At 60.4% G+C, this 57,671-nt stretch carries 50 protein-coding genes and 2 pseudogenes (2 of these 52 only partly in view); 26 read left to right on the plus strand and 26 right to left on the minus strand.

Annotated features, from left to right (window positions below; all coding sequences use genetic code 11):
• The 5 genes in view from C7I87_RS05740 to C7I87_RS05760 are tightly spaced (at most 32 nt apart) and all read right to left on the minus strand, a layout consistent with a single transcriptional unit that may run on beyond the window.
• A protein-coding gene (locus C7I87_RS05740; RefSeq protein WP_149903301.1) for an ABC transporter ATP-binding protein crosses the window boundary here: on the minus strand, positions 1-570 show its 5' end (the start). The gene continues 1,245 nt to the left of window position 1, outside the view; 570 of the gene's 1,815 nt are visible here — the first part of the coding sequence; the start codon lies at positions 568-570; its stop codon lies beyond the left edge, outside the window.
• Complete coding sequence (locus C7I87_RS05745) at positions 567-1,556, minus strand: glycosyltransferase family 2 protein (RefSeq protein WP_149903302.1); 990 nt, start codon at positions 1,554-1,556, stop codon at positions 567-569. The genes C7I87_RS05740 and C7I87_RS05745 overlap by 4 nt, the downstream gene beginning before the upstream one ends.
• Entirely contained in the window at positions 1,553-4,570 is a 3,018-nt protein-coding gene (locus C7I87_RS05750; protein ID WP_149903303.1) for a trifunctional glycosyltransferase/class I SAM-dependent methyltransferase/polysaccharide deacetylase, read from the minus strand. Before C7I87_RS05750 ends, C7I87_RS05745 begins: the two co-directional genes overlap by 4 nt.
• A 6-nt stretch (positions 4,571-4,576) precedes the next feature.
• On the minus strand, positions 4,577-5,719 hold the full coding sequence (locus C7I87_RS05755; RefSeq protein WP_246696195.1) for a glycosyltransferase family 2 protein: 1,143 nt from the start codon (positions 5,717-5,719) through the stop codon (positions 4,577-4,579).
• A gap of 32 nt (positions 5,720-5,751) precedes the next feature.
• Positions 5,752-6,747: a glycosyltransferase family 2 protein gene (locus tag C7I87_RS05760; RefSeq protein ID WP_149903304.1), complete on the minus strand. Its 996-nt coding sequence runs from the start codon at positions 6,745-6,747 to the stop codon at positions 5,752-5,754.
• A gap of 208 nt (positions 6,748-6,955) precedes the next feature.
• On the opposite strand from C7I87_RS05760, the pseudogene C7I87_RS05765 reads away from it, so the two are divergent.
• Positions 6,956-7,082: pseudogene (locus C7I87_RS05765) on the plus strand (integrase); the annotation flags it as partial.
• Positions 7,083-7,449: 367 nt separating this feature from the next.
• Here C7I87_RS05765 and C7I87_RS05770 read toward each other — a convergent pair.
• Positions 7,450-7,845, minus strand: coding sequence for a VOC family protein (locus tag C7I87_RS05770; RefSeq protein ID WP_149903305.1), 396 nt, complete (start codon positions 7,843-7,845; stop codon positions 7,450-7,452).
• 237 nt (positions 7,846-8,082) lie between these two features.
• Here C7I87_RS05770 and C7I87_RS05775 point away from each other — a divergent pair, with 237 nt between their 5' ends.
• The 3 genes from C7I87_RS05775 to C7I87_RS05785 all read left to right on the plus strand — a co-directional run bounded on the left by C7I87_RS05775 (position 8,083) and on the right by C7I87_RS05785 (position 11,213).
• On the plus strand, positions 8,083-8,388 hold the full coding sequence (locus tag C7I87_RS05775) for a ribbon-helix-helix domain-containing protein (protein ID WP_149903306.1): 306 nt from the start codon (positions 8,083-8,085) through the stop codon (positions 8,386-8,388).
• 172 nt (positions 8,389-8,560) lie between these two features.
• Positions 8,561-9,034: a hypothetical protein gene (locus C7I87_RS05780; RefSeq protein ID WP_149903307.1), complete on the plus strand. Its 474-nt coding sequence runs from the start codon at positions 8,561-8,563 to the stop codon at positions 9,032-9,034.
• 91 nt (positions 9,035-9,125) lie between these two features.
• Positions 9,126-11,213 (plus strand): sigma-54-dependent Fis family transcriptional regulator, encoded by a 2,088-nt coding sequence (locus tag C7I87_RS05785; protein WP_149903308.1) that lies wholly within the window; start codon positions 9,126-9,128, stop codon positions 11,211-11,213.
• Positions 11,214-11,450: 237 nt separating this feature from the next.
• Here C7I87_RS05785 and C7I87_RS35835 read toward each other — a convergent pair whose 3' ends face one another.
• The 9 genes from C7I87_RS35835 to C7I87_RS05830 form a co-directional block, all read right to left on the minus strand.
• Positions 11,451-11,624 (minus strand): aquaporin, encoded by a 174-nt coding sequence (locus C7I87_RS35835; RefSeq protein WP_246696196.1) that lies wholly within the window; start codon positions 11,622-11,624, stop codon positions 11,451-11,453.
• 112 nt (positions 11,625-11,736) lie between these two features.
• The gene (locus C7I87_RS05795; protein WP_149903309.1) at positions 11,737-12,780 is read right to left on the minus strand and encodes an NAD(P)-dependent alcohol dehydrogenase; all 1,044 of its coding nucleotides are present in this window, start codon (positions 12,778-12,780) and stop codon (positions 11,737-11,739) included.
• Positions 12,781-12,818: 38 nt separating this feature from the next.
• On the minus strand, positions 12,819-14,450 hold the full coding sequence (locus tag C7I87_RS05800) for a molecular chaperone GroEL (protein WP_149903310.1): 1,632 nt from the start codon (positions 14,448-14,450) through the stop codon (positions 12,819-12,821).
• 77 nt (positions 14,451-14,527) lie between these two features.
• Positions 14,528-15,325: an iron-sulfur cluster assembly protein gene (locus tag C7I87_RS05805; RefSeq protein ID WP_149903311.1), complete on the minus strand. Its 798-nt coding sequence runs from the start codon at positions 15,323-15,325 to the stop codon at positions 14,528-14,530.
• Positions 15,326-15,330: 5 nt separating this feature from the next.
• Positions 15,331-16,353, minus strand: coding sequence for an amidohydrolase family protein (locus C7I87_RS05810; protein ID WP_149903312.1), 1,023 nt, complete (start codon positions 16,351-16,353; stop codon positions 15,331-15,333).
• 72 nt (positions 16,354-16,425) lie between these two features.
• The gene (locus C7I87_RS05815) at positions 16,426-16,797 is read right to left on the minus strand and encodes an MmoB/DmpM family protein (protein ID WP_140745962.1); all 372 of its coding nucleotides are present in this window, start codon (positions 16,795-16,797) and stop codon (positions 16,426-16,428) included.
• A gap of 17 nt (positions 16,798-16,814) precedes the next feature.
• Positions 16,815-17,873, minus strand: coding sequence for an aromatic/alkene monooxygenase hydroxylase subunit beta (locus tag C7I87_RS05820; RefSeq protein ID WP_149903313.1), 1,059 nt, complete (start codon positions 17,871-17,873; stop codon positions 16,815-16,817).
• A gap of 49 nt (positions 17,874-17,922) precedes the next feature.
• Complete coding sequence (locus C7I87_RS05825) at positions 17,923-18,984, minus strand: NADH:ubiquinone reductase (Na(+)-transporting) subunit F (RefSeq protein ID WP_149903314.1); 1,062 nt, start codon at positions 18,982-18,984, stop codon at positions 17,923-17,925.
• A 52-nt stretch (positions 18,985-19,036) separates the two neighbouring features.
• Entirely contained in the window at positions 19,037-20,710 is a 1,674-nt protein-coding gene (locus C7I87_RS05830; RefSeq protein ID WP_210250613.1) for an aromatic/alkene/methane monooxygenase hydroxylase/oxygenase subunit alpha, read from the minus strand.
• 562 nt (positions 20,711-21,272) lie between these two features.
• Here C7I87_RS05830 and C7I87_RS05835 point away from each other — a divergent pair.
• Genes C7I87_RS05835 through C7I87_RS35110 form a run of 4 tightly spaced genes read left to right on the plus strand, consistent with a single transcriptional unit; the run spans position 21,273 to position 23,425 of the window.
• The gene (locus C7I87_RS05835; RefSeq protein ID WP_149903316.1) at positions 21,273-21,749 is read left to right on the plus strand and encodes a hypothetical protein; all 477 of its coding nucleotides are present in this window, start codon (positions 21,273-21,275) and stop codon (positions 21,747-21,749) included.
• Positions 21,746-22,078, plus strand: coding sequence for a hypothetical protein (locus C7I87_RS05840; RefSeq protein WP_149903317.1), 333 nt, complete (start codon positions 21,746-21,748; stop codon positions 22,076-22,078). Before C7I87_RS05835 ends, C7I87_RS05840 begins: the two co-directional genes overlap by 4 nt.
• Positions 22,079-22,092: 14 nt before the next feature.
• Positions 22,093-23,220 carry a WD40 repeat domain-containing protein gene (locus C7I87_RS05845; RefSeq protein WP_149903318.1) on the plus strand — a complete coding sequence of 376 codons (1,128 nt, stop codon included), beginning with the start codon at positions 22,093-22,095 and terminating at the stop codon, positions 23,218-23,220.
• 31 nt (positions 23,221-23,251) lie between these two features.
• A complete protein-coding gene (locus C7I87_RS35110; protein WP_185970275.1) occupies positions 23,252-23,425 on the plus strand; it encodes a hypothetical protein in 174 nt (57 codons plus the stop codon).
• A gap of 242 nt (positions 23,426-23,667) precedes the next feature.
• Here C7I87_RS35110 and C7I87_RS35115 read toward each other — a convergent pair whose 3' ends face one another.
• Positions 23,668-23,832, minus strand: a complete 165-nt coding sequence (locus tag C7I87_RS35115; RefSeq protein WP_188393742.1) for a hypothetical protein — start codon at positions 23,830-23,832, stop codon at positions 23,668-23,670.
• Positions 23,833-23,960: 128 nt separating this feature from the next.
• Here C7I87_RS35115 and C7I87_RS05850 point away from each other — a divergent pair, with 128 nt between their 5' ends.
• Entirely contained in the window at positions 23,961-25,022 is a 1,062-nt protein-coding gene (locus C7I87_RS05850; protein WP_149903319.1) for an aromatic ring-hydroxylating oxygenase subunit alpha, read from the plus strand.
• A gap of 644 nt (positions 25,023-25,666) precedes the next feature.
• Here the strand turns inward: C7I87_RS05850 and C7I87_RS05855 are convergent.
• Positions 25,667-26,278, minus strand: a complete 612-nt coding sequence (locus tag C7I87_RS05855) for a TetR/AcrR family transcriptional regulator (RefSeq protein WP_149903320.1) — start codon at positions 26,276-26,278, stop codon at positions 25,667-25,669.
• 121 nt (positions 26,279-26,399) lie between these two features.
• Here C7I87_RS05855 and C7I87_RS05860 point away from each other — a divergent pair, with 121 nt between their 5' ends.
• A complete protein-coding gene (locus tag C7I87_RS05860; RefSeq protein WP_149903321.1) occupies positions 26,400-27,392 on the plus strand; it encodes an SDR family NAD(P)-dependent oxidoreductase in 993 nt (330 codons plus the stop codon).
• Between the two features lie 99 nt (positions 27,393-27,491).
• The gene (locus C7I87_RS05865; protein ID WP_149903322.1) at positions 27,492-28,238 is read left to right on the plus strand and encodes an SDR family oxidoreductase; all 747 of its coding nucleotides are present in this window, start codon (positions 27,492-27,494) and stop codon (positions 28,236-28,238) included.
• 371 nt (positions 28,239-28,609) lie between these two features.
• Here C7I87_RS05865 and C7I87_RS05870 read toward each other — a convergent pair whose 3' ends face one another.
• Positions 28,610-29,089 carry an SRPBCC family protein gene (locus C7I87_RS05870; protein WP_149903323.1) on the minus strand — a complete coding sequence of 160 codons (480 nt, stop codon included), beginning with the start codon at positions 29,087-29,089 and terminating at the stop codon, positions 28,610-28,612.
• Positions 29,073-29,423: an ArsR/SmtB family transcription factor gene (locus C7I87_RS05875; protein WP_149903324.1), complete on the minus strand. Its 351-nt coding sequence runs from the start codon at positions 29,421-29,423 to the stop codon at positions 29,073-29,075. Before C7I87_RS05875 ends, C7I87_RS05870 begins: the two co-directional genes overlap by 17 nt.
• Positions 29,424-29,531: 108 nt before the next feature.
• Between C7I87_RS05875 and C7I87_RS05880 the strand changes: the two genes are divergently transcribed.
• The gene (locus tag C7I87_RS05880; protein WP_149903325.1) at positions 29,532-30,173 is read left to right on the plus strand and encodes a dihydrofolate reductase family protein; all 642 of its coding nucleotides are present in this window, start codon (positions 29,532-29,534) and stop codon (positions 30,171-30,173) included.
• A gap of 864 nt (positions 30,174-31,037) precedes the next feature.
• Here C7I87_RS05880 and C7I87_RS05885 read toward each other — a convergent pair.
• The 4 genes from C7I87_RS05885 to C7I87_RS05900 form a co-directional block, all read right to left on the minus strand.
• Entirely contained in the window at positions 31,038-32,420 is a 1,383-nt protein-coding gene (locus C7I87_RS05885) for a sensor histidine kinase (protein WP_149903326.1), read from the minus strand.
• On the minus strand, positions 32,407-33,084 hold the full coding sequence (locus C7I87_RS05890) for a response regulator transcription factor (RefSeq protein ID WP_149903327.1): 678 nt from the start codon (positions 33,082-33,084) through the stop codon (positions 32,407-32,409). Before C7I87_RS05890 ends, C7I87_RS05885 begins: the two co-directional genes overlap by 14 nt.
• A gap of 82 nt (positions 33,085-33,166) precedes the next feature.
• Positions 33,167-36,283, minus strand: a complete 3,117-nt coding sequence (locus C7I87_RS05895) for an efflux RND transporter permease subunit (protein WP_149903328.1) — start codon at positions 36,281-36,283, stop codon at positions 33,167-33,169.
• A 100-nt stretch (positions 36,284-36,383) separates the two neighbouring features.
• Positions 36,384-37,643 carry an efflux RND transporter periplasmic adaptor subunit gene (locus C7I87_RS05900; RefSeq protein WP_149903329.1) on the minus strand — a complete coding sequence of 420 codons (1,260 nt, stop codon included), beginning with the start codon at positions 37,641-37,643 and terminating at the stop codon, positions 36,384-36,386.
• Between the two features lie 840 nt (positions 37,644-38,483).
• Here C7I87_RS05900 and C7I87_RS05910 point away from each other — a divergent pair.
• The 4 genes from C7I87_RS05910 (at position 38,484) to C7I87_RS05930 (ending at position 44,981) form a co-directional block, all read left to right on the plus strand.
• A complete protein-coding gene (locus C7I87_RS05910) occupies positions 38,484-38,669 on the plus strand; it encodes a hypothetical protein (RefSeq protein ID WP_188393744.1) in 186 nt (61 codons plus the stop codon).
• A gap of 1,904 nt (positions 38,670-40,573) precedes the next feature.
• Positions 40,574-41,863 carry an HlyD family secretion protein gene (locus C7I87_RS05920; protein ID WP_149903332.1) on the plus strand — a complete coding sequence of 430 codons (1,290 nt, stop codon included), beginning with the start codon at positions 40,574-40,576 and terminating at the stop codon, positions 41,861-41,863.
• Positions 41,860-43,449 (plus strand): DHA2 family efflux MFS transporter permease subunit, encoded by a 1,590-nt coding sequence (locus tag C7I87_RS05925; protein WP_149903333.1) that lies wholly within the window; start codon positions 41,860-41,862, stop codon positions 43,447-43,449. The genes C7I87_RS05920 and C7I87_RS05925 overlap by 4 nt, the downstream gene beginning before the upstream one ends.
• A gap of 2 nt (positions 43,450-43,451) precedes the next feature.
• Entirely contained in the window at positions 43,452-44,981 is a 1,530-nt protein-coding gene (locus C7I87_RS05930) for an efflux transporter outer membrane subunit (protein WP_149903334.1), read from the plus strand.
• Positions 44,982-45,138: 157 nt separating this feature from the next.
• On the opposite strand, the gene C7I87_RS05935 is transcribed toward C7I87_RS05930, so the two are convergent.
• Positions 45,139-45,423, minus strand: coding sequence for a hypothetical protein (locus C7I87_RS05935; protein ID WP_149903335.1), 285 nt, complete (start codon positions 45,421-45,423; stop codon positions 45,139-45,141).
• A gap of 419 nt (positions 45,424-45,842) precedes the next feature.
• On the opposite strand from C7I87_RS05935, the gene C7I87_RS35120 reads away from it, so the two are divergent.
• Complete coding sequence (locus tag C7I87_RS35120; RefSeq protein ID WP_188393745.1) at positions 45,843-46,022, plus strand: hypothetical protein; 180 nt, start codon at positions 45,843-45,845, stop codon at positions 46,020-46,022.
• Between the two features lie 440 nt (positions 46,023-46,462).
• Here C7I87_RS35120 and C7I87_RS05945 read toward each other — a convergent pair.
• Together C7I87_RS05945 and hemA are read right to left on the minus strand one after the other, a co-directional pair.
• Positions 46,463-46,612, minus strand: a pseudogene (locus C7I87_RS05945) (IS3 family transposase); the annotation flags it as partial.
• Between the two features lie 676 nt (positions 46,613-47,288).
• On the minus strand, positions 47,289-48,503 hold the full coding sequence (hemA, locus tag C7I87_RS05950; RefSeq protein ID WP_149903337.1) for a 5-aminolevulinate synthase: 1,215 nt from the start codon (positions 48,501-48,503) through the stop codon (positions 47,289-47,291).
• 971 nt (positions 48,504-49,474) lie between these two features.
• Here hemA and C7I87_RS05955 point away from each other — a divergent pair.
• The 9 genes from C7I87_RS05955 to poxB form a co-directional block, all read left to right on the plus strand.
• Positions 49,475-50,509, plus strand: a complete 1,035-nt coding sequence (locus C7I87_RS05955) for an HpcH/HpaI aldolase/citrate lyase family protein (protein ID WP_149903338.1) — start codon at positions 49,475-49,477, stop codon at positions 50,507-50,509.
• Positions 50,503-51,450, plus strand: coding sequence for an AEC family transporter (locus C7I87_RS05960; RefSeq protein WP_149903339.1), 948 nt, complete (start codon positions 50,503-50,505; stop codon positions 51,448-51,450). The genes C7I87_RS05955 and C7I87_RS05960 overlap by 7 nt, the downstream gene beginning before the upstream one ends.
• Positions 51,451-51,463: 13 nt before the next feature.
• Positions 51,464-52,510 (plus strand): [citrate (pro-3S)-lyase] ligase, encoded by a 1,047-nt coding sequence (gene citC, locus C7I87_RS05965; protein WP_149903340.1) that lies wholly within the window; start codon positions 51,464-51,466, stop codon positions 52,508-52,510.
• Positions 52,511-52,527: 17 nt separating this feature from the next.
• Positions 52,528-52,818: a citrate lyase acyl carrier protein gene (citD, locus tag C7I87_RS05970; RefSeq protein WP_149903341.1), complete on the plus strand. Its 291-nt coding sequence runs from the start codon at positions 52,528-52,530 to the stop codon at positions 52,816-52,818.
• Positions 52,815-53,681, plus strand: coding sequence for an aldolase/citrate lyase family protein (locus C7I87_RS05975; RefSeq protein ID WP_149903342.1), 867 nt, complete (start codon positions 52,815-52,817; stop codon positions 53,679-53,681). Before citD ends, C7I87_RS05975 begins: the two co-directional genes overlap by 4 nt.
• 29 nt (positions 53,682-53,710) lie before the next feature.
• Complete coding sequence (gene citF, locus C7I87_RS05980) at positions 53,711-55,231, plus strand: citrate lyase subunit alpha (RefSeq protein ID WP_149903343.1); 1,521 nt, start codon at positions 53,711-53,713, stop codon at positions 55,229-55,231.
• Positions 55,232-55,233: 2 nt separating this feature from the next.
• Complete coding sequence (gene citX, locus C7I87_RS05985) at positions 55,234-55,785, plus strand: citrate lyase holo-[acyl-carrier protein] synthase (RefSeq protein ID WP_149903344.1); 552 nt, start codon at positions 55,234-55,236, stop codon at positions 55,783-55,785.
• Positions 55,757-56,686: a triphosphoribosyl-dephospho-CoA synthase CitG gene (gene citG, locus C7I87_RS05990; RefSeq protein ID WP_246696200.1), complete on the plus strand. Its 930-nt coding sequence runs from the start codon at positions 55,757-55,759 to the stop codon at positions 56,684-56,686. Before citX ends, citG begins: the two co-directional genes overlap by 29 nt.
• A 295-nt stretch (positions 56,687-56,981) precedes the next feature.
• Positions 56,982-57,671, plus strand: the start of a protein-coding gene (poxB, locus tag C7I87_RS05995; protein ID WP_149903345.1) for a ubiquinone-dependent pyruvate dehydrogenase. The gene runs 1,044 nt beyond the window's last position; the window shows 690 of its 1,734 coding nt (coding positions 1-690); the start codon lies at positions 56,982-56,984; the stop codon falls past the right edge of the window.

Here is a 57,671-nt window from a genome sequence, read left to right on the forward strand (position 1 = left end):
GATCTTCCAGGAGATCGTGAGCAGGAAGACGGCGAACACGAAGATCGAGCAGCTATTTATGATGAGCCGGGTGACAGCGCCATAAGCTTGCGCGACCAGCCACGATTCGGTCCCGAGCACCTCCATGAGTTGCGACTGCTCGTGCTGCTGGATGGTTCCGAAAGCGACTCTGAGATATTGTTGGTGAACGAGGTTTCGTACGCGTTCGCTGATCCGTTCGCCAATGCTGGAGCTTATCAACGAATATACCAGCGCTAGTGCTCCACGTGCGAGGATGAGCAGCAGGATCGCGAAGGCGAGCCGGGTAGGACTACCGAACCAGGCGACTGCCAGGCCCAGCGCCCGACCTTGAAGGCCACCTCCTGCCTCCGTGATCCGGTTGGACACCAAATAGAGGAACAGCAGGATCAGAGTGATGCCGAGCGTCTCGGCCAAGGACGACAGAAAGCCAAGCGCGAGCAGCACGGGGGTCGCCCAGCGCGGCTTTCCAACGATGCGAAGCAGGTGTGAAAGATCGCGCAACGAAGCACGGACTGCACCGCGGCGTATGGCGTCTTTGGCGTCGCTCATTTCAGTTCCCCGGTCGGGAAGCGCGCGGTCACCTGCGGGCGGATCGGTCGCCGACCGCGCACCAGCCTCATCGCGACGCGCTTGGCCAACTGAGCGCTGATCCGCGGCAAATCGAAGGCTATTATCCGCATGGCAATCGCCGGATGATGGCGGAGCAAGAGTGACAGGATCGGAAGCACATAGCGCGGTTGCCTCTGGCGCAACGTTCGCTCCAAGAGCCAGGCCGAATAGAAATGCAGGCCCTCACGCAGCGTAGGTGCTGCATCGGGGTGGCGGCCGAGCATTTCGTCCACCACAAGCATCCAGGATCGCAGCATGCGAGTCATGTTGCTCGACATATTTCCCGGCAGATAGCGATACCCGACCAGCGGCTCTTCGACGACTTCGAAGTGGTACCATTCGGCGACGCGACAATAGAAGAGGATGTCTTCACAACCCTGCGCACCCGCCTCGCGCAGCCCGCTCTCGAAACCGCCGGCGTCTATCAGTGCCTGCCGGCGTACCAGGGCGGCGCTGCCGTTACCAACGAAATTGCCGTGGAAGAGGCGTTCAAGCACATCGCCCCGCCAGTTTGGCCGATGCTGATCATCGGTTACCGTACCCTGGGCATCGACCACCAGATACCAGCAGTAGACGAGCCCAACTTTCTCGTCTGTCCGATCGAACACAGCCATCTGACGCTCGATCTTGGTCGGCGCCCAGAGATCGTCGGCGTCGACAAATGCGATCAGATCAGATCGCGCCGCTTGCCATCCCCTGTTGCGAGCAGCGGCCACGCCGGCGTTTGCCTGCTCGATAAGCCGCACGCGCGGGTCGATCTCCATGTGACCTCGGGCGATGGCAACAGTCTGGTCGCGCGAGCCATCGTCGACAACGATAATCTCAAGCGCTTTGTAGGACTGCGAGCGAACGCTGCGGAGCGTCTCGTCGATCGTATCTTGCGCGTTGTAAGCGGGGATAATGACGCTGACCGGTTCGCCGTTCATTCAAGGACGGCCTCTACAATGGCAACAAAGTCATCGAGCGAACGATCGCCGCGAATCTCGATGCGGGGAAGGTCGATCGGATCGCAATCGAGGTCCGCCGGCCCATGTCTGCCGCCAAAGCCGATTCGATAGCCGCACTGCTTGGCCAGCCGGCCAAGCCGTCGGTCGGTGACCGAGAAAGGTGCCGCTAACGCCATCGTCGGCCGGCCGGTCCACCGCTCGATGAACATCCGTGAGCGTAACAACTCGGCGGCCAGCTCGGAGCTCGAAAGACCGTCGATCGCGCGATGCGTCGCCAGATGGCTTCCGAAGAACACACCTTCGGTGGCGAGGCGACGCACCGTTCCGGCGTCCATGAGCGGCGTCGGTGGACCAAGGTCGGCATCCCACCGCGCGCTTTCCCCCACCAGGTCCGTCACCAGGAACACCTCCGCGGTCAAGTCGTTCGCTCGCAGGATCGGCCAGGTTTGGTCGGCAAAGTTCTGAAAACCGTCATCGAAGGTAATGAGCACCGGGCGCCCAACGAAAGGGTGACGGTTGGCGACGAACCATTCCAGCTGATCGGAAATGATCGTGTGAAAGCCATTGGCGCGCAGCCATGCCATCTGCTCGGCAAACGCGGCGGGCGTCAACCGATAACGGGCGAGCGCGGCCGGACCTTCATCGGAGATGCTGTGATACATGAGAACAGGGATGCGTTGCCGCCGCTCGCTGCGCGCGACCTCGCGGCGCAACGCCCGCGCCCCGCCCCAGACGATATTTCGCGCGACCTCCATTTCGATCGGCGCGCGGATTGGGACATGATCGATCGTCGGTTCCGTCATCACTTCTTCAGGTGACACGCGGCGGAAGCGGTCGATGCGGTAGAGGTCGGTCTGGATCGATCGCTCGAGGATGAGGCCTTCCGTCGCTGCCAGCGTCTCCGAGATAACTTGTGCACCGAATTTGTTGTCCCAATCGAAGCCCGTCCGTTCCAAATTGTCACGAAGCACGAATGCGTGTGCGCTGACAAAACTGCCGCCAGGCGCCAACGCCCCGACGAGTTTTGTGGCGAGGTGTCGCAATTCGGCGAGATCGTCCAGGAAATAGAGCACCTCCGAGCAAATGATCAGGTCCATCCCACCCGGCAGGATATCCGCGGAGAAATCCAGCACGCCGAACTCGACATTCGGCTGGTCCGAGCAGCGCGCGCGCGCGCGTTCGATGGCTACGGCGGAAATGTCGGTTGCGGTCAGATGGCCCACCAGCGGCGCCAGTTGCCGCGTGAAGTGGCCCTCCGCACAGGCCAGTTCAAGCGCCCGTCCTATGGGACCGGCCGGCAGAATTTCGAGCTGCCGCTCGTATTTTTCCTGCTCATAGGCCGAACCGTAGTTCCAGGGATCCTCGGTCGCGAAATAGCGATCCCAGAACGACGCGCGATCATTGTCGCGCCTATCTTCGGCCCGGACAAGGCGCGGCGGCGCAAGAGGTTCCATTGGCTCGGCACTCGAACGCACCAGCCCTTGAGCTTCCGCTGCCAACCGCGCCAGTCTGCCGTAGTGGCTGCCCGGACCAGACCGGCGTCCCGCCGCCGACAGCAATGCCTCTGCTGCAAACATATCCGCCTTGTCGGCTCCAGCGTTCTGTTGCAGATCTGGTACAGGCGATCGGCGCGCCAGCCGCGCGGCTCCCTTCCAGAAGCGAAACGCCATGCGCTGATAGCCGGAAAGGCCGCGTATAACCTCCTGAGGAGGCACGAAATTCAGAATCAGTTCAATCCAATGACGCCTTGTCACTCTGCCGAGCACACCGAACTGCACCAGAGCCTCGATCTTGCCGTCGATCATCAGGTAGGCGTAGATTTGATCGATCCCTTCCGGCAATTCGGTCGAGGTTGGATTCCGAGCATCGATGCGAATGCCGAGCGTCAGCGCCAGCGGACGCGGCGCGGCAAGATCGTCGAAGTCGAGGAGCATTTGCTCTAGGTGATATTGTACGCGGCGACCCGCCACGGGATCGCCCCAGATTTGGCCGAGTTCGATGATCAGCCCGCTCAAGGGGCCGCCGAACCTGTTCCACTTGGAAGCCAATTGCTCCGGCGCCGATAAACTTCCCACCACCAGGCCGTCGAAAACCACCTTGGCGATCTCACGCGCCCAATCATATCTGGCCGGGAGCGCACGCAGGGTCTGCGGGTTGATCGAGCCACCGCCGCTGCCGCAATCAGCTGCCGCGATCCACAGCGCGAACCACGCCAGTGCTTCGGAAGCGGTGCGGCCGTCCGCCGAGGTCGCCCCATTGGCATGCGCCGACGCTGGATGCTTGACCCTGGGGTCGGCAGAAAAGCCGCGGGCGATAACGATTTGCGCGTCTGCCAGCATCTGCCTCGAATTGCGGGTGAGCGAGTTGGGGCTTGCCCGATAAAAAGCGAGCGGCTCGTCGATCATCACCCAACGTTTGCCTTGACGTGCGACGCGCTGCCACAAATCCCAGTCCTCGCAGGTGTGCAGCGACACATCGAAGCCGCCCAACTCGACAATTGTCGCCCGATCGATCAGCAGCGCGTGAGTGCGGATGGCACATCGGCGCGCGAATGTCTCGAAGGGTTCATTCGCAACCTCGGCCGCGATGCTCGACGGGGTCAGTACGCCATCGGGCATCACGCGCCGAGAACCGCAATAGCCAGCCACGGCATCAGGCGCGGCCTCCAGTGCTGCCAGCATCTTTGCGAGGAAATCGGCATCCACCCAATCGTCCGCATCCAGGAACATCAGCCAGCGGCCGCGCGCCATCGAAATCCCTTTATTGCGCGCCCCCGCGGCGCTATGGGCGCAAGAGTTCGCGGTCCGAAATCGGGCATCGCGCTCAACATAACCGGCGATGATTTCGGCGGTATTATCCGTCGAGCCATCGTCGACGATGATCGCCTCCCAATCAGCGATGCCCTGACCGAGGAGGCAATCGAGCGCTTGTGCCAGCGTGACTTCGGCGTTCCGCGCAGGTATCACGACTGAGACCAAGGGATTATGCGCCACGCCGTCTTACCCGCGCCTGGTTCGGAGGTAGAACAGGATTCCCGAAGCATAGCCGGCGATTTCCTGCCAAAGGAAATGATCCTCAGGGACCCTGCGTCCAAGCAACCTTCTGCGAACCCTGCCAAGGTACCAAAGTGGCTTCCATTTGAGAACCTGCCTCAAATTCGCCTTGACGCCAGTTCGTTCGTACTGGACGAGCAACGCGGCTGCGTGACCGCGCATGTAGAAGTAGATTTGCTTGGCCAAGCCTTCCATCGTCCGCCTGTGGAAATGGAACGCGACGGAGGTGGGCTGGTAACGGCAGTCATATCCATTGGCGAGCAGCCGATACCAATATTCGGAATCACCCGAACATCCTGCCTGACCGACGTCGAGGCGCTCGTCAAACAACCCGGCGCGGTCAAACACGTCGCGCCGGAACGCCATGCTGGCGCCGGCCCCGACTTTCCAGGCAGGGAACACCTCGTGCCTGCTGGCGGCAAAATCGGCCGCGCGGAAAATCTGAGATGTATAGCCCTGCCCGAAACTCCAGAATGTCTCGAAATAGCGCTGCGCTTCGGTGGCAATCTCGGCGGGCAACACGAGACCCGTCACCGCGCCGATCGAGGGGCTGTCAAATGCTGTGACCAGCCGCTCAAGCCATTGCGGATGAAGCAGAACGTCATCATCAGTGTATGCAACGATCTCCGAGGAAGCACGCAAAGCTCCCCGATTGCGGGCTATATCCAAGCCAGGTCGATCCTCACGCACATAGATGGCGCCGGCAGCGAGCGCTACCTCGCGCGTTTCGCTGCCTCTCGACGCGTTGTCGACCACAATGACCTCTTCAGGAAGGAAGGTTTGCCGAGGAAGCGAGGCGAGGCAGCGCCGTAATTCGTTCGGCCTGTCGCGTGTGCAGATGACCACGCTGGCGCTAGGCAGATCCAGAACCGGTGCAGTGAGGCTTGCGTCTTGAGCGGTCGCAATTGGGGTAATGCGGCACTCCCCGTCGCTCGCCCTGAGCAAATGCCCGACCGGCAGTCCACCGCGCCACAAGACGATCATGCCGTCGTCGCAGCCTTGGGGAGCATCTTGGATGTCCAAATCCACATGGCGGACACCCGCGCAGCCGTCCACGCCAAACATCTTGCGTAGTTCTGCTTCCAGCATATTTGCGTGCCCGTCTGGGATGGATGACATCTTCACCAGCTAATTTCGCCATAAAGAGGCCGAAACTCGGCGTCTCTGTTTAGCATCCGTTTCATGCCAACCTTGATCCAGCGAGGAACCAGCCTGGCCCGGCAGTATAAGTTTACCATGTCGGGCAAACGCGAAATCGTCGTGCGCGGATCCAGGGTGACTGACGTCTTCAACAGGCTGCCGGCCGCGTGAAACCGCCCCTCGATCAAAGCTCTTGTGGCAAGCCACTGGATCATGTCGACCAGATGGGCATCGAGATCGCTCTCGAATTGCGGATATTTTCCACGAAACTCGGCAAGGACAATTTCACAGGAACGAAGCATCTGCATGACATCGCTCGACATGTTGATGCTCGTCATCCGGTAACCCACGAGGTACTGAGGCACGACGCGGAACTCGTAACTTTCCGCTATTCGCAGACACATCAGAAGATCCTCGCAGCCTTGTGCGCTCCTGGCCCGCAGCGACGGATCGAATTGTCCCGCTCGCTCGAACGCGGAGCGACGGACAAGCATCGAACTTCCGTTACCGACAAAATTTTGTCTGCACATGCGCTGGAGAACGTGACCTTGGGCATCGGGTTGATTGTGCAGCGAGAATACCCGGTCGTCCTCGTCGATATGCGCAAACCAACAATATGCCAGGCCAATTGAAGAGCCACCGTTCCTCAACGCGCGCAACTGAAGTGCGATTTTGGATGGAGCCCAAAGATCATCGGCGTCGACAAACGCCAGAAACTCTGCGTCGGTAGAAGCGGCACCCCTATTGCGAGCGTGCGCAACGCCGCCATTTGACTGCCCTACGAGGCGTATGCGCCGATCTTTCTCGGCGCAGGAGGCCACGATCGCTGCGGACCCGTCCGTCGATCCATCGTCGACCACGATAATATCCAATGTCTGGTAGCTCTGCCGGCAGATACTGGTCAGGGTAGAGCGAATGGTTCGCTCGGCATTGAACATCGGTACCACGACGCCTACTGTGGCTTTGTCCGAGATCATCGGGACTTCGTTTTCTCCGCAAGGGTTGATAAAAGTTATGCGGGCATAGTCGTCGGTACCGCTCTCTTCAAAGATCGGGGCGAATTCGCGGCAAAACCGCTATTCCATTAGCTTCTCCTTAATAAGCCAGTCAACCAGCAGGCTCTGACCGCCGGGGCCGACCTGTCGCGAAGGCCGTTCTAAAAGTCGCTTGGCGTTGTCTCGCCAGGCAGGGGCCTCAACCAGGCAACTTATGGATGTGCCGGGTCACGATGACATTGAACACGCGGAACTCTATTCACGCGAGGCATCTTGGGTTCGTCCGGCGGTATAGGGGTATGGATCGGGTCGTAAGGCCAGTGAGCCGCAAGCCGCTGCTTGGCGAACCTTTTGACGAAATTATCCGTAAGATACTGATAAATAACAATAATGGTGGTGGATACAGTCTGAAGCGAACCTGTCTCCGGCAAATTCCCTGCTAGACGGCGAAAAACAGGGAGATTTCGTGAAAAGTAGCGAAATTGGCCAAATTCAAAATGTGATTAGTACGCTATTTCAATCGCTTAGCTATCAAATTCCTGATATATCAGGAAATTTATCACAACAAACAGGCATGCCGTTGGGATATCGACGGCGGCGCGACGACAGAAGAACTGACGCAAGTTCGGGAGGGATGCACATCAAACGTTTGCTCGTCCACCCGCTACAGAGGCGCGTAACGCCCTATTTGTAGCGTCCGTGGCGCTGCAGCACCTCGATCTGGTAGCCGTCGGGGTCGGCCACGAAAAAGAACCGCGCAAGCAGCGCGCCTTCGCGGTTGAACTCGACAATTTTTCGCGGATTGAAACCTGCGGCCGCTAGGCGCTTGTATTCTGCGTAGAGATCGTCAACGCAAAGGGCCAAGTGGCCATAGCCGTCGCCAAGCGCGTAAGGCTCTCCCCTGCCCTTGTTGATCGTCAGTTCAAGCTCGAAATCGGCTTCCGCATTGCGCAGATAGACCAGTGTGAATGTGTCGAAATCCAATCGGTCCGCAACATCGAGTCCGAATGCGCCTTTGTAGAAACTGACCGACAGGTTCTCGTCCACCACCCGGATCATCGAATGAATTGCTTTCGCCAAAGGAACCTCCAGTCTGCCGGGTGGTCTCGGATGCCGCCGACGATGGCCCATTGGTGGCAAAAGGGGTGGCAGCCGGTTACCACGTTAGGAAATTGGCGTGAGGCTGGTTCACGCACCAAGGTCCGATTGTAGTCACTGCAAATTGAGCGGAAAATGCGCTTCGGGTTGGTATCATATCGGCGTATGGGCTCAGAAACCCCGCTTCGCCCAGACCAACATCAAACGGGAGGTCTTCGCATGTGTAAGGTCTTTGCCGGGCAGGATCCGGAAGGGTATCGCCTAATCAATCGCTCAGTTCGAATAGGTGGCCATTCGACGAGCATCCAGCTCGAGGCCACTTTTTGGACCCTGTTGGACGAGATCGCCCATGGACAGGGGATGACGGCGCCGAAATTCCTCTCGACGCTTTACGATGAAGCGCTGGAGATCAACGGCCATATCCCGAACTTTGCCTCTATGCTGCGCACCACGTGCGCACTCTACCTGCGCAACAGGCAACCACTTGACAGCGACCGCTCGGAATTGACGAACAAGGCAGCCTGACACGGGCATGACTCAAAACGCCCGATCCCGTGTAGCAGCCGCCTGCTACCGACCACCCGAATTTTGGCGCTATGGGATAGGAATGGCGAACTTCGCCGAGGCGGTGTAGAGTTCACCTCAAAAGAGGAACAAGCCGTACTAACGGCGACGCCAAGCGAATCTGGGAGGATTCATGGTTGAAATTATCTCCAAGCGGGATGGCCCGCGGCGCGAGGACGTACAAGTCAAGAGACTGATTGAGCAAAACCGCTCGACCATCGTTCGCCTTGCCGACCAGATCAGCGGCGGCGGCTATTCGGCTTCCAGGAAGCCGCGCCAGCAACCGAAGGCGGAAGGCCTGATCATCCATGTTGCCGGCAGTGCCGCGCCTGTGGCCGAAGCCAAGCCGTCCATCCAGGTCACCATCAACGGCCGCGTGATCTCGAAGGATCAGAACACGGGCCGCCAACTTCATCACATCGGCGATATCCGCAACCGAGGCGGAGACCAGATCTTCGTGCTGGCCACGAAGCAGAATGGCTTCTTCTCGCCGGTCGACGAAACGGTCGCCGAAGCACTTGCTGAGTTGGACGGATCCCGCCTCGCCGCCACCTATACCGAAGAACAGCTTGCCGTCGATATCGGCGCGAAACTCGGCATCGACTGATGAGGCAGACGCCCGGGCGTGCTTGTGCGCGTCCAATCCGCGTCAGCTTACGAACCCGACAGCATACCCCAAAAGGTTCTGTGATGACTGAATGAAACGCGAGATAGGCCCCAATCAGATGAAGATCGATACTCTTCCGGCGCGTGCGTCGCTGGCCGCCGGGCAAATTGTTCTGGGCAACATCGACTATGACGAGCGCGCCACTATGCGCGCCTGGGAAGATTTTCTGGCTGACGAACCCAAATGTGCCCGTGACCCAGTCCACCCAAGCCACGTCCGCTCCCTCATTCACGATTCCTGGTATCGCAGCGTCACCGGCGGCATCAACGCCCAGGGGATTGAAGCGCCGCTGAGCAGTGATCGCGATGAGATCGAATATCTGACCCGGGCCAATGCGGAACTGCTTTCGGCGGCTCGGCGGTCGTTCGCCTCCCTTGGCCAGTTGTTGCAAGGGACAGGCGCGATGCTGGTGCTTGCCGACAGTGACGGCGTGCTGATCGACGCCATCGGCGACAAGAAGACCCTGCACGACGGCATGGATATCCATCTGGGCATCGGCGGCAAATGGAACGAGGACGCCGTCGGCACCAACGGCATCGGCACGGCGCTGTGGACCGGTGAGCCGACTTTCGTCCACGCGGCAGAGCATTTCTGCGCCGGCATCAAATCCTGGACCTGCGCTGGCGCGCCGATCCGCGACCCGCTCGACGGCAAGATCATCGGGGTCGTCGACCTCTCAGGCTATTCGCCGATCTTCCGGCCGCACAACACCGCGCTCGTCGCCGCTACCGCCCGGCAGATCGAAAAGGCATTGGCCGAACAGCAGCAGGAGCAGCGCACGCGCCTGCTCGAAGCCTTCATTTCCTCGGCTCCCAGCTACCGCCGGAAGGACGGGCTGGTGATCGTCGATCACCGTGGCCGGGCGATCTTCTGCAACAATGTGCCCAACGGCGACACGACGGATATGATGGACGGCCCGATGGAACCGGGCCGCGGTCGTTGGCTCATGAACCTGCCGGCGTCCGGCTCCGACGCCGATCTCGCCAAGGCGCTGCCGGCGCATCTGCGATCCTGCCACGTTACGCCGCTGAAGCTCGACGGCGACCTTCGCGGCGCAGCTCTGGTGTTCCCCTCCGTGCCGATCGTCTCCAGCGCGATGACAATAAGCCGAGAGGTGAACAAGCACCTGCAGACAGCCGCGGAGATGATCGTCGGTGAAAGCGAGAAGCTGCTCGCCGCCGTCGATGTGGCCTCCCGCGTGGCGCGGTCGAACGGCGTCACGTCACTGCTCATAGAGGGTGAAACCGGCGTTGGAAAAGAGCTGTTCGCGCGGCTTGTCCATGCCGGCAGCCGGCGCACCGAAAACGATCCGTTCGTCGCAATCAATTGTGGGGCGATAACCAAGGAATTGTTTGGCAGCGAATTGTTCGGCCATGTGGCCGGAGCCTTCACCGGAGCCTCGCGTGAGGGCAAGCCGGGCGTCTTCGAAATGGCCAATGGCGGAGTGCTCAGTCTAGACGAAATCGGCGAGTTGCCGCTGGAGATTCAGCCATTCCTATTGCGCGTCCTGGAAGAGCGTGTGGTCCACCGCATCGGCGACTCAAGGGGCCGGCCGGTGGACGTGCGACTGGTTGCCTCGACCAACCGCGACCTCAAGCAGGAAGTGGCGGCCGGACGCTTCCGTAGTGACCTCTACTACCGCATCGGCGCCGTCTCGATTCAAGTCCCGGCCTTGCGTGAGCGCGGCGACGACGTGCTGTTGCTGATCGAGCATTTCAATCGCCGGATCGCTGCGCTGGCAGGCAATGATCCCCTGGAATTTTCAAACGACGCATTGGACGCGCTGCTCGCCTATCGATGGCCGGGCAATGTGCGCGAACTGAAGAACCTAGTGGAGCGCCTGCACATCCTGGCGCGCGGCAGCTCTATCGAGCTCCAGGACCTTCCCGAGGAGATCAATGCGGGCAATCGCAACGACATCGCCATGCACAGCGATCATCCCGCAGCCATGCTCGAAGCACCAGTGTACACTTTCGAGGATGCGGAACGCCAGGCGATCAAGAACGCGCTGGCGGCAGAGAGCGGCAATCTCAGCAAGGTCGCCGTCAGGCTCGGTATCTCGCGACCGACGCTCTATCGCAAGCTCGGCCAATACGGCATTCGGCGGGGCTTTCTCTAGATCAGGCCTGCCACCGGCAAAAAACCCGCGGCATTCGCGCCACGGGCTGGGGAATGTTCGGCGACTGAGTTGCCCGCAAGCAGCGGTCGCCAAGCATAGGCCGACCAGCCATTCTGGGTGAAGCCGTTGGCCGCCACGTCGTAGCCGCCGCCTTTGCCTTGATTAGGTAGAGCACCGCCGATGCAACGATCACCCCCGCGCATTGCGCAACCACATAGCCGATGAAATCATTGGATTTCAGTCTGCCGGCGACGAAGAGCCGAGGCTTACCGCCGGACTGAGATGGGCGCCTGAAATTGGTCCGATCGAATAGGCCATCGCCACCACCGAAAGGCCGAATGCCATGGCCACGCCGAGTTGACCGACCTCGGAGCGCATGAACAGAACCGTCGCGCAGCCGAAGAAGACCAACCCGAAGGTTCCGATGAATTCACAGACGTATTTTGTTCATATTTTTCTCTCCCTCTGGATGATGGTGTGAACCGGACACCGCACATGCTCGCGCGAAGTCCGGTTCAATGTTTCAAGGCACGATGACGCCGCGGCCGGTGAATCGCCGGTTCTTGAAATCGTCGAGCGCGGTGTTGATGCTGGCGAGGTTGTATTCGGTGTAGTGCATCTTCACCTTGCCGTCGGCGTTGAGTTCCATCAGTTCGACAAGCTCGGTGAAATTGCCGACCAAGCTGCCGCCGATGTTGATCTCCTCGATGACGAGATGCGCGGTCGGCACGTTGATATTGCCGCCATAGCCGACGACGAACAGTTGCCCGCCCTTGCGCACCATCTTCCAGCAGATGTTCTCGACGCCGAGCTCGCCGACGAAGTCGATGACCACATGGGCCCCGCCGCCGGTGATCTGGCTGACCTCCTCGACGACATTTGGTCCGCCATCGAGGACGAAGTCGGCGCCCAGATCCTTGGCCAGCACGCGCGCCGCCGGCTCTCGGTCGACGGCAATGATGCGGCAGCCTGAAATCGCATGCAGAGATTGCAGCGCAATGTGCCCGAGCCCACCGATGCCGAGCAGGACGCAATAGCTGCCCGGCCGCAAAAGCTTCGCCGCTCGTTTGGCTGCCCGATAGGCGGTGATGCCGGCGTCGGCCAACGGCGCCACTTCGATCGGCGTGACATTGGCGTTCAGCTTGATCAGCGAGCGCTCGCTGGTGATGAAGTACTCGGCGAAACCGCCGTTCATGCCAAGGCCGGGGAACTGGCCATTGTCGCAGTACATGTCCTCGCCGTGTCGGCAGTTGAGGCAGATGCCGCACGAGCGGAAGGGATGGCAGATCACGGCGTCACCACGCTTGACCGACCTGACGCCGCTGCCGACCTCCTCGACCCAACCGGCATTCTCGTGGCCCATGATGTAAGGCAAGAGGGTGCCTTCGGGATCCATGGTTGGTTTCCACACACCCTCGATGATGTGCAGGTCGGTGCGGCAGAGGCCGGCGGCACCGACCCGCACGATAACCTCATCGGGGGAAGTGATCGTCGGCGCCTTGACCTCCTCGATCTTGAGCTGGACGTTCATCTTCGGGTCGTATTCGTAGAGTCTGGCAGCTTTCATCGTCGTATCCTTTCGACGTCGAGAATGTTCGGATTGCTTCAGGCGCGGCCGAGCTTTTCAGAGCCGCCGCCGCGAGCTGGGCCGGCTGTCGGGTCCTCGTCCTCGGCGAGATGGCCGATCAGCGTTTCGGTGGTCAGGATCAGCGTCGCCACCGAAGCTGCGTTGGCGAGTGCTGTGTAGGTGACGCGCACCGGATCGATGATCCCCGCCTCGAACATGTTCTGGTAGCTGCCGGCAGACGCGTTGTAGCCGTAGCCGCCGTTGATGCGCGTGACTTCCGCCACGACCGCTTCGGGATCGGCACCGGCATTGACGGCTATGCGCCAGAGCGGCCGCGACAGCACCGACCGCACCAGGCGCACGCCTTCGGCGACGTCGCCGCCGACATCGGCCGCCACCTTGTCGAGCAGCGGTGCGATCTGGGCAAGCGCCGAGCCGCCGCCGGCGACCACGCCCTCCTCGGACGCGGCGCGCACCGCATTGAGCGAATCCTCGATGAGCTGAATGGTTCGCTTCTGCTCGACCGGCGTGACACCGCCGGCATAAAGGATCGCGGTGCCGCCAGAGAGCTTGGCCAGACGTTCGCGCAGCTTGTCCTGGTCGATGTTCGGCGGCGAGGCTTCATACTGCCGCTGCACCTGGGCGCGGCGCGATGCGATTGCGGCATGGTCGCCGCCGCCCCGAATAATCGAGGTGTAGGACGAACTGGTCTTCACCCGATCAGCCGTTCCGAGATCGTCGGCGGTGATGTCCTCCAACCGACCGCCGAGGTCGCGAGCGATCACCTTGCCCCCGGTGATGATGGCCAGGTCCTCCATCATCGCCTTGCGCCAATGGCCGTATTCCGGCGGATGGACAACGAGGTATTTTCCAGGCCCCTGCTTGCCGAGCAGTGTCACCACCACTTCCGGCGACATTTCCTCGGACACGATCAGCAGCGGTCGACCGTCCTCGTCGGCAATGCGGCGCGCCGCATCGAGCGCCTCGGGTTCCTTGATCTTGAGATCGGTCATCAGGATGTAGGGGCGCTCGAGAACAGCCTCCATCTTCTCCGGGTCGGTCACCATGTGGTGAGAGAGATAGCCGCGTTCGAAGGACATGCCCTCGACAACGTCTAGCGTGGTCTCGGTGGTGACGCTGAAGTCGGTGGTGATGACGCCTTCGGCTCCGACGCGCTGATGGGCTTCCGCCACCAGTGCGCCAAGCTTGGTGTTGGTCGCCGCGATGTTAGCGACCGAAGCCAGGATGCCGTTGCCCTTTGCCGGCTTGGCCGAAGCCTTGAGGGCGGCCACCACCGCGGCCACCGCAAGATCGATGCCCTTGCACAGATCGACCGATTTGGCGCCTCGCTCATTCGCCTCGATGCCACCCTGGATGAGCGCGTTGGCGAGCACGATGGCAGTCGTGGTCCCGTCGCCGGCGACCTCGTTGGTCTGCATCGACACTTCGCGGACGACCTGCGCACCCATGTTTTCGAAACGATCGTGCAGCTCGATCTCGGAGGCAATGCTGACGCCGTCGCGGGTCACCATCGGCGTGCCGATCGGCCGGTCGATCATGGCGTTCATGCCTTTGGGGCCGAGCGTCGGCTCGACGGCGGCTGCAAGCCGAAAGACGCCACGGGCGAGAGCCCGGCGGGCCTCGGAATTGTGAAGCATTATCTTGGGCATGATTCCTCCTTCCGCCTTACGGGCGGGTTGTTGGTTAGGGGCCTCGTGCGAGGGAGGCCGTTGCTGTCAGTTCTGAGTCAGGCGGCCGGTGCGGTCCCGGCCGGCACGCGATCCATGATGAAATCGACCAGCGTCGGTTCGCCGTCGATCACATCCAGTTCCTTGTATCGGGTCTGCTTGAGCCCCCGGCATAGCGCGCCGTTGAACTCCATGTTGATGCGCACACCGCGCAGCTCGGCGAGGTGGGCATTGAGTGCGCTCGGCGGGATTTTCTGCCCTTCCCAGGTCACGAACACAGGGGCGTCGGCCCGGCGGTCGGGAAAACGCTCGAGCAGAGCCGCCCGGTACCGCGGCTGCTGTTTGGCCGCCTCGCCCGGTTCGAACCGCGCGACGTCGTATGCCGGCAGGTCCATCCCGATGATTTCGCGATCGGTCAGACCGTGCTGCCGCAAGCCGCGCAAGACTGCCTCCTGGCGCCGCTTGAATGCCTTCATCCTGAAGGTCTCACGCAAAGCGCCAAGATCCTGATCCTCGGCAAGCACGGCAAAGATGTCGCCGAAGGTCTTGCCTTCGGCCATGCCGCGATTGACCTCTTCCGCGAACATGTGATCATGCAGCTTGACGCGATAGGCGGGCGCCCAGGAAAGCTGGTCGAGCGCCTTGCGGACGCCGTCTAGCATCAGGAACGCAAAGTTGGGTGAGCACCAATAGGTCGGCAGGCGGAAATCTATCTCCACGCTGCCATCGCTCGTCACCTCGGCCCGCTCGACGAAGCCCATCTCGGTAATCGGTTCGTCGAGCTCGGGGTCGTTGACCTCGCCAAGGCGCCGCCAGAGTTCCTTCTCGCGGCTGCTGGAAACGCTGGCGGTTGCCATGGCCCCTACTCCGCCGCGATGCTGAAGTGCGAACTGGCGAGCGCCTTCTTCTTGGCTTCGATGTCGATGTTGTAGAGGCGCGCGGCGTTGAGGCCGAGGATCTTCTCCTTGATCTCGTCGGTCAGCTGCACACCGCGTTCCGCGGCGATGTCGTCCGGGATCTGATAGGCCCAGAATTTCTCGACCAGCCAGCGCGGCGTCCAGATCGCGTAGTCCGAACCGAACAGGATCTTCTCCGGGCCGAGCCAGAACAGCAGTTCGGCGATCACCTCGCCGAAATAGCGGGGGCGCGCGTGGATGAAGGGCAGCGCCACGGCCAGGCCGCCGTAGACATTGGTTTCCTGCGTCGCGATCCAGCAGAAATCGTCGAGGCGCGGCAGGCCGCAATGCTCGATGATCCAGTTGAGGCCCTGGAAATCCGTCGCTGCGTGATCGACGTCATGGACGTCGAACGCATCCTTCGAGAGCGGCAGGATGGTTGGACCCTTGTGTACGTGGATGTTCCTGATGCCGAGCTTGTCGCAGAGTTCGAAGCATTTGTAGGCATCGGGATCGGTGAGCTTCCAGCCCTTGGAAGCGCCGTTCCACTCGGCCGTGTACATCTTCACGCCCTTGACGTTGTAGGTCTCCTTGAGGAAGTGGATGTACTCAAGTGCCTTCTCGCCATCGCGCGGATCGAAGGCGCCGTTGACGATGAAACGCTCCGGATAGCGCTTGGCCACCTCGGCGTTGCGCTCGATCGTGTTGAAGCCGTTCTTGTAGAAGTCCTTGAGATAGGTCGACTGGACGATCGCCACATCGTCGGGACCGTCGATGAACAGGTCGCGATAGAGGTCGTCGGCACTGTATTTCTCGAACTTCGACTTCTCCCACAGCTGCTCCTTGGGGCTCAGCCCGGTATGATAGGCATAGAAGCACTCGATGAACTGCTTGCCGTGGATGTTCTTCTGGTTCTCGGGGCTGCCGTCCCAGAAATGGGTGTGGCCGTCGACCACGAAAATATCCTTGCCTTCCGGTGTCCTAAACATTCTTCCCTCCGCGAGATGGCGTTGATCGGTTCGGCGCGCCGCAACCAGGGCGGCGCGCCCAATTTTTGGCGGCTATTCGATGTATTCGAACATCTCATCCATGTTGCCGAATAGGATCACGGTGTTGTCGTCGACGCGAACCATGCGGCCATAGTGGGTGGAGGTGTTGACCTCGAAGGTCTCGGCCGAAATCTCGCGGCCGAGATACTCGCCGATCGCGTCCATCTTGAAGATCAGCTTGCCGTCACCGTCGATACGGATCAGCGCCGGTTGGTAGGTGATCGTCACCCCAGGCTTCTTGCCCATGAATTCGGCGATGGCCCTGGCTTCGACGGAGTCGTTCATGGTGACGCCGCACTGGTGCGAAATCGTCTGTTCGAAGGTGATGTCCTTCATCTCCTTGAAGATGTTGGAATGCGTTGCGTCGCGTGCTGCTAGTGACATGACAATTTCCCCTTTTTTCAGCGCTTGAGGCCGAGTTCGCCGAGGATCTGGCCAATCCGTTCCTCGGATTTGGCGCGAACGTCGGCGAACGCGACTGGCTTGGAATGCGGCATAGACCAGATCGGCTGCAGGCCGATGGCTGCCTTGTCGGCGAGCGCGCCGTGCTTCTTGACCCAGCCCTGGAAGAGCTTCTTGTTTGCCGCGCCGTGTTTCTCGTCGTTGGCGAGCAAGTGCATGAGGTCGATCGTGTTGGCGAGGTTGCGCTCGTAGTCGGCCTCGGCTGCCGAGATCACCGCAGGCGTGATGAAGTCGTGGTTGGCGGCGGCGATCTGCATGAGGAAGCCGGAGCGGAACACTTCCCCGACCAGCGGTTCGAAGACGATGTTGATGGCGAAGTACTGTTCGAGATAGTCGGTCGCGCCCATGATGGTCTCGACCGCTTCGCGGGTGCCTTGCCAGTTCTTGTCCTCGAGCCAGGTCTTCTTGCCGAGTTCGTCGTCCCAGCCGGGCAAGTCCATGCCGATCTCGGCAAGGTAGAGCGTGATGTCCTGAGCAAGCCGCAGCTTGTACGATGAATTGGTCAGCGTCGCGTTGTTGATCATTTGGGTATAGCCGTAACGCTGCGCCTGCATCAGCGAGGTGCCGAGCCCGAATTCGGCATGCTTCCAGGCGCCGAGCTGGGCCTGAAGGATCTTGACCCAAGCCTTGTCGAAGGTCTTCGGTGCACCGGACTTGCGCGCATTGTTAATGACGCTCTGCACCATCGTCTCGATCCTCGACTGGCGCTGGTAGTGCGTGCGCTCCCATTCCTGATCGGGAGCGCGGAAGGCATGCCAGTTGGAGCTCTGCGCGGCAGTGTTCTGCTTGACATAGGCGCCCTTGCCGTCGGCGAAGGAGATGATCCAGTCCTGGATAAGGTAACGCTCGGGATCGGGCTGCACGTCGACCGTCATATCCTCATAGTGGGTGGCACGCTGGCCTTTCGGCTCGAAATACCGGTACTTGCGGCTGTCGGAGTCGGCGAAGAGCGCCGCGCCGGCGGCTCCGGATCCGACTGAACTCGAGGTTGCAGGCATAGTCTCTCTCCCTTGTTGCAGTTGTGGTTGGCTGTGCGTCGACAGCCCTTCAATGGGCCGGCGCTGCACCTGCCGATGTGGTGAACTTGTCGAAGAAGATCCGCTCCGTCTCGAACCCGTTCATGAACAGGACCGGCTGCAGCGCATCGATCATCGGCGGTGGGCCACAGGCATGGATATCGCCCTGCCCGTCGACCGCCAGTTGCTTGAGTTTTGCGTCGACACTCTGGTGCACGAAGCCACGCTCGCCTTGCCATTCGGCGTCGTCGTTCGCGTGCGACAGCACGGGAATGAAGGTGACGTCGGAATGATTGCCGACCAGCTCGGCGATCCTGTCGAGATAGAACAGATCGTTGCGGGTGCGGGCGCCGTAGAAGAAATAGACCGGACGTTTCTCGCCGCTCTTCAGGTGGTCGTTGAGGATCGACCAGATCGGCGACATGCCCGAGCCGGCGCCGACCAGGATCAGGGGTCCTTGCCGTTTTTCCCGACGGAAACAGGTGCCATAGGGTCCGACGACGGTGACCTCGGCTCCGACCTTGATGCCTCCGGAATCGAGTTCCCCGGAGAATTTTCCCTCAGGGTATTTTTTGATGATGAAGCAGAGTTTTTCGGTTTGGTCCGGCGTATTTGCCATGGAGAACGAGCGCGTAATCGTCTCCCCTTTTTGCGTGGTAACCGTGATGTCGACATATTGCCCCGCCCAGAACTTTATCGGGGAGCCGAGTTCGATCTCGATGCCGCGAATGTCGTGGGTCAAATGCTCGATCCGAGCAATCCGGCCCTTGAACGTCTTTACGGCGATGGCTTTCGCCAAAATCTCCTCGTCGTAGTTGAGAAGCTCGACTTCCAGATCGGAGTAGGCGATGCAGCGGCACAAAAGGACGTGGCCGCTCTCCTTCTCCATGTCGTTCAGTGCGAAGGTTGAGTATTTCAGCATGTCGACTTCGCCATCGAGCAACACGCTTTTGCAGGCCGAGCATTGCCCTTCCTTGCAGCCATGCGGCAGGGCGATGCCTTGGCGGAAGGCGGCGTTGAGCACCGTTTCGCCATGCTCGACGTCAAATTCGACGCCGACCGGACTGAGCCTGACCGTGTGGGTTTCCGACATACGGACCTCCAGTGAAAAGAGAGGGCGGGGCGAACCCGCCCCCTCGGCCTGATCAGTTGCAGGGATTGATCGTGAAGCCCGCGCGATACTCGGCGAGGTGCTTTTCACGGTCCTGCGGCGACATCGCACGCAGCGCCATCAGCGGCGAGCGGATGACGTTGCCGCGCACATCGTCCAGCGTCCACATCGACTTGTCGTCGAAGCGCAGATGTGGCTGCGGGATCAGGGTCTTGCCGTCGGATCGCACGAAATTCAGGTCGACGATCGCGTCGGCCAGATCCCAACCGTCATAGAGCGACTCCCACTCGCGCTTGCCGCTGAAGCGGCCCATCGCAGGTGTCGGGCGACCCTGATATTCGTCGGCAAAGGCTTCGACCGCGGTCCAGCGGTCGATCTCGTGGGCGAAAGTGTGCAACTGGCCGTCGATCTCGTCGACCACGATATCCTCGCGGATCAGACAGGGGACCAGGCAAGACCAGCAACGATGCGGATAGACATATCCGGTTTCCGCGTTGAAGGTGATGATCTGCTGACCCGGATGGCTGAGCTTCCCATGCCATTTCCAGAAATCACCAAATTCTGCATACCAGCCCGGATACTTGTGCTCGAACCACTCGAAGTCCTTGTCGGTCTGGGCCTCGATGCGCCAGAAATTCAACGGCCAGCCGTCAGTGAAGAACTGCGCGACCTTGTGGACGTAGTTCTTCTTGGTGATGCGTTCCCAGGCCGCCTGGACGTCGTCGTGATGGACCTTGATGCCGTATTTCTCGAGCGGCAGCATGTAGGTGCGGTAGTAGTCCTCATAGATCCAGCGGTGCCACATTTCCGCGTAAGACTCCTTGTTCTTGTCGCGGTTGGTGGTGCCGTATTCGATGAAGGTGCCGATGGCGGCATCGACGATCGCGTGGTTCTGCCAGAAGGCGTAGCGCAGGTCGCGCTCGAGCAGCAGGTGGTTTTCCGGTTCCTTGAGCGCCGCCATCAGCAGGGAGTGGCCGTTGCCGATATGCCGGCTCTCGTCCGATTGCACCGATAGGAAGACGGTCGGAAGCGCATAGTCACCGTTGCGGGCGGCTTCCGAAGGCATGGCGACGAACAGGGTGTTGGTGAAAGCGGTTTCGGCCACCACGGTCAGGTACATGCAGGCGGCGGTCATGGTGTCGCCGGTGATGAAGCCTTCGGCGAACTGCCGGCCGATGGTGGTGGCGTAGCACTTTCCGAAGGCTTCTTCGGTGATGTCGAAGCCGGCCGGATCGATGTAGTTCTCCATGTACCATTTCTTCAGGTTCATCTGGATCGTCGAGTGACGGAACTCGTCGATCATCTGCATGGTGAAGCCGGTTCTGAGTTCCTCGCCGGGCGCGATGCGGGCGACCATCGCCATCGAGCGCGCGGCGGAGATTTCCGGGAAGGGAATGATGGCCAGGAAGAGTTTCATCCACTCGACCCAGCGAGGTTCCACATTGCGGAACATGTCGCCGCGCAACGCTGCATCCAGCGCGCCATAGACACGGTTGTCCTTCTCTTCCTGCATTGGGAAATAGGACCGCAGGACCTGCTTCATCGGGTCGCGCGGCGTCTTGTTGATCTTGTAGTCGGTCGGAAACGTCATCGCTTCCTGGACGTAGGAAGGATTCCAGCCGAGGTCGGCGATCTTCTTGGTTGCTTCGCCCACGGAGATTCCGCGTTGCGAGGTGATCTTGTTGAGCGTCAGAGACGTCATCGTCATAAGCCTCCACCAGGTTTGAGCCGCGGGTCCCTTGACCCCGGCATGAAGCGGCGCACGGCACCGCCAGTGAGAGTGCGAACGGCACGACAAAGGGTTGCGCATTCAGGCGCGACTCATGGTCCGGCCATTCAAGTGGATCGCGGCAAAGGTTTTCGAGGTGTCTGGCAGGGGGCCGCGGACGCCAACCGCATTTTGCGATGGCGTATCGAAGCGGATGTCCCTGTCCCTGCTTCCTCCGGTCCTTCGTTCTTTTGGCACCGCGTCAAGCGCGATGGGCTTCTTATGCAAATAGGTAAAGCAATCGCCGTGCCAGTTTGAAAACAGGGGCCGTGAGCCACGCACTGAGCGAAATCTCAGCTTGTTCCGCTCATAAACGCATGGGCAACTGTAACGATATTTTACACATGTATATTACGACTGTAACATTTAATCATGTTTGCACTGCAATATATCCAGTTAGCTACTGCAATATAATCAAATTCTTTCGAGATCTATTCATTTTATGATCATTCTCTACTATCTGGAGGCAGGCGTTGGACGGGCGCGGTGCCAGAGAAAGATGATGCCAAACGACAAAGACAGCCGGGGCCCAGCCCCGCCAATCTCCAACCAGGCCGACGGGGTGACCGGAGATCTGGTCAGGTTGATGCCGCGCGACCTGGTTTTCGTCATGCGTTTCATGGGCGAAAGCCAGTACCGGCTGCAAAGCCATTTCCAGGACTTCATCCGGGCCGAGCTTGCTGCCGGTGGCGTCACCCCGCAAACCCATCCGATGATCCATCTGTTCATCGAGAGCCATGCGATCCTGCTACGCGACTTCGTGTTTTCCGGCGTTTCGCTGACGCGCCAGTTCCGCGTCGATGAGATCGAGCGCCTCACCGGCGACACCACATCGATGATCCGCGTCGACATTTGGGATCAACTCAAGAGCCACATCGAAACGGCCGAGAAGCAGTTCCAATCGCAGGCTGACACTCTGCCTAAGCTGCTTTCGGCTTTCGAAAACCCGACCGGGCCGGCAGCCGGGAAGGACAAATGATGGCGGGTTCGGTGAACAGGCAAGCCACTACGCGAGAGGCGCTGCTCAAGCGCCGGCTGGCTCTTGTCGGAAACGTCTCGGCGCTCACCGCCGAGGCATTGCGGCTCAATCAGAAACTCGCTGGTCTCGAGATGGATCTGCTGCGCGTGGAGCTGGAGATCGGCAGGAGCGGCGCCAGCGCGCAACTGGTGCAGGATTTGCATGAAGCGGAAGAGAGCGCCGAGGCGATCATGAACGCGCGCGCGGCGTGCGAGAATCGCATCGCCACTGCCGAAGGCCAGATCGCGGATGTCGATCGCGAGCTTGCAGCGACAGAGAACGAAGACTGATGGGAGAGACACAAATGAACCAGCAGACAATGCAAAACCTGACCCTGTTCGACCTGCTGGCACGCAGCTGGCGTCGACCGTCGGGGGTCGCTGATCTGTGCTTCAGCGCCGATGGTTCGACCGTTGCTTTCACATCCGTGGACGGAACCGTCGCCATAGCCGCGGTTGCTGACCGGGAACCGCCGGAGTCGCGCATCAGGGTAAGCGGCGATCTCGGCCAGACGACCATCCGCCCGCGCGAGACACCGCCGGTGCCGTTGATCGCCTCCGCGGCATTTGGCGAAGGCGATGCCCCCCTCGCCACCTATCTGGATTCCAGCTTTCTCATCGGAACGGCGGCCGGCAAAGCAGTGCATCTGACGGCTGACGGCGAAGCTACGGAGATGCCGATCAAGATCGAAGGGCCCATCGTCGCCATCGATCATAGTGCCCGGACAGCCCTGACGGCGGTCAGCGACGGGCGCGATGTCTTCCTGTCCGGCGATCTCGGCGATGTGACGAAACTGGAACGCGGTGCAACATCGTCGACGGACGCGCTGGCCTTCTCCCCCGGTGGACGCCGCCTCGCCTGCGGCTTGGGCAATGGGCTGTCGATCTGGGCGGTCGAAGGGCCTGCCAGCCTGATACGAGACTTTGCCTTTCCGGCGCGCCCGACATCGATCCGTTGGAGCGGCGATGGCACATGGCTGGCCAGCGGGCTCGAAACGGGCGGCTTTGCCCTGATCAACATCGCCGATGGTCTTAGCGGCGTCATCGCGGGATTTCCCTCCCCGGTCCGTACAGTGTGCTGGAGCCAGTCGGCGAACGCGCTGCTTGCCTCGGGTGCGTTCCGGATTGCCGGTTGGTCGATGACCGCGCCGCCGCTTGATGGCGAGAACGCCGGAGCCCTGGAAACCGGTCGCGCTGGTCTCGTTCTTGTCGAGACGGTGGCGGCGCATCCTCAGAAGAAACTTGTCGCGGCGGGTTACGCCAACGGCCGGATCACTGTCGCCCAGATCGGCGGACGCGACGAGCTTCTCGTCAGGCCCTTGGGCAGTGGGGTAACCGCGCTTGCCTGGTCCGGCGACGGACGGCACCTGGCTGCGGGTATGGCCGACGGCACCGCTGCGATCATCACCTTTCCAGCGCAGATGTTCAAATAGCGGGGCAATCCGCGCGAAATAGGAGGATAGAATGCAGACTGAAATCACCACAGAGGAAGAGAGCAAGGACGCCTTCTTCGAACAACTCGCCAAATTGTCGGAAGAGATGGTCGCCAAGCACGGTAAGGATTTCAGCATGGGCGCGCTGGTGCTCGCTGCACGCTGGATCGCCGAAAACCGGATTGGTCAATTGAAGACGAACTAGGATCGGCGGCAACAGGACCGACGATGACTGACCATGTCAGGGCGTCGACCTGGCGCGGTACGTATCGCGGAAATTGACGCGAATGGCGCGGGTGCTCGATTGCTTTTTGAGCCCCGTCCGACCTCAAGCTTTCCGAGTTTACGACAGCTCTCCAAGCGCTTTATCCGCACGGTCTGCTTCCAGGAAGCGCTCGTCGGTAAGCTGCCGTTCGAGTTCACAGTCATCGGGCAAAGTTTACCTTGTCAACTGACGACCCCATCCTCGTCGTTCGCGAGCACACCGTTCCGATACCGGCCGTTCATCAGGCGGACGACGAATTGGGCGCGAAGTCGGCCTGGAACCTGTGCTGCGGTTAAGGCATCCGACGTGTTGATCGCGATCGACAACTGGGTCGGCGAATTGGACATGAACCGCAACTCCAGCAACTCTGCGTTAGAGCAAAAATTGCACGCCGGCTTTGCTGAGCGCGGCAGAGCCAATTCCCTTGCGATGTCGCCCCGCTTACGACAGGATTGCCGCAACTGGAGGTTAGCCTATGATGCCAGATGCCTTGCGACGCGACCACCCGCCACTCGACACTCCGCACGTGCAATACCTGAACTTGGACCCGTCGCTTTATGTCCGCGATGATATCTGGCAGCAGGAACGGCGCAGCATCTTCGCGCACACCTGGCAGTTCATGGGGCCTGTCGCCTCGGTCGCGACGTCCGGTCAATACCTTGCCATCGACATCGCCGGCACGCCGATCTTCGCCATCCGGGGCCGGGACGGGACCTTGCGCGGATTTAAGAATGTCTGCCGCCACCGGGGGGCGAAACTTCTGGCCGATGGCGCGGGCAAATGTGGGCTGATCGTTTGTCCCTATCACAAATGGTCCTTTGCCGACACCGGACGGCTGGTGCAGGCCCCATGGTATGGCAAGGATCCCTCGATCATCGCCGAAGACTGGCCGCTGGAGACGGTGCAGTTGTCCGAATGGCGCGGGCTGCTCTTCGCGGCACTCGACCCGAAGGAAAGTCTTCTGGATCAACTTGGCTCTCTGCCCGCCGAACTGGCGGACGAGCCGTTGGAGACCTATGCCGCCACCGATCAGGCCACTGTCAGCTTCGCGGCGAACTGGAAGATCTACACCGACAATTTCGTCGAAGGCTATCACATCCCTGGCACGCATCCCTCGTTCTACGCTGCCATCGACTTCGAAGCTTTCCAGACCACCGCCCATCCCGGTTATGTCCGGATGACCGCACCGCCGAAAGACGGTCTGTTCTATCGCGGCAAATGGCTTTGGATGTGGCCGAACTGGACGCTGTCGCTTTTCGATGGCGGCATGAACGTTAGCCGGATCAATCCGACCTCACCGCATCACACAGACCAGCATTACCATTTCTTCTTTGCCGATATCGCTGCTGAAGCATCCGAGAGCAGGGCGAAATCTGTGCAAGGCACTCTGGCCGTGGTACGCGAGGACTACACCATCTGCGCCGATACGCATCGCAATTATGCCGCAGGGGCCTATAGCTCCGGCCCGCTATCGGGGCGGCATGAGCGGGGAGTGCAGTATTTTCAGGAACGGGTCGCTGCGGCACTGGGGCTGTGAGCGCCCCTGGCGTCCCTGTCCGCCGGATAGTGCTCCGGCTCGGTGCCGGCACGAGAGCCCCCCGGCCAGTCGAGGCTACAAGGCGGGCACGGTAAGACGAGTTACGAGCGTCGCGGCAATCGGAGCTCGCTCAATGCGGAGAGCAGATCGGCGAACGCGGCTTTGACGACCAAGTTTAGCGGGCGCTCTTACCGGCCGGACCCTTGACGGCTGGAACGGGGCCAGAGCAGCCCGTCCGCTAAGCCAGAGTTTCGTCCATAAGCTGCCAGTCACTGTGACCAAGAATCCGCTTGCAATCCGCTTCGATAACCGTCCTGACGCGTGGCGCTTGAAAGACGGCAGCGGCACTGCCCTTTTGCAGAGCTTTGCGTTGCACCTTAACGGCAAGGCGAGCCGACGATGCCGGGTGCTGAGGGTTGGACGCTCAAATCGTTCGAGTGCGCCTGGCGCTCAAATTGGCGTCTTGGAATACCCTATTGAAATGAGCGCTCGACTGCTCCCCAAGCGCCAGTGAAGTGTGCACGGCGCGCAACCGGATAGCCTGACAAATGATCCGCGTGTCGGACTAAAGGACGCCAAGAGTGACAAGGCGACGACGGTGCCCTTCGGCATGAAGCGCGACATCAACCTTCTGGCATCGCATTTCACCGCCTCGGCAGTAGGACTAAGTCAGCCGCTTCCTCTGCGTCCTTGAGCAGCGTCTTGCGCGGCATGCCCATCTGCGCACGCATGGTCAGACCGCGCGACAGGTCGAGGACCTGGCTCGCGCGCGCGGATACCGGAAAGTCAGACGGTACCTCTCCCGCGCTGATCGCGTCGTAGAATCGCCGTTCTACTAGCGCCATGCCGGCAGCCACGGCGTCCTGTAGGAACTGCCGGACCTCAGCATCATCCACAAGCGGCGCAACGCACACCAGAAGACACCCCGGGGCTGATCCTTCCTCGGTCGCACTTTCTACGGCGTGCCTCATGAAACCGACGAGCGAGTCGCGAAGAGTCGTTGGCGAGAAGAGCGCCTTCGCAGCGCGAGCGCCCTTCGCTTCAGCGTACGCCCGAAGGGCACGCAAGAATATCGTCCGCTTGTCGCCGAAGACGGCATACAGGCTTGGCCGCCCCACACCCATGCCTGCGACGAGATCGTCGATCGTCGCGCCGTCGTAGCCTTTCGACCGGAACACCCGGGTTGCCTTTTCCAGCGCGTCCCTCTCGTCGAAACTACGGGGGCGCCCACGAGGCCTCTCAGCATTTTGAAACATTTAGTTCTAAATTCCTTGACCCCAATCTCGACACCAATATATAATCGAACAGTTCAAAAATGACAAGGCGGCCCTACCCCGTGGGACTCCTTCGACCTTAACCTTCACCAAGGAGCCGCCCATGAAACATTCGATCGCACTCGTCACCGGCGCCACCTCCGGGCTCGGTTATGCAGCAGCCCGCTCCCTTGCCGAAGAGGGCTGGGTCGAGATCATCATCACCGGACGCAGCCTGGCTCGGGCCAAGGAAGCGGCCGCTCAACTCGCAGCGGAAACCAAAAGACCGATCTTCACGCCGCTGGAGCTGGAGTTGGACACGCCGGCCAGCGTCCAGTCCGCGCTCGCCGAGCTGGTCAATCAAGGTCGGGCGGTCGATTTCCTGCTGCTCAATGCCGGATTGGTCCCAACCAAGAAGCGCGTGATCACTGCGGCAGGCATTGAGGCCTCTCAGGCCCCGCTGATCGGCCATCATCAACTGACTGTCGGGTTGCTTCGCGCCGACCTTCTTAGCCCCAACGCGCGGATTGTTATCACCAGCGCGGAGCCTGCCCGCGGGGGCGTACCGATGTTCAAGTACACCGACCTGCCAGCCTTCGCGGCCAAGAGTTACCAGGGTAACCGAACCGCCGCCGTTGAAGCCCTGATTCGCAACGGGCCGAACGTGAAGTACGCGCCCAACAATGCGTATGCCGACGCGAAGCTCATCATCGCTTGGTGGGTCGCGGCGCTGGCGCGCAGGCTACCCTCCGGCATGGCCGTGTACGCTGTCTCGCCCGGTGCGTCGAACGACACCAAGGTGGCGCGAAACGTTGGCCCGTTGTTGAAGTACCTGATGATTCCAATCGTGAACCTCATTCCCGGCATGAATCAGACGCCGGAGACCGCGGCCCGTCGGTACCTCCAGGCGTCGGAGTTCGGAACCGACGTCTCAGGGCAATTCTTCGCGTCGGCTCAAGGGAAGTTCTCAGGCCCAATGGAGGTGCAGCGCCAGCCACACCTCCACGATCGCGCCAGCCAGGAAGCCGCGTGGCAGGCCGTCGTCAAGGTCTCCGGTGTCGACTTGTCGAACCCAGCACTCTTGCGTCCACAGGACCCCAACAGAGTTTTGTACTAAATAGTTCAAAATCTTCTTGACTGCCGTCTCTGCGCCTATTTATCATACAAAGCAGTTCAAAAATGACCAGACGCCCCTGGCGTCGCAAGGCGAGTACGCATGGAACGATACCAAGATAAAAAAGCAGTGGTTATCGGCGGCACGAGCGGCATGGGGCTTGCGACAGCGAAGATGCTCCTCGATGGGGGCGCGCGGGTCCTGGTGACGGGTCGCTCGCAGGCGGGCCTTGAATCGGCGCGGCAAGAGCTTGGCAACGACGCCATCGTGGTTTCGAGCGACGCGCGGTCGTTGACCGACATCGACGCCCTCGCCGCTCATGTGAAGACCGAGTTCGACACCATCGACCTGCTTTTCGTCAACGCCGGGTTCAGCACTCCAACGCCTGTCGCGAACGTGACAGAGGCCATCTACGACGAGATGTTCAACCTCAATGCCAAGGGACCGTTTTTCGCGGTCCAGAAGCTCGCGCCGCTGATCAATCGGGGCGGCTCGGTCGTCCTCACGACCTCTGTCGCCAACGTCAAGGGACTCCCCGGACAAGCCACCTACGGCGCCGCCAAGGCTGCGCTGCGATCCTTCGCCCGCGTGCTCGCAGCCGAGATCCTTCCGCAGGACATCCGCGTCAACGCGGTGTCGCCCGGTCCCATCGACACCGGCATCCTCGAAAAGGTGTTTCCCACGGAGGAGATGCGGGCCCACGTGAGGGGGCACACACTCGGCATCATCCCGATGAAGCGCTTCGGGACCTCGGAGGAGATCGCGAAGGCCGTCCTCTTCCTCGCGTTCGACGCGACCTTCACGACCGGCCTTGAGATTCCGGTCGATGGGGGTTGGTCACAACTCTGAAGGCATTATCGACTGCAAGCTTCGTCGCGGACGGTCTTCAATGTCTCTCCATGGCGGGCTGAATAGGTGCGTGTCCCAAAGGCCCGCCATGCAGCGCCGGAAATCGCACGTGGACGTTCTGCGACGATGGCGACAACGTCCGGATTCATGCGCCGCAAATCTGAGCTGAAGGTCCGATATAAGGCGCATTGCCGCCCAGCAGCTATGGGGCCGGGTACGGTCGGACCACTTTGAGATGAACGGTGGCGAGAAGCAGACGTTAGTTCGGGAAATGTGTCTGCGGCAGGTTGCGACCAATCTCCGCCATTCGCGGTTGGACCGCAAAGTCCTCAAAGCGGTTGTTTAGGGGCCACCCTCTATATGAGCAGCGTTCAACCATCCAGCCACGTGGCGAGGCCGTCCAGCGTCTGCAACCCAAACTCGACCGCGCCGAAACCGACGACCACCTGGCGACGTTCGCGGCTTGGGTGAAGCTGGCGCATGGTCAGCACGGTCTTGCCGTCGGTCTGCTCATCCAAGGTAATAGTCATGTAGAAGCGGTCCGGGTCGTTGAGGTCCGGGGTACCATAGTCCACCACGATCAGCTCGTTCGGAACGACCTTCAAGAAGCGCATGAGATTGGGGAAGCGCTGCTGTTGGCCTTCGAATACTCCCACCATGTCGAAGCGCCATTCCCCGCCCTCGCGGATATCAGCCTCTTGGTTCTCGATGCTGAGGCCGGCCGGGCCATACCATTGCGCCAGCGCTTCCGGGTCCATCCAGGCGGCGAAGACCTTGTGCCGCGGGTGCTTCAGCACCTTGACCAGCACGATTTCACGGTCGAGCGACCAGGTTTCAAATAGCCTTTGCATCGTCGTCCTCTTCCGTCTTGTCTAAATAGGCTTCCAGCCGGTCGAGCCGCTCGGCCCAGCGTCGTCGCTCCGCTTCCATCCAGTTTGCCGCCTCGTCGAAGCGCGTCCGCTCCAGCCGGCACCAGCGGCTGCGCCCGCGCTTCTCGCTTGCGATCAATCCGCAATCCTCTAGCACCTTGAGATGCTGGGCAAAGGAGGGCAACGCCATGTCGAAAGGCTCGGCCAGTGCGGTCACCGGCAGCTCACCCTCGACCAGCCGCGATACCACCGCGCGGCGGGTCGGGTCGCTGAGGGCGTAAAAGGCGAGGTCGAGGGGAGTCGAGTGGTAGGGCATATAACTTGGTAAAGCTGCCGGCAGTGCCGGTCAAGGATAAAAAGGCACTTGCCTTAGTGTTGCGGTTCAATTATAAAGGCAATTACCTTAGTATTGAGGAGCGCTTCAGTGGCAGTTCGTGTCGACCTTGTTATCTCGCTCGATGGTTTCGCAACAACGACGGACCAGACGCCTGAAAACCCGTTCGGCCCCGACTGGTCGCGCCTGGTCGGTGCGTATGTCGCCACAAGAACATTCAGAGAGCGAGTGCTCAAGGACACCAGCGGCAAAGGCACCACGGGCATCGACAACGATTATGCGATGGATTACTTCGCCAACATTGGCGCCGAGATCATGGGGGCCGGCAAGTTCGGGCTGCACAACTTTCCCGATGATCCGAACTGGAAAGGGTGGTGGGGCAACGAGCCGCCATTCCACTGCCCGGTCTTCGTCCTAACGCACACGCCACGGCCTTCCATCGAGATGGCTGGAGGCACCACGTTTCACTTCCTCGCGGCGGATCCGGATGATGCGCTGCAGCAGGCCGTGAGAGCCGCAAACGGCAAGGATGTGCGGATAGGTGGCGGACCAACCATGGTTCGCGACTACCTCAAGACCGGACTTGTGGACCGCCTGCATGTTGCCATCGCTCCAATTCTGCTGGGGCGGGGCATCCGCCTCTGGGACGAGTTGCGCGGGTTGGAAGCCGGCTACGCCGTCAAGACAGAAACGGCCGAGAGCGGCACTGTACACCTCACGTTTCAGCGCTAGTCGCCATCTCGTGACTTACGGCGATCATGGACTGCCCACACTTGGTCCATGACTGCCTTCCCCGTTCTGCCCTCGCCCAATGTCCACTTTTCCACAACAGAAGGCAGACCGACCGGTTTCCACCCATCCATGTTCCCCCATCGCGCCTGAGACGCGGCGAACGACTGCTCCAGGGGATCGCTATTTTGACCGGGAGCGGCGTGAATGAGGCGCGAAGCGGTCGTTCAACAGGCGCGGCGAGAACGACGGACATAAAAAACGGTACGGCGGAAGCCCGCTTCCAAGTCAGGATAACGCAGCTGCAATGACCATTGGGACACGGTTGCTGTTTTCACACCAGCTTACTCACAGCCGAGGCCTATCAATGTAGCGCTCCAAACCATCCCGATCGCACGCCGTTACCGCCTTTCGCCGCCCCTATCGTCCAGTGGTCTTTTCAGCCTTGAAACAACTGGGCTATGAATGGCTGTGCGCAACCCGATTGACGAACCGGAGCAAGGGTAAAAGATAGAGCTAGCCATAGATTGTCCCCGCGCATGGATCATGTTCATGCCAGAACAATCGAGCTGAGTCCTGCGCAGAACAAAGCGAATTGGCCCACTTCAGAACGAAGTTTGCCATAACTAATTGATATTAAAAGGTTTTGGTGGGCCCGGAGGATGTAATAAAATCATTGATTTCATTGAGTTTTTCGTGGGCCAAAATCAGAATTCTTCCCGTATCATTCCGCATGATCTCGCCGCTGATTTGGGTCGAGCTCGCGTTTCTGGAGACGACTAAGAGATATGATGCCCATACGGAGGCCGCGACGTATGTAATGGAAGTTCCAGTCATCCGAGCAGCAGACGCGCACAAGCCCGAAACTCAAGCAATCTCGGCGTCTCCGTTAGCCGGACAGAGCAGTTCCACATTCAAACCGCCGCTGTCGGAATCGCGCAGGCTCAAGGGAAACTGGTGCAGCCGCGCTATCGCCGAGACCAGGCTCAGTCCCAGGCCCGTTCCGGGCGTCTGGCGGCTCGGGTCGAGCCGATAGAAGCGGCGAAGCACGTTGCCGCGCTCCTCGGCTGGAATTCCGGAGCCAGTATCCCAAACCCGCACGATGGACCCTGTAGGCGCCGCAACCAGTTCTAGTCCGACCCGCCCGTCCGCCGGCGTGAATTTGATGGCGTTGTCGACCAGATTGGCCAAGGCCTCGAAAAGCAGGTCGCCATCCGCGTCAACCAGCGCGACTGGTTGACAGACGACAACGAAGTCGAGGCCGCGCTCTTCCGCAATCGGCTGGTAGAATTCGGCCAGGGCGGTCACGATCTCGCCAAGATCGACCTTGGAAAAATTCTCCCGACGGCGGCTCTGCTCGACCTCGGCAATGCGCATCAGAGCGGCGATGGTCGCGAGCAACTGGTCGATATCGCCCAGGGACTTTTGCATCGCCTCCTTGACAGGTCCGTCGTCCGAAATCGCACGCATGCTGCGCTCGAGGCGCGAGCGCAAGCGCGTCAGCGGGGTTCTGAGATCGTGGGCAATTGCGTCCCCTGCCCCTTTCACGTCGCCGACGAGCCGCTCGATCTCGTCGAGCATAGCGTTGACGATCACCGACAGTTTGTCGAACTCGTCCTGACGCTTGTGAACCGGCAATCGCCGGTCGAAATGGCCCTGCATGATGGAACTGCAGGCGCGGCGCACGGCTTCGACGCGCCGCAACATTGCCCGGCTCATCCCAACCCCACCGATCAGCGATATGGCCAAGGCCGGGAACACTGCGAGCAACAAGGCCCGAACGATGATCTCCCTTATCTCGTCGACCGATTCCGTCGCGTGGCCGAGGACGAGCAGGTTGCCGTTCTTGAGAGTGGCCGAGACGATACGCACGTGCTCGGAAGTCGAGCCTCCCCCATCGTTGAGGGAAAGCGTCAAAGTTTGCGGATTGTCGAGGCCTGGCAATATTGGCGGCAACACCGCCATATTGCCGGCCAGGCGCGTGCGATCGATGGCGAAGATCCCGAACGCCTTTTCCCGGCGCCGGTCGTCGGCCAATGCCTTCTGGATGCGGGCCGGAAGCGAGGCCGGATCGCTGTTGGCAAAGGAGCGGGCATCGGCGATCAGAGCATCGTCGATCTGGCGTGTGAGGTAGCCGACGGTCTCCCGGTAGAGGAAGCCGGCCATCGACAAGAGCGCAACAGCCAGGATCGCCGCTGCCCCGATGGTACGGCGGAAGCTTGCTGTCTCCAAAATCCTAATTTTGTGCACGAAGGACGAATCCCCGGCCGCGAACCGTATGGATCAATGGCACTTCACCCGGCTGATCGATCTTGCGGCGCAGGCGACCGAGGTGAACGTCGACGAGGTTGGTTCCCGGGTCGAAGCGATAGTGCCAGACCTGCTCGAACAGCATGGCCCGCGTGACGACCTGGTTTGCATGACGAAGCATGTATTCAAGCAGCTTGATCTCGCGCGGCACGAGATCGACTTCGCGCGAGCCGCGTCGCACCGTGCGCGTCAAAAGGTCGAGTTCCAGATCGTGGAGTCGAAGGATCGTCAGGCGCGGATCGGGAGATCGGCGCGCCAGAACTTCGACGCGCGTCCGCAGTTCCGCCGGAGAGAATGGCTTCACGAGGTAGTCGTCTCCTCCTGCCCTCAATCCTCTGATGCGTTCATCGACACTGGACAGCGCGCTGAGGACAAGAACCGGCGTATCCACGCCGCCCCCGCGCAAGATTTCGAGCAGGCTCAGACCGTCAAGACCGGGCAGGAGGCGATCGAGCGTAATGACGTCAAAGACCTGGGTTTGAGCCTTGGCCAACCCATCGGGGCCTGTCGCCGCGCGCACAACGTCAAACCCCGCCGCACTGAACTCGTCGACGATCTCTTCCGCTGTCTCCGCATCGTCTTCGACGACAAGGACCTTCATCACCGCAGCGGGTCCTCTTTCCTGGCTGGCGGCTGGCGCAGCCGCGCACTCATTCGGGGCGGGAGCGAGCATGGCCGGCACACCGCTATTGCGCCGGCACAGGGGGATCGGCCGGCCGACGCCCAATAATCTGCTGTTTGACAGCTGTTATCAATCCGGCAAACCGTTGCATATAGAGGTAGATGACCGGCGTGGTGTAAAGGGTCAGCATCTGTGAGACGCAGAGTCCGCCGACAATGGCGATGCCGAGTGGGCGCCTCAGTTCCGAGCCAACGCCCGTGCCCAGGGCAAGCGGCAGAGCGCCGAGCAAGGCGCAGAGCGTGGTCATGGTGATCGGGCGAAACCGCAGGATGCAAGCCTCGATGATGGCTTCCTTCGGCGACAAACCTCTTTGCCGCTCGGCCGACACCGCGAAGTCGATCATCATGATCGCGTTCTTCTTGACGATGCCGATGAGAAGGATGATGCCGACGAGCCCCATGACGTCGAGCTGACCTCCGAGGACCATGAGCGCGGCAAGCGCGCCGACACCTGCCGAGGGCAAGGTCGACAGAATGGTGAGCGGGTGGATCACGCTCTCATAGAGCACGCCAAGGACGATGTAGACGGCAACCAGTGCGGCCGCGATCAGCATCGGCTGCGTCCCCAGCGAAGCTTGAAACGCCTGCGCCGTGCCCTGAAAACCAGTCTGCACCGTTGCCGGCATGCCCAGGCGCGCCTGCATGGCATCGACGGCGGTGACGGCGTCCCCGAGGGCAACGTTCGGCGCGAGGTTGAAGCTCAGCGTAACCGAGGGGTACAAGCCCTGGTGATTGATCGCCAGAGGCGCGACGGAAGCACCCACCTTGGCAAAGGTGCTGAGCGGGATCTGTTTTGCCGCATTGTTGCCGACATAGAGAGCATCCAGCGCGCCGGCATCGACCCGGTATTGGGGATCGACTTCCATGATGATCTTGTGCTGGTCAAGTTGGGTGAAGATGGTCGCGATCTGACGCTGACCGAACGCATCATAAAGCGTGTCGTCTATGGCCTGAGGGGTGACGCCGAGGCGGGACGCCGTGTCGCGGTCGATGACAATGTCGGCGTGCGGCGCCGCTGATTGCAGATCGCTGGCAACGTCACGGACCTGAGGCAGCTTGCGCAGCTCGGCGGTCATTGTGTCCGCCCATTTGTACAGCTCAGGCAGATTGGGGTCCTGCAGGGTGTACTGGAACTGGGTCTGGGAACTGCGTCCGCCGACGTTGATGCCCTGCACCGCCTGCATCGCGACGCTGATGCCAGACACCCCCGCCGTTTCCTTGCGAAGGCGCGAGATCACCTGATCGGCGGAGAGCGACCGTTGGGAAAACGGCTTGAGGGCGATCTGCAGGTTGCCGGAGTTCATGCGCCCCGACCCGCCGAGGGTGGACCGGACAGTCTCGATGGCCGGATCCTTCAGGATGAGATCGACCACCTGCTGCTGCTTGGCTGCCATGGCCTGAAAGGAGATGTCCTGCGCGGCCTGTGTCGATCCGGAAATCAATCCGAGATCCTGCTGCGGGAAGAACCCCTTCGGAATTGCGAGGAACAGTTGCGCCGTCAGCGCCAGGGTCGCCAAGAAGCAGACTAGGACAAGCCTTGGATGTCCGACCGCGACGTGCAGCGAACGGCTGTAGCCCTGCTGTACGAACTCGAAGCCGCGCTCGAGCAGCCGGGACAGCCGGTTGGGCCTGGCCTCTTCTTCGTGGCCCTTGATCATCAAGGCGCACATCATCGGTGTCAGGGTAAGCGAAACGACTGCCGAGATGATCAGCGCCACGGCGACCGTGACCGAGAACTCACGGAACAGCCTGCCGACCATGCCGCTCATCAGCAGCAGCGGGATGAAGACCGCGATCAGCGAGACCGTCATGGAAACGACCGTGAAGCCGATCTCGCTCGCCCCCTTCAAGGTGGCCTGCAACGGCGATAGGCCGTCCTCGACATGCCGGACGATGTTCTCGATCACGACGATAGCGTCGTCGACGACGAAGCCGACGGCGATGGTCAGTCCCATCAGCGAGATGTTGTCGAGCGTATAGCCCAGCATGTACATCACGCCGAACGTGCCGATCAGGGAGACGGGAATGGTGACGGCCGGAATCATGGTCGCGCTGAAACTCTTCAGGAAGACGAAAATGGTGAGAACGACCAACCCGATCGTGATCATGAGCGTGAATTGAACGTCGGCGACGGCGGCCCGAACGGCGACGGTGGAATCGCCCACCGTGGCGATACTGACCGAAGGCGGCAGCCGCGATCGCAGTCCGGGCAGCGCGTCCCTCACACCCTTGACGACATCGACGGCATTGGCGCCCGCCTGCAGATGCACGTCGATCAGCACGGCCTTCTGGTTGTTGTACCAGGCGCCCAGCGTCGTGTTTTCAACGCTGTTTATTGCGCTGCCGATGTCGCTGATGCGTACGGGAGATCCATTGCGGTACGCGATGATCGCCGAATTGACGTTGCCGGGCGTCAGGAGCTGGTCGTTGGCGTCCAGGGTCACTGAGCGCTGCGCGCCGTCAAGCGTGCCCTTCGGGCCGTTGGTAGTCGCCAGCGTCAGCGCGGAGCGAACATCTTCGAGACTCATGCCGAGAGCCGCGAGTTTGGTCGGATCGACCTGGATTCGCATGGCGGATTTCGAGGAGCCAGGCATGTCGACAAAGCCGGCGCCCGGGATTTGCGACAAGGTCTGGGCAACCGTGTTGGCCGCGGCATCCATGACCAAGGGCAGCGGAATCGTGTCCGACTGCATCACGATGGAGATGACGGTGAACAGCGCCGGATTGATCTTGTGGTAGGTGGGCGGACTCTGCATGGTTTTGGGCAGCGAGCCGCTGGCCGCCGTGATCGCCGTCTGAACGTCCTGAGCCGCGCTATCGATATTGCGACTGAGATCGAACTGCAGCGTCAGGTTCGAGTTGCCCAGGGTACTCGTGGAGGTCATCTGGGCCATGCCGGGGATGGTCGCGAATTGCTGCTCGAGCGGGCTCGCGACCGTGCTCGCCATGGTTTCGGCATTGGCACCGGGCAACGTGGCCTGCACCGAGACGGTGGGGAAGTCGACCTGCGGCAGCGAGGAGATGGGCAGCAGCATGTAGGCGACCAGGCCGACGAGCACGATGCCAAGTGTCAGCAATCCGGTTGCCACGGGTCGCTGGACGAAGATGCTGGAGATGTTCAACTTGCGGTCCTTCGCTTGATAAGCGCATCGATTGGCCTGGATCCAGGCGCCGCCCAATCGGCTGCAGTCCAATTGCGCGCAGGGGATTGTCCGTGCTGCTTCATGGGGTCTGGCTGGTCGCCACGATCGCGGGCGAAGCCGCAGCGTTTTGCGATACAGCGCTGTCCGGCAGCGTCGACACCTTCATCCCTGGCTTCAGGCTGTATTGCCCGTCGGTTACCACCGTATCGCCGGCGCTCAAGCCCGATGCGATGACGGTGACGCCACCAGCTACTCGCTTGACCGTCACCGGCTGCTGAACCAGCGTCGAGTCTCCAGGCTTGATCAGATAAACATAGGTGCCATTGGTCGATTGTTGAACGGCGGTAGAGGGAACGGAGGTCGCCTGGGATAGGAGTGCGCTCTGAAACAGAGCCTTGACGAACTGGCCCGGCTTCAACTGATGATCCTTGTTCGGGAAAGTCGCCTTCAATCTGACGGTCGCCGTTGCCGGATCGATGTGATTGTCTACGAGGCTCAACGTTCCCGTGCCGAGCGGTCTGTCATCGTTTGCCGCCAAGGCGGTGATGGCGACCGCGGAGGCCGGCGCTCCGACCGGCCAGTCGCCAATGGCTTCTGACGGAACCGTAAAGACGACCGAGATCGGCTCGAGCTGGTTGATGGTGACGATCCCGGGATCGCTCGGGGTGATCATGTTGCCCTCATCGATCATCCGGATACCGGCCACGCCATCGATCGGTGAGGAGATCGTGGCATAATCGAGCTGGGTCTGCGCGCTTTCGATGGCGGCCTTGTCCACCAGGATCATGGCCTCGGTCTGGGCGATCTGCGCCTTCTGCGTATCGAGCGTCTGGCTGGACGCGAAGCCCTTCTGTGCCAGTTGCGAAATGCGTTGCAGATCGGCCTGGGTATTGGCGAGCAGAGCCTGGTCCTTGGCCAGATTGGCCTCGGCCTGATGCAGGGGTCCGATCAGGGCTTTCGGGTCCAGATGCGCAAGCACGTCGTTGGCATGCACCGCCTGGCCTTCCGTGAACACGATGTCGTTGATCTGCCCGCTGACACGAGGCTTGACCGTCACGCTGTTGAAGGGCTGTACCGTTCCGAGCCCGGTGACCTGGATCGGAACGTTTCCCAACTGTGCCTGAGCCGTGTTGACCGGCGTGGGAGGCATCGGTGCCGCAGATGCGACTGCCGCCGCTGAAGGACGCGCACCGGCATAGGTAAAGGCGCCGTAAGCGCCGCCGCTACATAGGGCGATCGCCAGCAACAGGCGGAAGAAACGCGAGCGGCGAGGCCGCGTCGTAGGAACGAGTTCCGGCCCCATCGGCTCCTGCCGCTTGTCTGAAAGCTGTTCGCTCATTGAGCTCTCCTGGTCGAAACCGCGGTGGTACTGCTGCCTTGTTGCACTGCAGCATTACGCCGACGGGCCGGCTACGCTATTAAAATCCTTGTTAAGAATGGGGTGCCTACCGCGACGTGCCTTCGCCACCCCGATCCGCCGACATAAGCGGTAAGAAATGACTAGGATCGGGCAGGCGCCGACGTGCAGTCCTTCAGCCGGGATCGCGGCGAGTTGTTTCGCGCCCTCTTAGACCTTACCAGCCTCACCCAATACCTGACGCCGAGGTTTCGATGCACCAGGGGCAGGCGGAATGCTCAAACGGAAGAGTTAGCTGCCACACCGGAAGAGATAAATTGCCTCACTGCTAGCCACATAACATCTTTGGCAAACCGGGAGGTCGCAACTCCGCAAGGGCCCGACTTCCTCCCGCTGCGCAGTCGGGCCAGCTTTAACAGGTGCGCTGCCAGGAGATTTACGATGAGACTAGCGATTGTTTGCGCATCAATTGTGTTTGCCGGATCCGGCTTCGCAATTGCCCACGAGAAAAAAGCCATAACCCAACAGTGCGCCGCAGTTGCTGGGTTGGACTGCCGTTCGACAGGATCTGTACCGACTTCGCCGCATTACCGGGCAAAAGGTAGGTCCGAGCCGCGCCTGGGATACGATGATGATCCCTGGATCATTCCATCCTTTCACTGACCACGGGGCACGAAGGCTAAGCAGGCCAGCGCCGGCCTGCCACGCTCTCCGCGGACCAGCCTTGGAAGAGGAAAAAACGGGCTCTTCATTCTCGAACCTTGCAATGCCAATCATGTTCAGATCCAGCGTTGACGCACCCACGCCAAACGGCGGAACACCATGAACGAACAGCGCGTCCATCAGATTTTCGTGGTCAGCTTGCTGCTTAAGGGCGCACATGCCCTGGTCGAATGCATCGGCGGCCTGGTGCTACGCCTTTGTCAGCAGCAGCACGTTTCGGCTGGTCAATTGGCTGACGAAGGGAGAGCTGGGCGAGGATCGTCCTCAGGCGCGCCCGATCAGTGATGTGCGACATGGCCTGGAAGATTTCACAGGGAGCGCCTGGACGAGAGAGGGTCGACCGATTGTCATCGGCAGGGACATCGGTCCATGCTCCCCACGTTTCCAATTCGTTCGCGCGTCGGCGGGAGCGATTGCCCGCCCGGTCATGCACTCACTGAAACCCCGTGCTGCGCCGGCTCCATCGTCGACGACGAAAAGGAGGCAATACAGATCGCCCTCTGGCTTACGGTTCGACCCCGCGCAGCTCGCCCGCTGCCCATGCTGCTAAGTTGTTCTGAGATGCACCTGCGGGCGAGCGCAGCACCTGCTTGAACGGCAGACCCGGATTGGTCGAGAAGCGCATGATCGAATCCGGGCTCAGGCCCGGATTCGATTGAAACTCCCCCATTAGCAGGGAACATGACCCCCGTGGGTGACGTTGGGGATCCCATCGATGCAGGACTTGTTGGGCCAGTCCAAAGCGCTGTCGCCACGAGCTGCCAGCGCAGCAGTCCCGGTCGTCAACATTGTCCCAATGGCAATTGCCAAGAGTACGGTTCGTTTGGTCATTGTATTCTCCTTTTGGTCGACATCGAATATGTCGTTACCAAACCTAATATAATGTGAGTGATGTTGAGTTGGTATAATACACTCGTTTTACAGAATTGTCCCCATGTATGCGATACTAATACTCTCCGGGCCTGTTCTTCCGGATTAGCCGCGACCCTAAGCAAATTCTGAAGCTGGAGACCGGTCATGACCGGCAATCTGCAGATCGGTAAGGATACAGGCCGCTATGTCGAGCCAAGTCGAATCCAGGAGTTCCCTGCCAGTTGCGAACGCAACAGCGTCGTAACCAGCCGAACGCATCAGACTGACGGTAGACATTCGGACGGCCTCGTCGTCGTCGACGATGGCAACCATTGGAATTTGTGCCTTCGGCATCTTTTGAATAACCCGGGAAAATTCTATCCCATATTGGACACATACAACGCATCCACCATGGTCGGACCTATACAGAGGTTTGCCTTGCTGGAATTTACGATCGTAGTGGCCTGGAGCTCCGCCACTATTTATCGGCAGGAGGTACATCTATGTGGTCGGTACCTTCACTCGACTTGGGTCACTTCAGTAGCCTGGTGTGGAATTAAAACCACCCGGTCGTCGCATCAGCGCCAGGCCAGCTGGCAAAGTCTCTGGATGTCCCATCCCCCTAAAATTGAGGCAATTGAAACACAAACTCGGCAATAGCGGACAAGCATATTTAGGGCAACGAAGTAGTCTCTTGATCGGCGCTGCGCCGATGTTGATTTCGGCCATCGGTTCGAAAACTCATCTGCCGCAGACCATCTCGTGTCAAAGCTGATCGCCAAAGGCCCTCTCCCCCTCGGTCGGTCTTGGCGGGCGCCTTGCTCCCCCCGGGGCGCTCGTCGCGGCACGGGTTCGTTGGGCCGGTGACGCCTCGTCATCGGCCCATTTTTTTGCTTGGCGAGGGCGCGATCAGACCTCCCATACAGGCGCGAGAAGCTAGACCCGGCGATGTCATGATGCCGATGGTCAGGCCCGACGTGAGCGCACATTGTTGCCAGGTACCCGTCGTGAGGCTCTTGCGACCCATTCAGGGCTGTGGTCGCGTTGCTTGGAAGCCGGGCCCGTGCGGCAAGCATACCAAAGTATGAGCCCTTCAGACCGACACTCTATCCACGCATACGTAGGTCGGATTGGAGAGACCCAACACGGCCAACTACACTGGCTTCAATGGAGAGGCAGCCGGTCATCGGATACACCGCCGGCCACGCGAGAGCACCCACCACGCGTTTTGAAATGCAAACGGCCTCTACGGCCGGCGAGGACCCCGACCGTTGACCGAACACGGCGGGCTTCCAGCCGGTTTGCATGACAAACGGTTTGCATAAGAGAGATGAAACATGTCGCAGACCGACACCATCAAGCCCAGCGCACCGGACCCAGCCGAAGTCAACAGAGCGCTGGCAGGAACCCGCAGTGGGCTGCACATCCCCCTCCTAAACAGCCGGGAGGCGGTTGCGGGCAGCGCCGTGAGGTTGACTGCCGCGCCAGGACGTAGAGATCCTGTCGCCGATGCGAGCCCAGCCGAGCACGACCCAGCTGTCGAAGAGGCGGGGCAAGGGAGCGGTTCACCGGATCCGTACGCAATGCACGCAGGGCGACGGCCGGCGGTCCTTATAATCGGATTCCTCACCGTGGCAGCTCTCGTCATCGGCGGGTTCTATTTCTGGTATGTGAACCGAAACATCGTGAGCACGGATGACGCCTATACGGATGGGCGAGTTGTCACCGTCGCCCCGCAGGTTACCGGCCTCGTCGTTTCGCTGGATGTAAGGGACAACCAGTATGTCCATAAGGGCGATCCGCTGGCTCACATCGATCCGCGCCCGTACACGATCGAACGGGACAGGGCCCAGGGCACACTCGACAGCGCCAGGGCGCAAGCTGCCGGCGAACGCCTGATTGCCGAAATCGCCCGCAAGAACTTCCCGGCTTTGCTGGAGCAGGCCCAGGCCCAACTGGTGACGGCCAAGGCCAATCTGAATCGAGCGCAAGCCGACTACGACCGGCAACACAACCTTCCCAAGGCTGCGACCACCCAGCAGCAGGTCGATGCGGCGTTGGACGCGCTGCGCCAGGGCGAGGCGCAGGTTACTCAAGCTGAAGCCCAGGTTCAACTGAGTTCTCCTGTGGAGCAGCATATCGGCCAGAGCGATATGCAAGTCAAACAACTAACGGCACAAGTCGAGCAGGCTCAGGCCCAGCTTGATCAGCAGGCGCTCAACCTGTCCTGGACGGTGGTCACCGCACCGCAGGACGGCTGGATTACCCGGCGCAACGTGGAAATGGGCAACTACGTCACGCCCGGCCAGCAGATATTCTCGATCGTTTCACCGGACGTGTGGGTTACCGCCAACTTTAAGGAGAACCAGCTCGACGCTCTTCGGGCTGGGCAGAGCGTGAAGATCGACATAGATGCCTATCCCGATCTCGACCTGCACGGTCATGTCGACAGTGTCCAGATGGGATCCGGTTCGAAGTTCACGGCCTTTCCGCCCGAGAACGCCACCGGCAATTTCGTGAAGATCGTTCAGCGCGTGCCAGTCAAGATCGTCATCGACCGCGGACTTGATCCCAAATTTCCGCTGCCACTCGGGATATCGGTGACTCCGACGGTGACCGTTCGATGAGCAGCGCTCCAACCGATGCCGGCGCCGACTGGAAGCCCCGCTACAATCCCTGGCTGATTGCGGTTTGCGTAACGCTTGCCGCCTTCATGGAAGTCCTCGACACCACGATCGTCAATGTCGCATTGCCGCACATCGCCGGCACTCTTTCTGCGAGCAATGACGAGGCAACCTGGGCGCTGACCTCGTACCTGGTTGCGAACGGAATCGTGCTGACCATTTCGGGATGGCTGAGCGATCTATTCGGACGCAAACGTTACTTTCTGATCTGCATCGGCATGTTCACGGTCTGCTCGTTCCTGTGCGGAATGTCGACGAGTCTGGGCGAGTTGATCGTGTTCCGGCTGCTGCAAGGTTTCTTTGGCGGCGGCCTGCAGCCGAGCCAACAATCGATCATACTGGATACGTTTCCTCCGGCCAGGCGCGCAGCTGCATTCGGCGTCACCGCGATCGCTACGATCGTCGCTCCGATCCTGGGTCCGACGCTTGGCGGCTTCATCACCGATCAGTGGAGCTGGCCCTGGATATTCTTCATCAATGTACCCGTGGGCATCCTCGCAGTGATTTTGAACTCGATCCTGGTCGAAGACCCGCCGTGGGTGAAGAGCCGAAAGCGTCGGGGTCTCGACTACGTTGGCCTTTCCCTCATCACGGTTGGGCTCGGAGCCCTGCAGATCATGATGGACCGGGGCACCGACGACGATTGGTTCGGTTCGTCGGTCATCATAGTCATGGCGCTTCTCGCCTTCCTCGGCATTGCGGGCGCCATTGGCTGGCTCCTCATTGCCCGGAAGCCGATCGTCAATCTCGATGTGTTCAGGGACAGGAATTTCGCCGGCGGCAGCGCACTGATCGCGGCGACGGGGTGCATTCTCTACGCCAGCGCCGTCGTCATTCCGCAATTCGCGCAACAGGTCCTTGGCTATACCGCGACCTGGGCGGGGCTCATTCTCTCCCCCGGTGGCGTTGTCATCATCCTCCTTATTCCGATCGTCGGGCGCCTCTTGACCATCATCCAGGCGCGCTTCGTCATCGCCGCTGGCTTTCTCATTATGGGATCGGCGCTGCTCTTTTCGACCCACCTGACGCCGAACATAGATTTTTCGACGCTTGTCATCATGCGCAGCTTGCAGACTGCCGGCCTCGCATTCCTTTTCGTGCCGATCAGTACGATCACTTATTCCACCTTGCCGCGCGAACTGAGCGGCGACGGGGCAGCACTATTTTCAATGCTTCGCAATCTGTTCGGTTCGATCGGCATTTCTGCCGCGACGTCGCTCGTCACGGAGCAAAGCCAGGTTCGGCAGTCCTATCTGTCGGAATGGGCTTCGCCCTTTCATCAACCCTATAATGCGCTGGTCACCCAGTACGGGCGAGCGCTGGAGTCAGTTGGAAATCCTGCTGGGATCGCGCACGAAATGGCGGTTGGGGGTGTGTACCAAAGCTTCCGATCGCAAGTTGCCGTCCTGGCGTATTCCGATGTGTTTCTGTTCTTCTCATGCCTAGCCTTCCTTGCCGTTCCCTTCTGCCTCCTCCTGTCGGGCAGGATGGTGTCGAGCGGCGGCGTTGGCGCCGGCCACGGAGCTTGATCATGCGCTACAAATTGCCCACTGTTGCAGCGATTTCCGGCACTTTGGCCCTGGCAGCATGCAGTGTCCCAGATTTCGATCAGCCGGACCCGGCCCTGCCCAAACGCTGGTTCACCAGCGGCACGGCTGCCGCGCCTGCGAGTACCGCGGGATTCAGCGCGGCGGCTCAGCAGCCTGTCGACTCCGCCTGGTGGCAGGTTTTTCACGATCCTACCCTTACCTCTCTGATGAAGAGAGTCGCTGAGGCCAACCTCGACGTAAGGACTGCGACCGTCCATCTCGCTGAAAGCCGTTCTCAGCGCGGCGCCGTGGCTTCCGCCCAACTGCCTGATCTGAATGGCAGCGCTAGATACCAACATGAGAAACTGAGCGACCCTAGTATCAAAGGCAGTCTGATCGATGGTCTCGCTGGGTCGAGCACCATTTCTGCCACAGGGCCGACGGACCTGTTTACCAGCGGTTTCGATGCATCATGGGAACTCGATCTTTGGGGGCACGTCCGCCGCCAGGTTGAAGCGGCGGATGCGCAAGTGCAGTCTTCCGAGGAGCAGCGGCGTGGCGCGCTCCTGTCGAGCCTGGCGGAAACCGCGCGCGACTATATCCAGCTGCGCGGCACGCAGACCTTGATCAAGATCGCGACTGACAACCTTGTAACCCAGCAGGGTATTCTGCAGTTGACGCAAACGCGCCAGCAGAGGGGCCTGACGACCAGTCTCGACGTCGACAATGCATCCGCCCAGGTCGAAGCCGTCCGGGCGGAACTGCCCAGCCTGGAACAGCAGGAAGCGCAGCAGATCAACGCCTTGAGCTTTCTGCTCGACATGCCGCCCGATGCCTTGCGCGGCGAACTCGCCACCACGAAACCGGTGCCGCCGTCGCCCGCCAGCATTCCAATCGGCATTCCCTCCGAGTTGGCGCGCCGCCGTCCGGATATTCGCGCAGCCGAGGCGCAGCTTCACGCCGCCACCGCGGACATTGGAGTGGCGGTCGCCGAATTCTACCCAACGATCAAATTGAACGGAGCGGTGGGCTTCGACGCCCTCAAGGCCGGGAGTTTACTGACGAGCAGTGCGATCCTGACCAATGTCGGACCCAGCGTTTCGATGCCGATCTTCGAGGGTGGCCGGCTGAAGGCGACATTGGAGCTTCGCAAGGCGCAACAGGTGGAGGCGGCGATCGCCTATGACAAGACAGTTCTGCAAGCCTGGCACGATGTCGTGAATGCCCTCGTCGCCCACCGGACCGAACAACAACGCCGGGACCGGCTGGCAGCGCAGGTCAAGCGCTCGCGAGAAGCCTTGTCGCTAGCCCGCGTCCGCTACAATGACGGCGTCGCCGACTTCACCACTGTGCTCGACACGGAGCGCACGCTTCTGCAAGCCGAACAGAATTATGCGCAGAGCACCACCAACATCTCGATCGATCTCGTCCAGTTGTACAAAGCGCTTGGTGGCGGATGGGAATTGACCTACCCCGAGCCCGCCGCCCGAGCCACCGATCAGCGCTCGAAGAAGACTGACATGAGCCTGTAGATGTTCTGAAGTGCCGCTCGTCTCCCGGTGCTTGCTTTGTCAGCATGCCTGCCGACGAACCACATCGGGCGGGCGCTGCCTTGGCAGGGATCGTCGCGTCATCGGCACGACTTTGCTCCAATCCGAAGCAGTAGGTCTCTATTTTGGCGAGTTTGGATCACGGGCAAGAGTGCCACATTCCGCTGGATCCATAGTAGCTCGAGTTTACGGCATCGAACGAGCAGTAAGCAGCATCGGTATCGTAGTTCCACCAAGGTTGGTAGTGATATCCTGGATCGCTAAAAAAGATCTCGTGGTGCCGGTGACTGTTGATAGTGCCTCTTCCGCTAAAGTCTATGCCATGACCATCACTACCGCCGCCGCGCGCGATCGAGACCGTCGCCGACCCGCTCACCAGGAGTGCGCCCAAAGCGATCTTCGCCAGTATTCTTGCCAGTCTCATCACAATATTCTCCTACAATTTATCTTCGTTGCAAGTCTGTAATTAAGTAGCTGCTTTATATAAGAATCAAGATAGTACGCATGGTCAGCATGTTTATATCTTGTGGTTATAGGTATGGACCGTCGAGCGTATGCCGATGCCGTGCTCCACAGTGCGGCAGGAGCAAGCCAAACCTTTCGTCGTTCAAATCTGGCCTCCACTCGTACTGTGGAGGCCGGATTCGAAGAGGGTGTCGTGGTTCACGGGCAGTATGGGTCGTATGCGTACGGATCGTATGGATAATCGTAGCCATATGGGTACGGGTAACCGCAGAAGTAGTCCGAACCATAGTATCCGTGGCGATCATGGGGGCGCCCCACCGATCCAGCGTAATGGGTCACTCCGAATGAATGGTGGCTGCTGAGGCCGTGGGCGGTGCTATGGCTACCGAGGCCGCCGGCGATGCCATGGCTGCCGAAACCGCTCCCTATGCCGTGGCCGCCGAAACCGCCCCCGATGCCATGGCCGCCGCCGAAGCCACCGCCATGGCCGCCGCCGAAGCCACCGCCATGACCGCCGCCAAAGCCGCCGCCATGACCGCCGCCTCCGCGCGCCATTGATTCCGTCGCCGAGCCCGCTGCCAGCACTGCACTTAGTGCCACGATTATAAGTATTGTTTTGGACCTTCTCATAGTAAACTCCTTATCTTTAGCTCTCACGATCTTGAAAGCCAAATTGATATGGAGAGAGGGCGCCCATTTAAATATAATACGTTTCGGCTATCTGTAGCATACGTTGCAGCTACCGTTCCGATCTTTATGAATGCCACGAAGAACCTATGGTCTTCAGCAGGCAACGCTTGTTCAAGAACTCAGCCGCACCGGCGCCGAACGCTGGCCGAAGAACCGAGACTGCCATTTAATGAGCGGGCATATGCCCCGCGTCGGATCATGTCCCGCACGCCATCGGATCGCGATGGTGGAGATAGCACAGGTTGATGGCGCATCAGTTTGGCGGCTTCGCGGTAGATGTGTCCTGCCGCCGGTTTTCGGACACCAGGTTAAGCTAGCATTGCTTTTTCCGCGAACTCCACAGCGTTCAGATAGCCCAGAGTGGAGTGCCGCCGCCGAGGATTGTAGAAGCGCTCGATGGAATCGAACACATCCGCTTTGGCGTCATCTCTCGTCCTGTAGACCTTGCGGGCTGTCCTTCACGCTTGCATTCTTTGATGTTGCAGCCCCGTCTAGCACCAATAGGCCATCATTAATGTAGCTGCCGCCTTGCTGCGGTATAGCCCGGTCATCCAAAATCCAAAAAAGTCTCCATGCCTTTCGCACCAAACCCCTGACGATCGCCTCTGGCTCGCGCAGCAACTCATCATCGCTTACCCGGAGCACAACCACTCCAGGAAATGCGGCATGAGACAGAGTTATCATGAGCCCGTAATTCTTACGTCGTAGTTGGAAGCTTCCTGGCCACATTTGCTTAAGGCCGACCGAAAGCAGGCCGCGTGGAGAGAGCACAGGATATTCTAAGATCATTTCGAGAGACCTTCGGACTCTTGCAGATATCCAGAACTTACCTCCCAGCTCGTCAGCCGCTCAATTGTACGCAAGTGGACGGCAATAAGGTCTCGGTTTGTCGAATTTGACGCTTACGTATGATTCTCATTTCTTGACACGGCGGCCAACTCAGTCCCGGCTCGCAAAGCCGATACCGAGCCGGACGATGTCATCGCAGGACGGCAAAGTGCGCCATTAGGGGCTACCGTTGAGCAGTCCTGGCATGCGGAGTCACGGCTCCATTGGCCAGGCCTGTAAACTCTCTCGAGGCTCCCCAACTAGAGCCGTTGCCCTGTGACGTCTTGAATTCTGCAGTCGCAGCCGTCAGGCAACGGCCCGCGCCAATGCACATCGCGACCACAGGTCGGAGAGTGCGCCGACCAGATGGTCAATATCGGCGTCTGTGTGCAAGGGCGACGGCGTGATCCGAAGCCGTTCGCTTTTCCTCGGCACCGTGGGGTAATTGATCGGCTGGACGTAAATGCGATAGCTATCCAGCATGGTATCGCTGATCCATTTGCATTTCACGGGATCGCCCACCATCACCGGCACGATGTGGCTGAGGTTCGGCAGATACGGGATCCCGATTCTCTCCAGACGACCGCGCACGCTGGCGACCCGGTCGCGATGCAGCTCACGCTCCGCATTGCTCGTCTTGAGATGACGTACGGCCGCAAGCGCTCCCGCCGCGACATGCGGCGGCAGCGAGGTCGTGAAGATGAGTCCAGAAGCAAAGCTGCGGATGAAGTCGCAGAGCGCGGCCGAGCCAGCGATATAGCCGCCGACCACGCCGAAAGCCTTGCCGAGCGTCCCCTCTATGATGGTAATGCGGTCCATCAGCCCCTCACGTTCGGCTAAACCGCCACCGCGCGGCCCATACATGCCGACCGCGTGCACCTCGTCGAGATAGGTCAGGGCGCCATGCTTGTCGGCGACGTCGCATATCTCCTTGATCGGCGCAATGTCGCCATCCATGGAGTAGACGCTCTCGAAGGCGACGATCTTCGGTGCCTCGCGGCCATATTCCGACAGTAGCCGGTCGAGGTCCTTCGGGTCGTTATGCCTCCAGATCCGCTTCTCCACCTTCGAATGGCGGATGCCCTCAATTATCGAGGCGTGGTTCTTCTGGTCGGAAAAGATAACGGCACCCGGAAGGTGAGCGCCCAGCGTGCCGAGTGTGGTCCAGTTCGAGACATAGCCCGAGGTGAACAGCAGCGCTGCCTGCTTGCCGTGCAGGTCGGCAAGCTCATGCTCGAGCAGCACGTGATAGTGGTTAGTGCCGGAAATGTTGCGCGTGCCGCCCGCGCCCGCGCCGCAACGGTCGAGCGCTTCGTGCATGGCAGCGATCACCGGCGAATGCTGGCCCATGCCCAGATAGTCGTTCGAGCACCAGACCGTCACTTCGCTCCGAGTGCCATTGGCATACCGGATCGCCCGCGGAAAGTCGCCCTTTCTGCGCTCCAGATCGGCAAAGACCCGATAGCGTCCCTCCTTGTGAAGGCTATCGAGCTTCGCGGCGAAAAATGCTTCAATGTCCATGCATGCTCCTCGGCGCAGGCCTTAGGCTTGAACTCCGACCTTCTATCGGGTCAGCACGGCGCAACCGCCTAGAAAGGGGAATCGAAGGGCGTGCCAATGCCGCCCTTACACAGGGGCGTGGTGTTTTGGCGGGGTTCTCAAGAGTCACTGTTGCCTAGGTGATGCTTGCGCGCTTTGTCGGTGTTGCGGCGCCTTGCCCGATCTTGCCCTGAAATGATTAGGCCGGATCGTTGTCGATGACCGGCTGAGCATCATGTTGACGAGCAAGCCGGCTTCACTCACGACCCGGCGGCATTTGCCAGCCAGGGCATCGACGTCGCGAGCCAGGATTTCCTCGTCGTGAAATCCGGCTGTCACTACAAGCTGAATTTGGCGTTGGCACCCCGCTCAGTAGCGACGCCGGGAATTGGCTATTACACGCGCGGACTGCTGCATTGGAAGAAAACGCGGTTCTGGCCTGAACACGAAGTCGCTGTCCCCGAGATCAGGCCCGTTGTGCATGGCAGATCCATCCACACACCGGCCGCTTAGTGATCGTTGGAATATCGCCCGGGACGTCAGCCCCCGGCTTCCTTCAGCCGCGCCAGACGAGCACGCCAGATCTCTTCGACGAGCATGTGCAATTGAAGGTGCGCTCGCCGAACCAACCAAGGGCCTCCTCACCGATCGTGTAATAGTCAGCAAGGTGCCAGCGGTTAAGAGCCTTCGAAAGGCCTCCGGAACGAAAAATGACAAGAGGAGGAAGTCTGATGGCCCAAACCATCAAACGTGACGCACTGCTTACCGGCCGGCTCGAACTTATCGGGCAGTTTTCGGGGATCGTCTTCGACTAATACCGCAAAGGCAAACCACTCACGGCAAGGCTGCGCAAGTCATCCCAGGCCCCAGCGGGTAGCTTTGTCTCGTCCGAACGAACTCACTTTGGAAGCGACCGTAGCATTGGGAGCCTCCGTTTGCGGAATGGTGACGATATGACAGCGGTTAACAAGTCCAATTCTGCAACTGAAAAAGGGTTCGAGGGGACCAGTGTAAGCTGGAGCCATAGTACATCCCGGTGCAACGGGACAGCGAGCACTGGTACAGAGCAAAGTGCGCCGCACGATCCTAACCTGCTCCAAACCCCCGAGCTTAGTTCGTTTAACACCAGGCTCCGTGCATGCCGCAGCTTTCTGCTCACACCTGCCTCGCGCCCCGATCTCTTCTCGGTGGCTGGTGGTGCTGGCGGCGATGCTCTCATCCTCGATCTCGAGTCCACCGTCGCCCCAGTGGACAAGCAGCGAGCGCGTGAGGCTGCGCTGGCGTTCTTACGCCAGCCAACCGAGACGGACTCGGTGCGCATCCTACGCATTAACAGCCCACGGTCGGCGGAAGGACTTCGTGACCTGCTCGCCCTCTACGAAGCAGCAAGCTGTCCCGACGCAATCATTATCCCAAAGTGCCGGTCCGCGGATGAAGTCCGGATGGTGGCCGACATACTGGACCGCTCGCAATCCGGAATCGGCATCATCCCGATGATCGAACTTGCACGAGCAGTCTTCGTTGCCAACCTGATAGCGGAAGCCGATAGACGAGTTTGCGGGGTCTTCCTCGGCGGCGGCGACCTGGCGGCCGACCTTGGCGCCGTGGGTTCTTGGGAGAACCTGCTGTTTGCACGATCTCAGGTCGTGGCGGCAGCAGCCACAACCGGCATTGCCTCGATCGACGCGCCGTACTTCAAGAGCGACAGTGAGGGCCTTCACCGCGAAGCAGAAGCGAGTCGAAGGCTCGGGATGACAGGCAAGGCCGCTCTCCATGCAGAGCAGCTGGCCGCGATTGACGCCGCTTTCACACCATCACCGGACGCCGTAGCCGATGCCCGTTCGGTCATCGCCGCTGGCGCCTCGGCCGGCACTGACCTGCCCGTCTTGAACGGTCACGTGGTGGAACCGGCAATGATCCGAGAGGCGATGCGGGTGCTGACAATCACAGACCGACTGCGCAGCAGCTCAGGTGCGCCGGCATGTTAAACACCATCGCCGTGACGCTTGTGCCCGTAGCCTTTGTGATCTTTCTCGGATATCGCGCGGCGCGCCTGAAGTTCTTCGGAGGCGCCGACCGGGCAATGCTGACCCGGCTCGTGCTGACCTGGCTCCTGCCGCCTCTGCTTCTGGCCGGAATCTTACAGACGCCCCGCTCAGACCTCATGGACTACAGGATACCCCTGCTGTTCGTGGTGGGGCTTACGGTTCCCTATCTCGCCATCCTGCTCGGCAGCCTCTTTGTCCTTCGCTACGACTTGCGCACTTCTACACTGAGGGCGAGCCTTCTCGCCTTCCCCGATATGGTATTCATGGGCGTTCCGGTCCTCGGGCAGTTATTCGGCCCTTCAAGCCTCTACCCAATTCTCATCGCGAACCTGATCCCATCGCTGATCATCGTTCCACTTACCACCGTGCTCCTCGAAATCGGCTCCAACAGCGGCAAGAGCGCTGGGGCTCGGAGATTCTTCATCACGCTGCTGAAAGCGATACGCGAGCCGAGAGTCTGGGTCCCATTCATCGGCATCGTGGTGATGCTCCTTGACTTGCCTGTGCCGGCGTTCGCCATCGACTCTCTCAAACTCATAGGCAATTCCACCACGGGGATTTCTCTTTTCCTTGCCGGGCTCATCATTGCTGAGGAAAAGGTCGAGCTAACAAAGGCAGTGGCCATCGACTGCCTGATCAAGAACCTGGTGCATCCTGTCGCGATGCTCGGGGCCGTCCTGGCGTTGGGGATTACCGGCGTCGTCGCGCGGGAAGCAATCCTGCTCGCCGCACTGCCCTCGGCGGTCATCACAACCATGTTCGCCGAAGAGCACCATGTTCTCGAGTCAGAATCCTCGACCACCATTCTCGCAACGAGGGTGCTCGCCTTCGCAACGATCCCGCTCATGATCGTAGCGACACAACACCTGATGATATCGTGAGAGGGGGTCAGCTATGAACGCCGCAGGTGATTTCTATGATTTTCATAGTGTGCGGCCCCACGAGGCGCCGCACGAGATAGAGGATGTAGAGCGGCTGCTGGCTGCCAATAACCTGGAACTGGACAGCCAAATCGAGATTTTCGTTGTCTGCCGACAACAAGGGACCGTCGTCGCCTGCGCTGGTCTTGACCACTGCACAATAAAGTGTGTCGCAGTCGCCGAACATCTACGCGGCGAGGCGCTCAGCCTGCGGCTGGGCAGCGAAGTCGTCAGCCTGGCGGCAGAGAGAGGGCAATTCCACCTATTCCTCTACTCCCCACCGCATAACCAAAGCTTATTCCGAGGCTGGGGCTTCTACCCACTGGTCGAGGTTCCCCGGCAGATCGTGCTGATGGAGAATAGTACTGTCGCGATTCAAAGATATTGCGACAGGCTGCGTGAGCAACGCCGGCCGGGCGCCACGATCGGCGGCATTGTCCTGAACGCGAACCCATTCACGCTTGGCCATCGCTATCTGGTCGAACAGGCGGCGACCGCTTGCGACTGGATCCATCTCTTCCTCGTCAGGGAAGATGCATCGTCAATATCCTATGCCGATCGCTTCGCCCTCGTTGCGGCGGGCGTAAAGGATATCGACAACCTGACGCTGCACCAGGGCTCCGACTACATAATCTCGCGCGCCACTTTCCCGGGCTATTTTCTGAAGGATAAAGCGCTCGTCGATCATAGCTGGGCCGCTATCGATCTACTTCTGTTCCGGGAATACATCGCACCGGCCCTTGGCATCACCCACCGCTACGTGGGCACTGAGCCGTTCGACCTGGTCACGAATAGCTACAACAGTGAGATGAGACACTGGCTGCAGCAACCAGCCTCGCCGGCTCCTCCGATCAAGGTGGTCGAGGTGCCCAGAGTATCGATCCATGGGACCCCGGTCTCCGCGACCGAGGTCCGAAGATTGCTCGCGCACCGGAATTTCAAGGCTATCGAGGAACTGGTGCCAGCGACAACCATGAAGTTTCTGGAGCAAGACTATCCGCAAATTGTGCAAGGGGCATGATGAAAGGTCGAAATTCAATGAAGATCGTCAAAGAAGCTATAGCCGGCACGCTGGAATCTAGTGATCTGCTGGTCAAGGTTGCGCCAAGCGATACACGCGAAATCGTGATCAAGAGCGAAGTATTCAAGCAGTTCGGCAAGCAGATCGCGCGTGTCGTTGAAGAGACCCTGGATCAGCTTTCTGTGAAGGCCGGATCCGTCGTGATCGAAGACAAGGGCGCGCTGGATTGTGTCATCCGGGCACGGGTTCAGGCCGCGACGTTGCGTGGCTCCGGGTCCGAGGACCTGGATTGGCGGAGGCTGTCATGAAATTGCGTCGCAGCATGCTCTTCGTCCCCGGCGACAATGCCGCAATGCTGAGCACCTCATTCATCTACAAACCCGATTCGATCATGTTTGATCTCGAAGACGCGGTTTCACCACGCGAGAAAGATTCGGCGCGGTTGCTCGTTTTTCAGGCGCTCCAGCACCCCGTTTATCGAGATATCGAGACCGTCGTGCGCATCAACAGCCTCAGCACGGAGTTCGGCAGGAAGGATCTGGAGGCCGCCATCAGAGGGGGCGCCAACGTGGTGCGGCTACCGAAGACAGAAAGCCCAGAGGCGATCCGTGAGCTCGACACACACGTGACGCGGATCGAAATCGCGTGCGGACGCCCTGTCGGAGACACAAAGCTGATGGCAGCGATCGAATCGGCCTCGGGTGTTGTCAATGCCGTGGCGATCGCAACTGCATCGCCGCGCATGATTGCGATCGCCATGGCCGGGTTCGACTACTTGGTCGACATGCATACGCGCCGCAGCGACGACTGGCAGCCCGAGCTGTTCTATGCGCGAGCTGCGGTCCTGCACGCCGCGCGAGCGGCGCATATCGACGCCTTCGATGTCGTCTATGGCAATGTGAACGATGACGAGGGTTTCATGCGCGAGGTCAAGATCGCCAAGCAGCTCGGCTTCAATGGAAAATCGCTGATTCACCCGAAGCAAGTTTACCTTCTTCACAGGGCATACGCGCCGACGCAGGACGAAGTCGATCACGCCAGACGCGTGATTGCAGCGGCAGAGGAAGCGCTCCGCAACGGATTGGGGGTCGTCTCACTCGATGGCAAGATGATCGACCCACCAGTGCTCAAAGAGGCTGAAATGACATTGCAGCTTGCCGAAGCGGCCTGAAACCAACACTTCATTGAGGACGACACTTTATGACCAGTTCGCTCACGCCACTGCAATCGCCGGATTCCGTACTTGGCCAATCGCAGCCTTTCACGGGAGCGACGGCCCAGACCCCTTATCTCGATGCCGTCGATACGAAATTGCACCGCAAGCTTTGCGGGTCGATCGAGGAAGCCATCGAGCGATCGGGGCTGAAGGATGGGATGACCATCTCTTTCCATCATGCCTTCCGAGAGGGCGACAAAGTGGTCAACAGGGTCGTCGACACTCTGGCCCGGCTCGGCTTCAAAAACCTTACGCTGGCGTCGAGTTCCCTGCTGAGCTGCCACGATCCTCTCGTCGACCACGTCAAGAGCGGTGTCATCACCCAAATCTACACTTCGGGCATGCGCGGCAAGCTCGCGGAAGCCATTTCGAACGGCCTTATGGCGCGGCCCGTACAGGTCCACTCGCATGGCGGCCGTGTCCATTTGCTGCAGACGGGAGAGTTGCAGATCGACGTGGCCTTCCTGGCAGTAGCCTGCTGCGACGAGTTCGGAAACGCCAATGGAACTCATGGCAGGCTGAATTGCGGTTCGCTTGGCTACGCGAAGGTCGATGCGCAATTCGCTCGCCAGGTCGTAGTGTTGACAGAAGAAGTGGTCGACTTTCCGAACCACCCGGCCAGCATTTCGCAGGATCGCGTCGACTGGATCGTCAAGCTCGACGAAGTAGGTGACCCGTCGAAGATCAGCGCGGGCGCCGCGCGCGTCACGAACAATGCACGCGAATTGCTGATTGCCCGAAATGCAACGGACGTGATCGAGCACTCGGGCTATTTCGTTGATGGCTTCTCAATGCAAACCGGTTCGGGAGCGGCGGCCACTGCTGCTACCCGGTTCCTGGAGGAGCGCATGACGCGCAGGGGAATCAAAGCAAGCTTCGCGTTGGGCGGCGTTACTGGTGGCATTGCGGATCTGCACAAGAAGGGGCTGATCAAGACCGTCGTCGATGTGCAGTCATTCGACCAGGATGCCGCGGAGTCGCTGCGTACCTCAAGCGGACATCTGGAGATCTCGGCAAACGAATATGCCAATCCCACCTCCAAGGCGGCATACGTCGATCGCGTGAACATGGTAATCTTGAGTGCCTTGGAGATCGATCTTGATTTCAACGTCAACGTGATCACCGGTTCCGACGGCGTCATGCGAGGCGCATCTGGCGGGCATTGCGACGTGGCTGCGGCGGCCGACTTGACCATCATTGTGGCCCCTTTGGTGCGCAGCCGGATTCCCACAGTTGTTCGACGCGTCACGACAAGGCTGACCCCCGGCGAATCGGTCGATGTTGTCGTGACGGATCAGGGCATCGCGGTAAACCGGAACCGTCCCGAAGTCGAACAGCGCCTCCGCGATGCTCGGTTGCCGGTCATGACAATCGAAGAGTTGCACGAGCGGGCGGTGACACTGACCGGGGAGCCCGAACCGCTCGAATTCACCGACCGCATTGTGGGCGTTGTTCGCTATCGCGACGGCAGCGTGATCGATGTCGTGCGGCAGGTGAAGGGCTGATTATGGATTCCCATGCCGAAATGATCGGTGAGACCAGTATCAGCCTCGAGCAGATGCTGGTCGCAAGGGAGCAGCGGGTTGCGCGCCAAGCCGTTGCTCTCGCGCGATTCGGCAGACCTTTGATTTCCGTGACGGTCGTGATCCCCGGCCCGATCAAGGATGGCCAACTACCGCGACGTTTGATGACCCAAGCGCTTCGAGAATTGGATGCCCTCGCGTTCAGGCGGGGCTGGAGCGTCCTGTCGCACGAAGCCTTGTGGCAGGAGACCGGCCCGGAGGCGCTCTACGTCATCGACACGGACGCAGGGACCCTCAAATCGGCTGCCATCGAGCTTGAAGACCGCCACCCCATCGGGCGCTTGTGGGACCTGGATGTCATCGCTCCCGGGACGGGTTCACTATCCCGCCGAACCCTTGGCCTTCCTCCGCGCCCCTGCCTCGTCTGCCCACAGCCGGCGCACGTCTGCGGCCGCTCGCGCAGGCACCCGCTGGAAGAGCTGTTGAGCACGTTGAGAAAGATCGTCCATGAATATGATCTACGGACAGCCATATAGCAGTCCGTCGCGCGCTTCGCAGGACAAAGCGCAACAGACGATTGGCGCTGCCGCGATTGCGGACTATGTCAACAGGGCATTGCTCACAGAGGTGATGCTCACCCCCAAGCCCGGGCTGGTCGACACGCGTAATTGCGGCGCCCACTACGACATGGACATAAATACGTTCCTGGCGAGTGCGCGGGCTATTGCTCCCTGGTGGCCGCGCTTCCTGGAGATGGGCCATGAATCCGCTGGAATCGCTGCTTGTCTCTCGCTGCCGCTGGTGCGGCCGATCGGACTCCAGTGCGAACAAGCGATGCTTCAGGCGACACACGGCATTAACACGCATAAGGGCGCCATATTTTCCTTCGGCTTGCTCTGTTTCGCTGCGGGTCGGCTTTTGACGAATGGGTTCGATTTGACCCGAGAGAGCATGTGCGCCGAGGTGGGAGGCATTTGCGCCGGACTCGTTGATCGGGAGCTTAGGGGCACACCGGAGGCGCGGACGGCGGGCGAAAGGGCCTTCCTTCGCTTCGGCTTCCCCGGTGCCAGAGGAGAAGCAGCGTCTGGTTTCGCGACAGTGCGCACGGCGGCGTTGCCAGTGTACGACGGCTTACGGTTCGACGGCGTAAGCGAAGAAATGGCGCTTCTACAGGCGTTATTACATCTGCTGGCCGTCAACGACGATACCAATCTCGTTTCCCGAGGCGGTCTTGCTGGCCTTGGCTACGTCCGCACATACGCCACGAAGCTTCTGCAGGCGGGCGGCGCCTTGGCACCGGATGGTGCTGCGAAAATGGCAGCCTTCGATGACGCCCTGATCAGCCGCCACCTCAGCCCAGGAGGCACCGCAGATCTGCTAGGCCTCACATGGTTCATCGCGCAGTTTCCCGCTGTTAACGAAGACGCGCGGATCTGACTCGCTTTCGAGAACCTGCGTCTGACATCACCGAGATTAACGGCATGCGCGGCGGGGCTTGGTCTCGACCATTTTAGCATTGAATTGAAGACGCTGCAGGGGGACATGGCGCGTCCTGTCTAGCCTGTTTCAGTTAGCGCAACATTGTCACAGGCGCGGCAAGAACGACGAAGCCAGTGGGTCATCGCATTCACTAATGTTGGGCCCTCGCGGATCGACGATGAGATCCGGCACTGAGACGGCAGCAGGCTGGAGCCGCTGCTACGGCCGGAACGCGTCAGGTAAGGAAACCCAAATGGCAAAAACGGTGGCAGATCAGTTCGCGGAAATCCTCGCCGCCGCGGGTGTCAGGCGCATCTACGGCATCGTCGGGGACAGCCTGAACGGTCTGACCGACGCCATCCGGCAACAAGGCAAGATCGAGTGGATCCACGTCCGGCACGAAGAAGTTGCTGCCTTTGCCGCCGGCGCCGAGGCGCATCTGACCGGCGAGCTCGCAGTGTGTGCGGGAAGCTGCGGACCCGGCAACCTGCACCTCATCAATGGTCTGTTCGATTGTCACCGCTCGCGCGTTCCCGTTCTTGGAATCGCCGCCCAGATCCCCTCGGGCGAAATCGGCAGCGGCTATTTTCAGGAGACCCGTCCACAGGCGCTCTTCCAGGAATGCAGCCACTATTGCGAGTTGGTCTCCGGGCCTAACCAAATGCCACGGGCTCTCGAGATCGCCATCCGCCAGGCCGTCGGCAAGCGCGGCGTTTCGGTGCTCGTTCTACCGGGTGATGTCGCCCTGCAGGCCGCTGCCGAAGCGCCAATCAAACTGGGCGGGCTGCTCCCACCCGCGCCGCTGGTAACGCCGTCGCCGAAGGACCTCGATCGTCTGGCAGCGCTCCTCAATGCCGATGGCCGTGTGACGATCTTGTGTGGCTCGGGATGTCAGGGCGCTCACGACGAGCTGCTGGCGCTAGGCGAGCGCCTCAAGGCACCA

The sequence above is a fragment of the Mesorhizobium sp. SARCC-RB16n genome (genome assembly GCF_008520305.1).
GTDB lineage: Bacteria > Pseudomonadota > Alphaproteobacteria > Rhizobiales > Rhizobiaceae > Mesorhizobium.

What these genes read in the sequence shown, in the direction of transcription:
- C7I87_RS05745 (WP_149903302.1), bottom strand. Translation starts at nt 1,556, where the DNA reads ATGAACGGCGAACCGGTCAGCGTCATTATCCCCGCTTACAACGCGCAA.
- C7I87_RS05755 (WP_246696195.1), bottom strand. Translation starts at nt 5,719, where the DNA reads ATGCTGGAAGCAGAACTACGCAAGATGTTTGGCGTGGACGGCTGCGCG.
- C7I87_RS05760 (WP_149903304.1), bottom strand. Translation starts at nt 6,747, where the DNA reads ATGATCTCGGACAAAGCCACAGTAGGCGTCGTGGTACCGATGTTCAAT.
- C7I87_RS05775 (WP_149903306.1), top strand. Translation starts at nt 8,083, where the DNA reads ATGTGTAAGGTCTTTGCCGGGCAGGATCCGGAAGGGTATCGCCTAATC.
- C7I87_RS05780 (WP_149903307.1), top strand. Translation starts at nt 8,561, where the DNA reads ATGGTTGAAATTATCTCCAAGCGGGATGGCCCGCGGCGCGAGGACGTA.
- C7I87_RS05785 (WP_149903308.1), top strand. Translation starts at nt 9,126, where the DNA reads ATGAAACGCGAGATAGGCCCCAATCAGATGAAGATCGATACTCTTCCG.
- C7I87_RS05795 (WP_149903309.1), bottom strand. Translation starts at nt 12,780, where the DNA reads ATGAAAGCTGCCAGACTCTACGAATACGACCCGAAGATGAACGTCCAG.
- C7I87_RS05800 (WP_149903310.1), bottom strand. Translation starts at nt 14,450, where the DNA reads ATGCCCAAGATAATGCTTCACAATTCCGAGGCCCGCCGGGCTCTCGCC.
- C7I87_RS05805 (WP_149903311.1), bottom strand. Translation starts at nt 15,325, where the DNA reads ATGGCAACCGCCAGCGTTTCCAGCAGCCGCGAGAAGGAACTCTGGCGG.
- C7I87_RS05810 (WP_149903312.1), bottom strand. Translation starts at nt 16,353, where the DNA reads ATGTTTAGGACACCGGAAGGCAAGGATATTTTCGTGGTCGACGGCCAC.
- C7I87_RS05815 (WP_140745962.1), bottom strand. Translation starts at nt 16,797, where the DNA reads ATGTCACTAGCAGCACGCGACGCAACGCATTCCAACATCTTCAAGGAG.
- C7I87_RS05820 (WP_149903313.1), bottom strand. Translation starts at nt 17,873, where the DNA reads ATGCCTGCAACCTCGAGTTCAGTCGGATCCGGAGCCGCCGGCGCGGCG.
- C7I87_RS05825 (WP_149903314.1), bottom strand. Translation starts at nt 18,984, where the DNA reads ATGTCGGAAACCCACACGGTCAGGCTCAGTCCGGTCGGCGTCGAATTT.
- C7I87_RS05830 (WP_210250613.1), bottom strand. Translation starts at nt 20,710, where the DNA reads ATGACGATGACGTCTCTGACGCTCAACAAGATCACCTCGCAACGCGGA.
- C7I87_RS05835 (WP_149903316.1), top strand. Translation starts at nt 21,273, where the DNA reads ATGCCAAACGACAAAGACAGCCGGGGCCCAGCCCCGCCAATCTCCAAC.
- C7I87_RS05840 (WP_149903317.1), top strand. Translation starts at nt 21,746, where the DNA reads ATGATGGCGGGTTCGGTGAACAGGCAAGCCACTACGCGAGAGGCGCTG.
- C7I87_RS05845 (WP_149903318.1), top strand. Translation starts at nt 22,093, where the DNA reads ATGAACCAGCAGACAATGCAAAACCTGACCCTGTTCGACCTGCTGGCA.
- C7I87_RS35110 (WP_185970275.1), top strand. Translation starts at nt 23,252, where the DNA reads ATGCAGACTGAAATCACCACAGAGGAAGAGAGCAAGGACGCCTTCTTC.
- C7I87_RS35115 (WP_188393742.1), bottom strand. Translation starts at nt 23,832, where the DNA reads ATGTCCAATTCGCCGACCCAGTTGTCGATCGCGATCAACACGTCGGAT.
- C7I87_RS05850 (WP_149903319.1), top strand. Translation starts at nt 23,961, where the DNA reads ATGATGCCAGATGCCTTGCGACGCGACCACCCGCCACTCGACACTCCG.
- C7I87_RS05855 (WP_149903320.1), bottom strand. Translation starts at nt 26,278, where the DNA reads ATGTTTCAAAATGCTGAGAGGCCTCGTGGGCGCCCCCGTAGTTTCGAC.
- C7I87_RS05860 (WP_149903321.1), top strand. Translation starts at nt 26,400, where the DNA reads ATGAAACATTCGATCGCACTCGTCACCGGCGCCACCTCCGGGCTCGGT.
- C7I87_RS05865 (WP_149903322.1), top strand. Translation starts at nt 27,492, where the DNA reads ATGGAACGATACCAAGATAAAAAAGCAGTGGTTATCGGCGGCACGAGC.
- C7I87_RS05870 (WP_149903323.1), bottom strand. Translation starts at nt 29,089, where the DNA reads ATGCAAAGGCTATTTGAAACCTGGTCGCTCGACCGTGAAATCGTGCTG.
- C7I87_RS05875 (WP_149903324.1), bottom strand. Translation starts at nt 29,423, where the DNA reads ATGCCCTACCACTCGACTCCCCTCGACCTCGCCTTTTACGCCCTCAGC.
- C7I87_RS05900 (WP_149903329.1), bottom strand. Translation starts at nt 37,643, where the DNA reads ATGAGCGAACAGCTTTCAGACAAGCGGCAGGAGCCGATGGGGCCGGAA.
- C7I87_RS05910 (WP_188393744.1), top strand. Translation starts at nt 38,484, where the DNA reads ATGAACGAACAGCGCGTCCATCAGATTTTCGTGGTCAGCTTGCTGCTT.
- C7I87_RS05920 (WP_149903332.1), top strand. Translation starts at nt 40,574, where the DNA reads ATGTCGCAGACCGACACCATCAAGCCCAGCGCACCGGACCCAGCCGAA.
- C7I87_RS05925 (WP_149903333.1), top strand. Translation starts at nt 41,860, where the DNA reads ATGAGCAGCGCTCCAACCGATGCCGGCGCCGACTGGAAGCCCCGCTAC.
- C7I87_RS05930 (WP_149903334.1), top strand. Translation starts at nt 43,452, where the DNA reads ATGCGCTACAAATTGCCCACTGTTGCAGCGATTTCCGGCACTTTGGCC.
- C7I87_RS05935 (WP_149903335.1), bottom strand. Translation starts at nt 45,423, where the DNA reads ATGAGACTGGCAAGAATACTGGCGAAGATCGCTTTGGGCGCACTCCTG.
- C7I87_RS35120 (WP_188393745.1), top strand. Translation starts at nt 45,843, where the DNA reads ATGGCTACCGAGGCCGCCGGCGATGCCATGGCTGCCGAAACCGCTCCC.
- hemA (WP_149903337.1), bottom strand. Translation starts at nt 48,503, where the DNA reads ATGGACATTGAAGCATTTTTCGCCGCGAAGCTCGATAGCCTTCACAAG.
- C7I87_RS05955 (WP_149903338.1), top strand. Translation starts at nt 49,475, where the DNA reads ATGACAGCGGTTAACAAGTCCAATTCTGCAACTGAAAAAGGGTTCGAG.
- C7I87_RS05960 (WP_149903339.1), top strand. Translation starts at nt 50,503, where the DNA reads ATGTTAAACACCATCGCCGTGACGCTTGTGCCCGTAGCCTTTGTGATC.
- citC (WP_149903340.1), top strand. Translation starts at nt 51,464, where the DNA reads ATGAACGCCGCAGGTGATTTCTATGATTTTCATAGTGTGCGGCCCCAC.
- citD (WP_149903341.1), top strand. Translation starts at nt 52,528, where the DNA reads ATGAAGATCGTCAAAGAAGCTATAGCCGGCACGCTGGAATCTAGTGAT.
- C7I87_RS05975 (WP_149903342.1), top strand. Translation starts at nt 52,815, where the DNA reads ATGAAATTGCGTCGCAGCATGCTCTTCGTCCCCGGCGACAATGCCGCA.
- citF (WP_149903343.1), top strand. Translation starts at nt 53,711, where the DNA reads ATGACCAGTTCGCTCACGCCACTGCAATCGCCGGATTCCGTACTTGGC.
- citX (WP_149903344.1), top strand. Translation starts at nt 55,234, where the DNA reads ATGGATTCCCATGCCGAAATGATCGGTGAGACCAGTATCAGCCTCGAG.
- citG (WP_246696200.1), top strand. Translation starts at nt 55,757, where the DNA reads ATGAATATGATCTACGGACAGCCATATAGCAGTCCGTCGCGCGCTTCG.